The organism is Micromonospora sp. NPDC048898 (assembly GCF_043198035.1).
Classification (GTDB): Bacteria; Actinomycetota; Actinomycetes; order Mycobacteriales; family Micromonosporaceae; genus Micromonospora.
Genome location: NZ_JBICUF010000013.1, coordinates 190,877 through 234,288, shown reverse-complemented (window position 1 = coordinate 234,288; position 43,412 = coordinate 190,877). Strand labels below are relative to the sequence as shown.

Genomic DNA, 43,412 nt, shown 5'->3' with positions numbered 1-43,412 from the left:
GCGTGCGCCCGCCCGAAGCGGGACGCGTGGTGGCGACTGACTGACTGGCTCGGCCGCGTCGAGCTGGCCGACTGGTACACCTCGACCGGCTTCCCCGAGGTAGCCGCGCTCGTCAGCGGGCGGCAGCCGATCACCGACCAGGACAGCTACCTCGACTGGTGGCCGTGTGGCGTCGGCTCGCACGAGTTCTGGCAGGACTTCGACGCCGCCGCAGCGCAGGCCGTCGCCGCCGCCGGGCTCGGCCCGTCCGAGCACAATGACGCGGTCTCGTGGCTCACCGAGTCGGCCCTGACGGACAACATTGCGATCGCCGGGCGCCGCGAGAGCCTGCGCAACCGGCTCGACAAGCTGGCCGGCACCACCACCGACCACGAGCAGATCCCCACCATCCCTGACCGCAGCGACCTGTGGAGCCTGCGCGGTATGTACCCCGAGCCGGCCTGGGCCATCGCCCGCCCGCATGCCCGACGCACCGCGCAGAGCATCTGCGCCATCGTCGGCTGGGACCCCGAGAGCCCGGCACCGCCCGACGGACACCCGCTGCGCGAAATCGGCTACCGGGCCTGCCTGCACGCCAGCGAGGCCGCTCTCGTCCCATACGTGCACGACGCCCACCTGCGCGAGATCGACGCCTTCCGTCGCGTCGCCCTCGGCAAGCCATGGCACCTCATCACGACATGAGGAGGCTGCGACGGTGGGTGTCTCGGTCAGCCGCAGGGGGAAGCACGTCGCAGTGCAATCCATCGGTTTCGCGGTGCCGCTGATCGAGATCCGGGCTTAGCCACGTCAGGGGGTGTGAGTCCAGTCCCGTCCATGGTTGGTGTCTCTGTCGGCTATCCGCCACGCGCTGGCGAGCAGTGCCTTCTCGTAGTGCGATGACCATGTGGGGCGGGCACTAAGGGAGTACCGTCGCGAGTCCGGTGCGCTGCTGGGCACGATTGCCGTCGGTCTGGCTATCAACATCGTGACGGCGCGAACGGACAGCTGGCGTGGGCCGTGGCGGTTTGTCCTTGACTACGCCTACCTGTGGCTCCCACTCTGCGTCGTCCTGTGGCTCAGCTGGCGCTTCTTCGTCCATCGCCGGACAGCGGTAACGTGGCGCGGCACGGAAAGCCCATACCCCGGCCTCGCGGCGTTCACGGCGGAGCGCGCGGGCGTCTTCTTTGGGCGCGACCGCGAGGCAAGGGACGTACTGAACCGACTGGAGCGCTCGGGGCCGGCGCCGGCGACCCGGATAGTTACGGTCGTCGGCCCGTCGGGAGTGGGTAAATCTTCGCTGATCCGCGCGGGTGTCCTCGCTCGACTCCCACGGCGTTGGACCGTAGTGGGTCCATTACGTCCGGCCGCCGACCCGTTTATGAGCCTCGCCGCGGCTCTAGCGGATGGCCCAAAGGTTGTGCTGGAGACGGCGCGACTGCTGCGCGAGGAGGCCGCCTCTCCGGAAGCTCCACTCCAGGTTGTGCCAAGCTTCCTCGCCGCCGCCCGCGGCCCTGTACTGCTCGTTGTCGACCAGGCCGAAGACCTGTACACGATGACCGGCGAGCACGACCGGGCCCAGTGGTGGAGCCTGCTGACCCGAACGCTGACGGTGCTGCCGGAACTGCGCCTGCTGGTGGCGATCCGGCCCGAGTTCCGCCGCCGGCTCACCGATCAGCAGGCCGGTTTCATCACCCGGCCGGTGGCCGTCGGTCTGCTGGATCCGGCTCGCATCCGACAGGCCATCGCGGGGCCTGCCAGGGCTGCCGGACTCACGTTCGAGGACGACCTCATCGACCGCATGACCGCCGATGCCACGGTCGGTGATGCGCTTCCCCTGCTCAGCCACCTGCTGCAACGTCTGCACCTGCAGTCCGATCGCCAACACATCACGGTGGCCCAGTACGAACAGGCGGGGGAGGTCGGCGGCGCTATCGCAGCTCACGCCGAGCAGATCTACGAATCCCTCACCGAGCGTTACCCCCAACAGACTGTCGACTCTGCTCTGCTGCGCGGTATCGGCATGGAAGGTAGCGAAACCGTACGAAAGTCGATCGAACGATCTGACCTCGATACCACCGCAGCGAGCATTCTTGAGGAGTTCAGGGCAGCCCGTCTGATCATCGACGTCGAGGACGGCACCTGCCTCGAATTGACCCACGACGCCCTGTTCCGCCAGTGGCGACGACTCGCCTGTCTGATCAGTGCCAACGAGGAGCGCCTGCACCGCATCACCCGGCTCGAGCACCGCGCGGCAGCATGGCAAGCGGACCCACACAACGACGACCTCTTGCGCGGCCGAACGCTTGCCGATGCTCTCGTGCTCGCAGCCGAGGCACCCGTCTCCACTGCAGCCCGACGCCTGCTCGACTCGTCCCAAGAGTTCGATCACCAGGACCGCGTCCGACAGTCCGAGCGGATCGCCGAGTTGGCACAACAGGTGCGCCGGCAGGACCCCGAACTGGCTGTGGCACTGGCCCACACCGCGCTACACGAGTTGCCACCCACCCCGGCAGCGACGATGACGCGCTGGGCCCTGACCGCCACCTCGCGAACACGGCACCTCACCGTCGGGCACACCACCGGCATCACCTCCGCAGTCTGGTTGCCCGACCGCCAGGGCCTGCGCACCGCCGACAAGACGGGGCGCGTCTGCACCTGGGACGACGCCGATCGCCTTGCCGAGGTTGCCTTTGCCGCTGAACCGGGAGCGAGGGGGCAAACCATTTTGAGTGCCAGCGGGGCCCTCGCCCTCACCGAGCACGATCGAGGCGCCATGCTGTGGCGCGTCGCAGACGGCCGCAACCTGGGCACCCGGAGGGGGAGTCTTCCAGCATCGTTTGACTCATTCTCGTGGCACGGCGATGTCTGCTTTGCAGGACAGTTCGATTACCGAACCGTCGACGTCTACCGCTTGAACGAGGACGTCCCGCAGCTTGTCACCAGCATCGCCGCCACGCACGTTCGCGCCACAGCATGGTCTCCCCAGGGTGACCGGCTGGCCATCGCCTCCAACGACCTGCTGCTCGTCGTCAGCATCGGCGAGCACACGCCGGAGGTCCTGCGACAACAGGTAGCGTGGGCGCGCCCGGTGTTGTGCTGGGCATCTGACGGAATCCGGCTCGCCGTCTCAGCCGACCCGGCATTCACAATGCGTCGCACCGACTTCTTAGCGCCGAAGGCCCGCACGCTGTGGATCTACAACACCGACACCGGCCAAGCCGCCGAAAGCGCACCACCCGGCATGACCGAAACCATGGCATGGTCACCCGTCGAGGACGTCATCGCTTGCTCCGTGCGTCGAACACGCCACCGTGACCGCGTGGCGCTGATCGACGTCGGCACCGGCCGCACAGTTGAGCGGCGGGCACGCCCCCACCAAATCAGCGTGATCGCATGGTCCTCCGATGGCAAACGAATAGGCTTAGGAACCTCACTTCACGACGTCGAGATTTGGGACGTTACCGGCCGAAGCTTCCATCGCCTGCCTACCGGAAGCCTGCAGAAAATCTCCTGGTCTCCGGACCTCAGACGAGCCGCTGTAAAAAGGATCGGAAGGATGCCGGAGATCATCGAAGCGGACAAGGTAGCACCGCCGCTGCGACTCGGAGACGACGATTGCCTGTCAATCGCGTTCTCGCCACTAGGCGACCTGGTCGCAACCGCCAGACAGGAACAGGTCACCCTGTGGGACGCGCGATCCGGTGGGCTCCGGGTGCAGTGGGGCGCTCACCCGCGACAAATCCCGAAACGCAAACCGACATCGACGCCGCTCCCATGGGTTTACGGACTCGCCTGGTCCGGCGACGGCTCACGGCTGGCCGTCCATAAGCACGCTTCTTCGATAGAACCGCACCCACCCTCTCGGTCTGGGACGTGGCCAAACCGCAGCGTCTAGCAGTTCTCGACGGAGGCGAAGACAGCACCGGGACGATTGCCTGGTCCCCGGACTCAAGCCTCATAGCTGCAGTCGCCCGCGAACATAACGTGAGCTTATGGCGAGGAGACGACTACACCCTCGTCCGCCAATGGCGAACCGAAGGGGCCGAAAAGGTAGCAGCCCTGGCCTGGTCGGATGACTCCACAAGACTCGCCGCCGCCGTCGGCAACCACGTCGAGATCTGGGCCGTAGCGCAGAAGCAAGTCACCTCACGCTGTCTTGGCCACACGGGCAACGTCAAACACCTCACCTGGGGAACCGGCGGGCACCGCCTCGCGACCATCAGCGATGACCGCATGCTCTACATCTGGAGCGCTCAAGACGGGCGGCCCCTTGCCGCACTTGACATACCTCGTGGAAGAGTGCGCAGTCTGTCTTGGCGAGGCAGCGTCATCGTCACCTACGACGACGGCACGATCATGAGCTGGGACGTCTGCAATGGCCCGGGGCAGGTTTTGACTGAAGACGGTGAGCCGCGTGCACTGAGCGCTGAAGAACGCGAACGGTACGGCTTGCCGCCAACGCTAACCAGCTGAAAGTTTACCAGCGTGCAGAGCGGCTCTCGTGGTGCCCGCCGATGTCCCACAGAGCGGCGGCGGCCGCAATCCAGCTTTATGGCTGCACGCTTACGCAATGTTATGGCGATCAGACTTGAACCAACCCTAGCCGTGCCGTAACCTATGAGTATGCGCACCCTGAATGGCGCACAGGTGATACGTACAAGAGTTCGAATCCCCCCTCGGACACCAAATTTCGTGGAAAATCACGATAAATAGGATAGGTTGAGTATCCTATTTGGGCCCAAATGCTGAGAGTCTGGAATGCCTTCTGGTATGACCGGCCGCATGGGTCCAATTCGGTAGACAGGGAATGGCGTCCGTTCGCGGCGCGCTGACCGTCGGATATTTGTAGTGCCGGGGCCTGCGGCTCAACGTTGGTACGGGTCGATGATTTCCTTTGGGCGCAGCGCGGGGGCGGCGAGGTCGCGGAGTGTCGGCGAGGTGAGGTAGAACCTGCCGCGGGTCTCGCCGTGTTGTTCGAGCATGCCTGCCCGGACGAGTGCGCGGAGGTCGCGGGTTGCTTGGTCGTCGGTGAGGTTCTCGTCGCGTTGGTAGAGGGTGCGGCGTACTCGGCCGCCGGTGGCGGCGAGGTGTAGGGCGCTGACGGCCCGCTCGGGCAGTCCGTTGCGCCGGACCCAGGTGTCGAGCAGGTCCCAGAGATGCGCGGCTTGGTCGAGGCGTTGCCGGACCAGTTGGGCTTGTTGGTGGTGGGCGCTCAGGCAGAATCGGATCCATTGGCTGGTGTCGTTGTCGGGCTGCCAGGTTGGGCCGCCGACCTCGCCGAGCGCGTCGTAGTAGGCGTAGGTGTTTCGGCCGACGCCGAGCCACTCCTCAATGGAAGAGAACTCCGGGGCGAGGACACCGTCGCGGGCGAGTACGAGGGTGTGCAGGCAGCGCGACATCCGGCCGTTTCCGTCCCGCCAGGGGTGGATTTTGACCAGGTTCAGGTGGGCCATGGAGGCCTGGACGAGCAGCGGTGTCTCCGGTTCGCCGTCGGCCAGCCAGTCGATCAGCTCGGAGAGCAGCGACGGAACGTCGTCGGCGTCCGGCCCGGTGTAGACGCGTCGGCCGGTGTGCGCCTCGTCGATGTGGATGTCTCCCGGACGGTAGCGGCCCGGCCACTTGCTGAGGTCATGGCGGAGCATCATGAAGTGCAGCGCGTTGAGCAGCATGTGCTGCCAGGTGAACTCACGCGACCGGGCGAGTTGCTGCACGTAGGTCAGGGCGTCGCGGTAGCCGGTGATGACCTCCCAGGTCTGCGGGTTTGTCTCTAACGGTTCGTCGCCGGCGACGGCAGCGGCGGCGTCGTCCAGGGACACCTGGTAGCCCTCGATCGAATTCGAACCCTGGATAGCGTGGGCGATCAGGGTGCGCCGGAGTTGCCCTGTCCAGCGGTGCGGCTCGGCGATCTGATACCGCAGGTTGTCCCGCATGGTGTCCAGTTCGCCGAGCACGCGCTTGTCGTCATCGGCGAGTGCGGGAGTTCGATACAGCATCCGATAATCATACAATACTTTCCGCTGAATCCCAGATTGATTTCAGCATTACGCCGGTGAAGGGCTTCAGGCTGCCCCTGACGTGTCGCGCCTCATCGCTGAATGAGGTTGTTCGGTCATGACACGACCTATCCGACCGAAGGAACATCTCGTCGGTCCACTCGTACCCGCTGTCCTGCCCGCGCGTCCCCGCTCAGGCACGATGCCGATGCCCGCTCTACCTGCCCGAGTCTGCCCACCGGCGATCATCGACGCCAGCCTGGTGCTGGGGATGGCCCTTCCGGCCCGCTGAGGCCGGGTGGGCGCGCAGCACCTCCTGCGCGCGTTGGGCTGGCCCCCGCACCGCCGCCTCGACATTCAGCCGCGCCACGGCATGCTCGTCATCTGCTCGGCCAGCGACGGCCGCCACCAGGTGGGCAGCCGAGGGGACCACGGTCAGGAAGGCGTTCGCGGCCGTCGTCCCGGCGGGTCCGGCGCCCTCATTGGAGGAGCTGCGCGACTTTCTGACCGCGCGGGGAATGACCGAGTGGTATCAACCATCGCGCCTTCTCATCCTGGACAGACTGCCGCGCAACTCGGCCGACAAGGTGCTGCGCAGGGAGATCTCGCCGCCGCGGATCGAGCGAAGCGGTGAAGCGAGAGATCGGTAGCGCGTTAGCGGGTTATGCGAACTAACGCGTACGTCATCGGCGGGTCGATCGCCGGGCTGCTGGCCGCCTCGGTCCTGGCCGGGCGGTACGACCGGGTCGTGGTGCTGGAGAGCGACGACCTCCCGGACGGTCCCACCCCTCGGCGCGGGGTGCCGCAGAGCCGGCAGCTGCACGCGCTGCTCAGCCGAGGATTGGCGACGTTGGAGGAACTCTTCCTGGGATTCACGGCTGAGTTGATCGCGCGGGGCGCGGGGCGCGGTGCTCGGCGACCTGGTGGGCGACCTGCATTGGATCATCGAAGGCCAGCCGCTGTCCCGCGAACCGATCGGTCTGGCCGGGCTGTCCGCGACCCGGCCGCTGATCGAGGACCGGATCCGTCGCCGGGTGGCCGCGCTGCCCGGCGTCGAGTTCGTCACCGGCGTCCGGGTCGTGGCGGCCCGGCTTTCCTGACGACCCTCCATTCCCAGTGACACCTAACAGCAAAGGACGACAACCATCGTGACCAGTGACATCGCGGCCCCGCCGCAGGCCTCCGTGTTCGGCCTCGCCATGGGCGCCGTGCTCGCCCAGTCCCTCGCCGCCGTCGTCGAGCTCGGCGTTGTCGACCTGCTTGCGGACGGCCCTCGGCCGGTGAGCGAGCTCGGCTCCGAAACCGGCACCGTGGGCGACAGTCTGAACCGGATGCTGCGACCGCTCTCCACCGCCGGGTATTTCGACCGGGACGGCGAGACCTATGCGCTCAACGACGTCAGCCGGACGCTGCTGAGCGGGCATCCGGCGGCCGGTCGTGAGGTGGTGCTGGCGTTGCTCAGTCCGACCTTCGTCGATTCGTACCAGCGGCTGGCCGCTACGGCGCGCACCGGCATCACCGGTACGGATCTCGCGGTCGGAGTCCCGATTTTCGAGCATTTCGCCCGCAATCCGGAGGAGGGCACCACCTTCAACCGGGCCATGCTCGGCATCCACGGCCCGGAGGCGGCGGCGGTGTCCGCCGCGTGGGATCTGCCCGGCGCCCGGCTCATCGTCGATGTCGGCGGCGGCATCGGCACCCTGCTGCGTACCGTTGTGGAAGCCGTTCCCGGCTCGCGTGGCATCCTCTTCGACCGGCCCGAGGTGGTGGCCCAGGCCGACCTGAGCGCGACCGAGGATCGCATCAGCGCCGAAGGCGGCGACTTCTTCGAGGCCGTTCCCGCCGGCGGTGACGTCTATCTGTTGTCACACATCGTGCACGACTGGTCGGACGAGACGGCCCGCGAGATCCTCGTGCGGTGCCGCGATGCGATGGCGCCGGACGGGCGGGTGGTGCTGATCGAGATGGTGCTGCCGAGCGACAACCAGGACCACCCGAGCCTGCTGATCGACGTGATCATGCTGTCCGTCGCGGGTGGCCGTGAGCGCACTCCGGAGCAATACCGGGAGCTGTTCGCCTCGGCCGGGCTGGAGCTCGAGCGGATCGTTGCGACCTCCTCCGCGGTGAGCCTGATCGAGGGTCGCCGCCGGGACGCCTGAGAGGACGTGCGCGGGCCGCCGGTCGCACCGGTGACCCGCGCACGGGTGTCTCTCACCGGCGACCGAGCGGCTCGCGCGGCGATCGCCTTACCCAGCGCTTCGAGCGGCGCTCCGGCGTCGGGAGCCCCGGAACGAAAATCTGACAGCCGGTCGACGGATCGGCGACAGCGGCCACGTCGGGGACACCGCGTCCAGGTTCGCGGCTGACATGCCGGGGATGGCACCTGCGCGTCCTTCTGCCAATGCGGCAGATCGAAAACCTCGCTCACCCGCCGCCCCGGCGCCCGAGCTGCCGCCGTTCTACGTGCGTTCGGCCGCGATGGTGCCATTCTCAAGGAGCAGCGTGGTTCCGCCGCAGGCGAGGACGTACGGGCTCGCCTGCGGGGAACATGACGTGGGATCCACCGTCCTGTAGGCCGCTGGCGCTGCCTTCGTCGCCGGCTGCGGCGACCACGGTGATGCCGAGGGCCGCAGCGTCGGCGAACAGTTCGTCGAGCGCCGTGCGTACGGCCGGCGTGAAGACAATTTCGGGCGCACCCCAGCCGAGGCTGATGCGCGGCTCCGCCGCGATCGTCCAGGCCTGATGGCTCACCTGTTCGGCCTGGCCGGGTCAGCGCGTACGGATCGAGGAATTCCGCTCGTTGTCGATGCTTCACGCCCTCGACCACGTCGGCGCGGCACCAGAGTCCGCGCGATGGGGAAGACCGATCACGACTCTTCGTCATGATTCCGCCAACGCGCGCTGCCTTTTCCTGTTCAGACCGGGCGAAGCTGGGTTCGAGCCGGCCGCGTCCGGCCGAGAGTGGTGGGCCGGAGGCACGAACTCCGGGGGCAAGAACGGCGGCCACCGCTGTCCAGCAATGACCGCCGCCGACCAGTTGTCGTCAGCCCTGCCAGCCCGAACAGTCGGGGTGCTCCCAGCCGAACCGGCCGATGCAGACCTGCATCAGCCAGATGTCCTGGGAGAAGTTCTTGGTTCGGGTCTCGCCGGGATTGGCGTCGATGACGTCCGTCGACCCGTTGTAGAACTGCACCCGCAGGAAGCTGGAACCTACCCCGCCGCCACCCCTGTTGGAGAAGTAGGCCCAACTCGCCGCGCCGTTGCCGGGATTGTTGTCGAACTGTCCGACGGACCCGCCGTAGTTGAGGGGCTGGCTCGCCGCGAACGCCGGCGCGGCCAGACCCGCACTCGCCACGACCGCCGCGAGTGATGCGCCAACAGCTCGTTTGATGGTTCGTGTCCTGAGCATCGTCACTCCTGTTTCCACCGACCGGACCGAGCGACCGGTCATACCGACACACACGCATTCATTGGCTCGATGTTCAGCCGTCCTGTCGAGGCCGGAGGAGAAGGATCGATGAGTCGGTGGTGAAGCCGATGCGCTCGAACATCGGTGGCGGTGGGCGCGGCCGGCCCGGCCGACGGCAAGCTGCGCACGGTCAGCGCCGCCTCGGAGCCCGACCTGTTCGCGGCGTTGCGGAGTGGCCGGGGCAACTTCGGCGTGGTCACGTCCACGCTGATCGGGCTGGTGCCGGTGACGTCGGCCGTGGACCGATCCCCGGCGTCGCCGGATGGTCAATTTCCGCTCGGCGCAGGAGACGCGCGACCCGCGGACGCTCAGCGAGGTTGACGGCCCCGAGATCTACGACCGCTTGGTGGCCGTGAGGCAGCACTACGACCCGGCCGCGATGTTCCGGATGAACCACACCCTGCGTGCCCGGTGAACGATACGGACTCCCCGTCGTTTGCGGGCGTATGACCGAGCAGTCCCGTGCCTCATACGTCAAAGACGTTCTGCTCCGGGAGTTCGGCGCCGCGATGGCGCTCGACCCCGGGGCGTTCTGCCGCAAGTTCCACAAGATGGCGGCCTCCCCGTTCGCTTTTTACCGTGGCAGCGCCTCGCTGTTCTACGCCGACCTGGCCGGGGCCTACGCCGACGGCCGCTTCCTCGACGAGCGGACCAGCCGGATCTGGATCCACGGCGACCTTCATGCCGAGAACTTCGGCACGTACATGAACTCGTCCGGCCGGCTCGTCTTCAACGTCACCGACTTCGACGAGGCGTACGTCGGCCCGTTCTCCTGGGATCTCAAGCGGTTCACGGCAAGTCTGGCGCTGATCGCGTACGCGAAGGCGTTGTCCGACGACACCATCACCGAGCTGGTCGTCACGTTCGCGCGGAGCTATCTCAGTGAGTTGCGGGCGCTGGTCGCCGGGTCCGGTGCGGTCGGGCCGATCGGCCTGGGCAACGCCGGCGGCGTGTTGCGCCGCGTGCTCCAGCAGGCCCGGCTCAAGACCCGCGCCGGGCTTCTCGAATCGCAGACCATGATCACCGCGTACGACCGCCGGTTCGCGCTCACCCACGGTGTCGAGCCGGTCGACGACGCCACCGAGATCGCCGTGCTGAGAGCGTTCGACCACTATCTCAAGTCGGCGCCGGCCACGAACCGTCCGGTGTCCACCACGGTCAAGGACATCAAGCTGCGCAAGGGCGTCGGCATCGGCTCGGCCGGGCTGCCCTCGTACAGCCTGCTGCTGGAGGGGCACACTCAGGCCTTGGAGAACGACGTCATCCTCTACGTGAAGCAGGCGCAGGTGCCGGCGGTGGCCCGCTGGATCGACGACGACCGGGTCCGGGCCTACTTCGAACACCAAGGCCACCGTACGGCGGAGTCGCAGCGGGCCCTGCAGGCGTACGCCGACCCGTGGGTGGGGCACACCGAGCTTTTCGGAGTGGGCCAGTTCGTCGCCGAGGTCTCGCCATACGCCGCCGATCTCGACTGGTCGGAGGTGAACGAGCGCGAAGACCTGGCCGGGGTGGCCGCCGACCTGGGCCGTGCGGTCGCCCGCATGCACTCGGTCGCCGATGACGAGTCCCACCACGACCTGGTGGACTTCTCGACCGAGGAGGCCATCATCGCGGCCGTCGACCACGACGAGTCGGGTTTCGTGCGTCACCTGGTCGAGTTCGCCCACCGCTACGGCGCCCAGGCCCGCGAGGATCACCAGGCCTTCGTCGACATGTTCCGCAACAACCACCTGCTCGGCCTCGACCACCCCGCTTCAGCGGAGACTACGGCGCCGGTCCGTCGTGGCGGCGTTCGCTGAGGGCTCGGCTGCTGGTCGACCGGGCCGGACCCCGCAACGCCGCCATGATCATGCGGTGGTGGGCCCGGTCGCCGAGCCACTGCGCATGGTCGTCAGCGACCGGGCGTGCCGGCCGGCGACGTAGCGGGTCTTCGGCCGGCGCGCAGTGCAAGCCCCGGCCATGACGTCGCGATCACCGACGGAGGGGTTGTGCCTTTCTGGTACGTCGTCCGCGTGCTATCGGCGACCTGAGCCGCCAGCTCCACGTACGGGCCCGAACCGGACGGCCGGATCCTCCGCGACGCCGCCGGGCGTGGCGTGCGGGTCGCGGTCAAGCCGATCGCGGCGATCGCGGCGATGCCCCGCGCCCGGATCGTCGGCGACACCCGGGGTCTGATGAAGTTCGTGATCGATGCCGAGACCGACGAGATCCTCGGCGCGGCCCTGCTCAGCGTCGATTCCCAGGAACTCATCAACACGGTCGCACTGGCCATGCGCGGCGGAACGACCGCTGGCGGACTGCGCGACGCGATCTGGACCCATCCCAGCTCGACCGAGGCGTTCAACGAGGTACTGGCGACCATCGTGGGGTGATTGCCGACCGAAGCGGGAGCTGAGCTGTGTGAGTCGTGGGTTACATCAGTAACGAGTGCCGGTAGTGAAGCCTTCACCGCGGCCGCGTTTGTGTCGGTGGGCAATATCGCCCTGTTCCGACGAACTGAGGAGCCTCGTTGCGAAGGAAATGGATTCTGCCGATCACGGCAGCTGTCGCGGTCCTGGTGGCCGGCCCGGCAGCCGTACCGGCGGAGGCTGGTCCTGTTGACACCGACGCGCGCACCACCGCGCTCGTCCAGCGCCTGCGGCAACTGCTGCCCAGCGATTACCTTGCCCGCAAGCAGGCAGCCGGCCTGCAGAGCAAGACTCCGGCGGCTTCGATCATCGACCCGGGTGACTATGAGTGCGGCGAGACCAGCTTCGACGGCTGGGTGGCGTCGCTGTTGACCGGATGGAGCCCGGCGCAGAAAGAGGGACTGCGGACGATCCTGCAGTACGACGTCCCGCTGCTCGACGCCGCCTATTACGCGGAGCCGGAGCGGAAGCGCTCTTTCGGTCTGCACGGTGAGTACACCTCCGAGCTTCGCCGCACGTTCACCGAACTGCGGGGATTCTGGGACATCCGGTCGAAGGGCATCGAGTTGGTCCCGATGCACGGCTCGACCCTCGTGGACCCCGCCCGGTCGGCTCGGGCTCTTCAGGCCGGTTACGGTGTCTCGGCCGAGATCGCGGCCGAGGCCGCGGCGGCCCTCAAGGAACTGGCCGACCAGGACGTCTACGACCACGGGAACTTCCCGTTGTTCACGACGAACGCGGTCAGCCTCGTTCCGGGTGAGGGAGAGGTGCCGCCGCCCGGGGCCCAGCTCTCCAAGCGGATCGTGGTCGGCGACGGCCTGCTCACCGGCGCCCGCGCCATCGGGTTCGGCGACGTCGCACCGGCCACCCTCCTGGCGCACGAGTTCGGCCACCAGATTCAGGAAGCGGACGGTCTGGGCGCGGTGCCGGCCAACACGCCGGAGGCGACCCGGCGGTGGGAGCTGATGGCCGACGGCCTCGGCGGGTACTTCCTGGGCCACAACCGTGGCAAGAACCTGTCGTGGAAGCGGATTCGTGATGCCGTCAAGTTCACCGCCGCGAGCGGTGACTGCAGCTTCGACGTGGTCGGGCATCACGGCACGCCCAACCAGCGTGGTCACGCGGCGGAGTGGGGGGCGAAGCTCGCTCAGAAGGCGACGTGGCCGCACCAGCGGGTGCTGCCGAGCAAGCGGGTCACCGAACTGTTCGACCGCAAGCTTCCGGCCCTGGTGGCGCCGGATGCGCCCGACACGGTCTCGCTGACTGCGGCGGAAATCTCCGCCGCGGCCTGAGCCGATCAGGTGCCGGGTGGTCACCTCGACCACCCGGCACCGCCACCCCATTTCGGGGAGCACCAGGGCGACCGCGAGCCCGGAGGCGGCGGCCAGCACGGCAGTGATCCAGAAGATCCAGGTGTACGAGGTGTGGTCGACGATCAGTCCGCCGAGAACCAGCCCGAGGCCGTGCCGACGCCGAAGACGGCCGGGATGATGCCGATCGCCTGGGCACGGCGCTCGGGCCGGAAGGTGGGGCGGGCCACGGCCACGCCGAGCGGGATGATGCCGCCGCCGGCGCCCTATAGCACCCGGCCGGCGAGGACGAGCCCGCGGTTACCCGCGACGGCGCTGAGAACCGAGCCGGGATCACGATCAGCGGCCGGCGGCGGCCCCGACACTGTCCCGAGGCCCCGCCGCGACCGCGAGCAGACCCGACAACTGATGGATCCGGCCCCGCCGGTCCCGCGGGTCCGGCACCTGCGCCAGAACCTGCAAACCCCACCGGTCCTGCTTCACCAGTGGCGACACGCCGTGCAGACGTGCGGACAAGCCGCCGCTCAACGATGATGCTTCCACGTGCGCGGTCCTTCTCGATCATCCAGCCCAGACACCTGAAATGATCACCAGAAGACCGCGCTCTTCCACCTACCGACCCGAACCGGCGTGACCACCCTGACAGTAGCTAAACGGTCGAAGCGCTCTTCCACCGTCGGAGCAGCGCGGCCTGACCGACGATCGCCGCGCCGGCGTCGAGGACGTTCCAGATCGTGGCGTCCTCGATCCAGAACTGCCATCCGTCCTTGCGCACCCGCGGGCCGCGATAGCCATCGGCGTAGCCGTCGCGCAGTACGGACGCCATGAACCGGGCTCGCGCGTCGCGGTCCTGCTCGCCCGCGGACAGCCGTGACGGCAGGCCGATGAACTCGTCCGCGCCGTACCCGAAGACCTTCTGGGCCGTCGCGTTGGCATAGATGAACAGCGGGTCCGGCGACGTGTCGTGCACCAGCAGGGCGAAAGGTGCTTCGTGCAGCCACCGCGCGGCTTCGAGCCCCTGTACGCCGTCGGGGACGAGGTCCCGGCCGGCGAGCTTCGCGTAGCTGTCGACCAGTTGTCCGGCCAGTTGTGCGTCGGGTGCTCCGGTCACTGGACGAAGATGTCGACCGACGGGCGCATCTCGGCGCAGATCCGCAGAACCTCGTGGATCGGGTGCTCGGTGAATGTCTTGACCAGCGTGGTGTCCAGCTCGCTGGTGCCGTGGTCGATCGCCGGGTACGCGGTCTGGGTGAGCAGGTAGTCGAACCGCGGCGCCCATTTGCGCGATCCGAGGCGGGCCGTGGTGGAGCAGTTGTCGACCATGTAGGCCACGCCGCGGGCGTGCATGTACGGGTTGAGCGAGTCGGTGGCTTCGATGACCGACTCGTTGGCGATCTCCGAATAGGGGTGGCCCTTCTCGATGAACGTGTCGATCTGGGCCATCATCACGCCACAGAAGGTGCCCGCGGTGAACGGGTTCAGGGGCAGCGTGTCGTCGTCGCGGGTCTCTCGGGCGATTTCGCCGGCACGCCACATCTCGGCCTGGTCGATCCTGCCCATCGGGAAGCGGGTGAGCCGCTGTCCGGCCAGGATGACGCTGCGGATCTCGTTGCCCGAGGCGACCTCGTCGTAGATCTCGTGGGTGAGCTCCAGCCCGACCGGGTAAGCGGCGGCGTACGCCTGGGCGAAGACCTCGCGGTCCTCGTCGCCGAGCTGCTGGTAGAGCCCGATCAGGCCGTCTTTGGAGACGGTCCGGGAGATGGGCCCGGTCACGCAGTCCACCGAGTTGCGGTACGAGTCGGTCTCGTTCATCCCGGCCTCGCGGAACCGGCGGTAGAGGCTCTCGACGATGCCGTGCACCCCGCCGAGCAGGATGGCCCGCTCGCCGGTCAGGTCCGACAGGTACTCCGAGCGCAGGGTGGTCTGAAAGGTGTAGGGCGCGCCGAGGCCGACGGACCAGCCCAGCGCCCGGTCGACGGCGCGGCCGCTGCGGTCGTGCTCGACGGCGAAGCTGGCGTTGATGCCGGCCCCGTTGGTCTGCTGCCCCTGCACATAGAGGGCCCGGACCGAGGCGCCCATGCCCTTGGGACACACGGCGATCACGTCGACGTTCTCGGGGAACCGGGCGCCCTGCTGGCTCAGGTGGGCCAGCAGGAACCCGTGCGAGAGGCCGAGCGTGGCGCCGGGGCGCAGCGCGGCGAAGACCTGCTCGTACAGCTCGGCCATGGCCGAGTCGGCGATGAGCAGCAGGACCATGTCGGAGGCGGCGATGACCTCGAACATCTCGCCGAGGGTGCCGTCGGCCTCGGTGAAGCCCGCGGCGCGGGCCGCGTCGACCGACGTCGAGCCGTCGCGGAGCCCGACGACGACCTTGAGCCGGTCGCCGAGGGAGTCGCGCAGGTTCTGGGCCTGGGCCGAGCCCTGTGAGCCCCAGCCGATCACCGCGATCTGGTTGATCCCCTCGAACGCGCGGGGCAGCCGGTCGAACAGGTCCCGCCCGCCGCGCACGATGCCCTCGCGAGTTCCGGCGAGGGTGATGTATTCCTTGTCGAAGACGCTGGTCGTGAAGTCCAGCTCGTCGGTGCTCATTACTTTTGTTCTCCTCCGCAGTCGCGGCGCGTCGGACGCCGCCTACCCGCCGAACGGGCGGTCCGCCCGGAGCTTCATCCGGTGAGTCCAAAAATTCTCTGCGTGCGGTGGTGCGCACGGGGTGTGAAGGTATTCAGTTCCATTTCTGGTTCTCCGCGCCCGTGCATTCCCAAATCTGTGCTGGTACGGCGTTGCCGGAATTGTGGTCGGTCACGTCGACGCACTTGTCGACCTTGACGCTGACCAGGTCGTACCGGCCGTTGAGGTGGAAACGCTGGGCGGACGAGCCGTTGCAAGTTCCCATGCCCAGACGGGCGCCGTCCTCGGTGCCTCTGATGTGTACGCACAGCCCGAGGACGCGCATGGTGCCGTCCGACGGGAAGGTGAACTTCTGGCTGTCCCGGGACTGACAGTTCCCGAGCTGGAGGTCACCCCCGGTGTTCCGGGCATCGAGGCAGGTGCCGGTCTCGTGGTTCCAGATCTGGATGCCCGGGGTGGTGGTCTGGGCCTTCGTGGTGGTGGCGACCACGGGCGGAGCAGCCGGGTTGGTGGACACCGTGGTCTGCGCGGTGCCCGGTTTGTTCTGTCCGGGCGCCGCGCCGTCACCCGGTTTGACACTGATTCCGGGCGACGGTGGCGGCGCCGCGGGCGAGGGCGGCGACCCGGCGGTCTTCGCCGTCGGGACGCTCACCGCGACGGGGAGAGGTGCTTGGACGCCGTCAGGCTCAGCGGATGGCGAGGCCCCAGCCGACGGACCGGCCACCGCGTCCGTCCGTTCCTCGGCCCCTTCGGACCGCGTCAACGGCCACCCGGTGGCCGCGACGGCCGCGACGACGATCGCCGCGGCGATCGTCCAGTGACGTCGTCTGTCGCGCCGGGGCGCGGCCGGTGGCAGCGCCGCCGTCGTCGCCTCCGCGGGTTTCGCGGCGGCTTCGGGTGTCGCGTCTGATGCGGGCGTCCCGGTCGAGGGGCCCGGATCGTCGTTCATCGCGGCCCGGAGCAGACGTTCCAGCTCGTCCGGGTCGGCGCGTTCGGCCGGATCTCTGCGGAGCAGGGCGTCCAACGCGGGACGCAGGGCACCCGCACGTTCCGGGGGCGTCGGCGGCTCGACCAGCAGGGCGGCCAGGGTCGCCATCGGGGAGGATTTCTCGTACGGCGGACGGCCCTCGACCGCGGCGTAGAGCGTGGCCCCCAACGACCACAGGTCGGCGGCTAAATCGGGCTGTTCGTCCAGCGCCCGCTCCGGAGCCAGGTAGGACGGGCTTCCGAGAACCACGCCCGTACGCGTCATCGCCGAGTCGCCGGCCATCTCGGCCAGACCGAAGTCGGTCAGCACCACCCGCCCGCCGTCGGCCAGCAGGACATTCGCCGGTTTCACGTCACGATGCAGGACGCCGGCCCGGTGAGCCGCCCGCAGGGCGTTCAGGACGGCGAGGCCGATCTCGGCCGCCCGGGCCGGGGTGACCGGGCCGTCCTCGTTGACGACGTCGAACAGCGAGCGGGAACGGACCAGTTCCATGATGATCCACGGTGCGTCCTCGTCGTCCCGCACCACGTCGAAGACGCGGACTACGTTGACGTGGTCGACCTGGGCGAGCGCCCGGGCCTCCCGGATGGCGCGCTCGCGCACGTCACCCAGTTCGGCCTCGGTCAGCCCGTTCGGGGCCAGTTCCTTGACCGCGACGTCGCGGTTGAGGAGTACGTCGCAGGCCTCCCAGACGACACCCATGCCGCCCTGGCCGAGCGGCCGGACAAGGCGATAGCGGGCAGCGAGCAATGCGGCTGTTCGATCAGTCACGGGGGCCTACCGTAGCGGCCGGTTCCGGGGTTGGGCAGTCGGTGGTCAAGAGAGAGGAATTACAGGTTGAAGGGCGGTGTCGCAGATCCGTTTGCCGTTTTGCAGCAGGCTGTGCCGTCACCGTCGCAGGGCCAGTGCTGGCGCCACGTCGCGGTGACGTGGTGACGGTCGCCGGGGCAATTGTGACTCCTTAGTGGATGGTCGAATTCCCGCCGTCATCGTGCGTTTGTGCGGGTGGTGCCCCGCTCGTTCCGGCACAGCGGGGGAGTGGCCACTGTGTTCCCGTCCGCCACCCGACGAGGAATGGGCCATGTCGAAATGCCCGCGGGCCACCCGGCGCGACGTGTCAGCTCGTGAGGACCGGGTAGTCCGTGTAGCCGACGTGGTCCCCGCCGTAGGCCTTGCTGTAGTCGGGGGTGTTGAACGGGCCACCCACGCGCAGGCGGTCAACCAGATCAGGGTTGGCCATGAACAGGCGGCCGTACGAGACCAGGTCTGTCGCGCCGGTCTCGACGAGCTTCAGGGCCTCGGGGCCGGTGAAGCCGTCGGGCGTGTAGGGGTTCAGGATCAGCGTCCCGGTCCAGCGCTCCCGCAGCATCGGGGTGAACTCGGTGTCCGGGCCCTCGCCGATGTGCAGATAGGCGAGGCCGAGCGGGTTCAGCTCGTCGATCAGCGCCAGATAGGTCTCGCGGTGGTCGTCCTCGACGATGTCGTTGATCGTGACCGTCGGCGAGATGCGCAGACCCACCCGGTCGGCACCGATCGCCTCGGCCACCGAGCGGGCGACCTCGACGGTCAGGCGGATTCGTCCAGCGATCGACGCGCCCCACTCGTCGTCGCGGAGGTTCGCATTGGTGGAGAGGAACTGGTGCAGCAGGTATCCGTTGGCGCCGTGCAGCTCGACGCCGTCGAAGCCGGCCTCGATCGCGTTGCGGGCGGCACTGGTGAAGTCGGCGATCGTCTCGGCGATCCCGTCCGCGTCGAGCTCTTCGGGGACGACGAAGTCCCGCATGCCGTCGGGGGTGAACGCCTGCCCGGCCGCCGGCACCGGGGAAGCGCCCACGGGGGTCAGGGAGCCGGACGCGTACAGCCCGGGGTGGCCGATCCGGCCGGTGTGCATGAGCTGGGCGAAGGTCAGGCCGCCGCGGGCGTGCACCGCTTCGGTGACCTTGCGCCAGGCGGCGACCTGCGTCGCGCTGTGCAGGCCGGGCGTGGCCAGGTAGCCCTGGCCGACCGGTGACGGCTGGATGCCCTCGGTGATGATCAGGCCGGCCCCGGCGCGCTGGCTGTAGTAGATCGCGGTCAGGTCGGTGGGGCTGGCGCCCTCGCCGTAGGCGCGGCTGCGGGTCATCGGCGCCATCGCCACCCGGTTGCCAGCCTCGTAGCGCCCGATGCGGACCGGGTCGAAAGCGGTAGTCATGGTTGCCTCTCAAATCTCTGTCGTAGACAGGTATTTAGTTTGCACGCAAAGTAATGGGCTGCCAGTGTTCGTGAGCCACTTCACTGTCGGCGACAGGTAAGTAGGATGGAGGTCGTGAGCAGAGAGCCTCAGGCCGCCGCGGGCGGACCGATCTCGCACGCGGTCTTCCGGCTGTCCCGGGCCCACCGGTTGCTGGCCGGGAGGCTGCTGCGCGACCTCGGCCTACACCCGGGGCAAGAGCTGATCATGATGTACCTCTGGGAGCGGGGCCCGGTCCGCCAGTCCGAGCTGGCCGACCGCTTGCAACTGGGCGACTCGGCCGGCACCACCCGCCGGGTGCAGCGCCTCGAGCGGGCCGGCTACGTGCGCCGCGTCCCCGACCCTTCCGACGGGCGAGCCACCCTGGTCGAATCGACCGAGTCGGGCCGGGCGTTACGCCCCCGGATCGAGGCGATCTGGACCGAGCTGGAGACGAAGACCGTCGCCGGGATGACCGATGCCGAGCAGCGCGCGGTGCTGGCCGCTCTGGAGCGGATGGAGGACAACGTCGGGCGTACCTGAGCCGCCCGCGAGTGCAACCCGCAGCGCGGAGGAACCGTCTGGGGCGAGCGGGAGTCGCTCCCCTGCTCGTCTCCGGACTGCTCGTCGGCGCGCCGGCGACGGCGTGCCGCGGTCGAGCCCGAACCCGGACGGCGCGCGCGAGGAGGGGGACTCGCCGATCGGCAGGAAGCCGTCGGGAGCCCGTCGACCCGATCGAAGCGGTAGCGGCGCTCGGCCGGGAACCGCATCAGCGCCGCCGGTCCCAGCGGCGTGCCGGTGCGGACCAGACTGCCGAAGCCTCGCCGGGCAGCCGGCGAGCGACGTCCCGCAAGCCGGCCTCGTCGGTGCGCAGAGGTGCGCCGGCGAACGCGGAGAGCATCAGCGTGCAGCGGTCGTCCCCCTCGGCCAGCACCCACCCGGGCGATCGCTGCCTTGACGCCGGCGAAGCCGTTGGCGAGGTAAGGGTTGTGCTGGATTGTTGAGCCGCCCCTTGGCGGTGAGTCTTCTTCTCATGGTGCGTTTCCTGCACCAGGAGGGTCGAGCAGCTGCAAGCTGCCCTGGTAGTCGCCCACCACGGCATTGCGGACGGCCTTTGCGGCCACGTCGAACGATCGGTCGCCGCCTTCGGTGGCCGCCGTCGGTACAGGGACGTCGATCCGGGTGGTAGCGGGCCCGACCGCGGTCGTCCACGACGTCGTCAGGCCGGTGCTCAAGTCGCGCAGGAACAGCCGGACCTCGGCCGGCCGAGGTCCGCGGACCCGCACCGGCAGACCGTAGACGCCCGAGTCGTCCGCCTTGACGGTCAGGTCACCGAGGTCGACGCGATCGAGCGCGGCTGGACGAGGCGCGGGGGAGCCGGGATTCCAGCCCCATGCGTCGATCAGCCACGCCGGCCGGTCACCGTGCGGGGTGAGGTCGAGTCGGGCCACCGTCCGCACCTTCGCCGGCAGTGGCAGACGCACCTCCTGAGCCCAGCGGGACACCGTCGAGGCGCTGCCGGGCAGCCCGGTGATCGTGGCGGTACCCAGCTCGGTGCGGCGGCCCCGGTCGTCGGTGACCATGACGTCGAACGAGGTGGCGGGCGCGTTCGGGGGCACCATCAGCCGCATCGTCAAGGCTCGGTACCCGGCGACCGGCATGGCCCGCGCCGGTCGGAGCGTGGCGGTGGCGGGGCCGTTCAGCGCGACGGCGTAGCGGCCGGGCTCGGGTGTGCGGAAGGGCATGAAGTGCGGAGAGTCCTCGTACGGCGAGCTGGGGTGGAGGCAGGCGTGCTCAGGTTCGGCGGCGACCTGGTCGCACAGCCGGCCACCCTGGACGGTGAGGGCCGGGCCCGGGATGATCACGGGGGTGCGGTTCCCGCCGATCGCGTGGGCCACCACCCGGGCCGGGCCGGCCGAGGGGGCACGCACGCCGGATCCGTCCAGCAGGGGCCGTACCCGGTCGTCGCCGGTGACGAACAACCGGGCTGCGGCGGCGATGTAGGTCGCACCAGCTGTCTGCTGCTGGCCAGGCGTGAGCCGGGTGGGGGCGAACTCTGGCGTGCACACCGGGTCGGGCTCGTCGCTGACGAAGTCGTCCCAGGCCGGGGCGACCGCCTGCCCCGGGGTGGACTCGGTGTTGAAGTAGCCGTGGTTGGCGCCGACCATGTACAGAGCGCTGTGCAGCGCGTGCCCCGAACCGGCTCCCCGGGCGGCGTCGACGTACATCTGGCCCTGCAGGTTGAAGACGTCGCCGTCACAGCCGGGCAGGATCGTGACCGACGGCACGTCCGGCTGTGGATTCTGTCCGAACGCGGTGGGTCCGATCAGCAGCATCCCGCGGATCGTCCAGCGCACCGGACCGTCCTGCGCCGCGGCGGGCGGTTCGAGACTGTCCAGGGCGGCCCGGGCGGCCCCTTCACCGCCCCGGGAATGTCCCATCAGGAAAACCTTCGACAGGTCGGCTCGAGGTACGGCCCGGACGATGGCGGGCGCGCCGGCCCGTCCGGCTCCGGCCCAGTCGGCCCAGCGGGCGAGATGCGTCCGGATCAGGGACGAACGCGCCTGGGCGCCGCCGTCCGCGTCGGCTCGATCCTGACCGTTGACGCCGTTGGCCGAGATCGACACGGTGACGTAGCCCTGTGACGCCAGCAGCCGCTGGGCCTGCAGATAGCCGCGATAGCTGGGCACGGGCTCCGAGCCGGCCGGGCACGGCCATCTCAGGCGGAGCGCGTCCCGGTCGTCCCCGACGAAGCAGGTCCAGCGCCGCCCGTGCAGGAACATGGCCAGGGGCCGCCGGCCCGGGGCGCCTCGAGGCCCCACGACGACGGCTTGTATCTCGACCGGTGCCGCGTAACCCGGCAGTGCGACCCCGGGGAGGGAGTATTCGCCGGTCATCGTCTCGTACGGGCCCTCGACGCCCGGGTCGACGGCGTTCGGGGGCAGGATGGGTGGCTCGGCCGGCGCCCGGTCCGCCGGCTGCGGGAGAACCCGGGATGTCGCCGCGTCGATCCGTCGGCCGCCCCGGTGGACCTGTAGGTCGCCCGTCGCCCGCGGAGCGCTGCCCCGAAGGACGAACGTACGCAGGTCCGGCGCTTCCTCGGCCCGGCCGAGCAGCCGATCGCCGGACCAGAATTCGACCGCGGCGTCACCGGGCGCGACGACCCGTGGGCTGGTCCATGTCAGGGTCCGGTCGGCCGAGGTCCAACCGGGCGGCCGCTCTGCCTGGGCCGGTGCGGGCATTCCCAGGAGCAGGGCGCCCGTTGCCGTGGCAGCGACCATGAATCTTCGCATGCGGCTTTTTCTACTGAACTCGTGGAAATCTTTCGATCCCCTTTTGGGGGACGTCCCTCCGGCGCCGGCAGCCGGGGTGCCGGTGATGTGCTCGAGAGCACCGTGGTGATCCGCGCCGAACTCGGGACACCCTGACGTCAGCACTACCGGCTCGGCGGCGCCCATCCCGGTCCGCGTCCCGCTCTTGACATCGGCCTCTGGCTGGGCGTCGGCGGGCCGAAGATGCTGGCCCTGGCCGGGCGACGACGTCTCGGTCAGGTGCGGCTGTTCGCCGAGCAGGTCGCTCCGGCCGTCCGTCGTGCGGTCGGCCGGTCGCGCCTGAGGTGACGATCCCGTGCCGGGCCCCTCGGCCCGACACGGGTCGCTTCCGCTACGAAGCGCGGAAGCTCACATAGTCGCCGGCGGCGAAGGTGGCGAGCCCGCCGAGCTCGACCGGGCCGCCGGTGCAGGCCACGCCGCGGTAGGCGGTCACCCGTTCCACGTCGCTCCAGGCGACGAGGGAGACAGCGGTGCTCGGGAAGGCCGTGCACGAGCCGTCGGGGTGCGCGAAGTTCGCGACCTGGGTCGTGAACTGGTCACTGTAGAACGACAGGCCCGTCGGTGCGGCTGAAGCCGGGGCGCCGAACAGCGCGACCGATGCGGCTGCCGCGGACAGCGCGACTCCGGCGTGGGCAAGGTGGAAACGCATCCTGACAACCTCCGGGGAGAGTGGACTGATCGACTGCACCCGATTTTACGATCTTGATTAGGTGAAGCACATCGATTGAGAGTGATGTCCTAGTTCAGTGGTTGAGGTGAAGATCTGGGCAGTTCACGCGTTTGCCCGTGGCGGTGGGGTCGAGCCGCGGACCGTCCTTGGCGGTGGGTGGAGCGGGTCGGCGGAACGCATGTCGTTGTAGCCGACGACTGAGACGTCGAGCGGGCAGTTCAGCCCGCGCTCGGCCAGCGCGCGCAGCACGCCGCGACCGACGTGATCGCCGTGGTGGAGACGGCCAAGGCCGTGGTCGACGTCGAGGCCGGCCGCGACGGGGTGCTGGTGCGCACGCTGGTCGAGTTGGGCAGCCGACGTCCGGGTGGGTGCGTCGATCGAGCGACGGCGTCCCTGCTGGTGTGATGGTCAATACTTTGGACTATCAAGGAAATGGACTATCCTGTGGGCGTCCACTCGTACTTCTGGAGGCGTCATGTCCACCGATCCCACGTTCGCCGCAGCCCTCGCCGAGTTCGAGGCGGCCTGGAACGATCCCGGCACGACCTCGATCGAACTGCCCGCGGTCGACGTCAACAAAACGCTCGCCGAGCAGTACGAGGTCGTTCCGCCCACCCGGATGACCCGCACCCAGGTGTGGGACATGGAGACCAAGAAGGCCTGGGATCCGCTGACCTACATCCCCTACGTGGTCACCGACGGCGTCTCGTGGGCGCGGCGGGATCTGCCGGACGGTCGCAACCACCTGCGCTCCTCGATCCAGAAGGCGTGGCTCGACGACACCCGGGGCCGGGTCCTCGAGGACGTCTATGTCAGTCCCGCGACCCAGCAGGCGCTCTTCCTGGGCCGGCCCACGATGACCGGGCCGAACGGCGAAGGGCTGACCGCCGACCCCTACCAGCCGCTGTTCCACGTCGACCACGGCGTCGGCGGCACCGAGGAGGAGCCGCTCAACCTGTGGCGGATCGTCGTGCTGACCGAGAAGCCCGACCCTCGGTTCGCCGCCGCGTTCGACAAGCAAGCCGCAGTCGGCGGGCTGCCCGGCTTCCTCGAGGTCTACCTGACGCGCGACCTCGGCGTCGCCGTGCGGCGACGCTGAACGACACCTCTGGAAATGACTCCGTGGTGACCGCGACTGAGCTGTTCATCGGAGGTGTCTGGGGTCCGGCCGCGTCCGGCCGGCGGTTCGATGTCGTCAACCCCAGCACCGGCCGGACGATCGCATCCGTCGCGGACGGAGACGTCCAGGACGCCCTCGCCGCGGTGGATGCCGCCGCCGCGGCCGCGTCCGGCTGGGCGGCGACCGCGCCGCGCGAGCGAGCCGAGATCCTGCGCCGGGCGTTCGAGCTGGCCACCCGCAAGATCGCTCCGGCACTGGCCGCAGGTTGCACGATGATTCTCAAGCCGGCCAGCGACACCCCGTTGACCGCGCTGGCGCTGGCCGAACTGCTGACCGAAGCCGGTGTGCCCGCCGGTGTGGTCAACGTCGTGGCCAGCCGCAGCTCGGGTCGTACCGTCGCGGCGATGCTGCACGACCCGCGGGTCCGCAAGTTGTCGTTCACCGGGTCGACGGAGCTGGGTCGCCGTCTCCTGAAGGAGAGCGCTGACCAGGTCGTCAACACCTCGATGGAGCTCGGCGGCAACGCGCCGTTCGTGGTGTTCGCCGACGCCGACCTGGAAGCGGCGGTGGACGGCGCGATGATCGCCAAGATGCGTAACGCGGGGGAGGCCTGCACGGCGGCCAACCCGTTCTGTGTCGAGGAACCGGTGGCCGCCGAGTTCGGCCACCGGCTGGCCGAGTGGATGGCAGAGATGGTGGTCGGCCCGGCTACCGACCCGGCCACCCCGACGGCCGCGCCGATCGAGCGGCAGAACGTCACGATAGCGCTGGCCGCCCCGAGATCCTCGGGCCGCACGGCGTCTTGTACCGAGGCCAGCACGATCATCGGCACCATGCCGATTCCGACGCCCATGACCAGGAACCACAGACCGGCGAGCACGGCCGGCGTGCCTGGCCCCAGCGTGCTCAGCAGGGGCAGGCCGGCCACGTGGAGCAGAAGCCGGGTCAGCAGATCGGCCGCTGCCGGGCCGGCTTGCCGATCAATCGGCCGACCAGGTCACGAGCCCGGCCGTCGAGCCGTGGAACACGTCGCGGTCCACGTTGCCGCTGATGCCGGGCACGCTGCCGCCGCTCGTGTGTCGCCAGAAGGTGAAGCGGGACCAGCCCGCCGAGACCGTGCCCGGCAGTGCGGCGTACGCCACGTGGCGAGCGGCGACGCGGCGAACGCCTTGCTGCCGCCGGTGCACGGGCTCCACCAGTTCGGATTGGTGCAGCTGATCGGCCGGACGCCGGTGCGCCGCTGTACCTCGGCGACGAAGGCCTGGATCCAGGAGAGCACCTGAGCTGGGGTCAACCCGTACCACGGCGACGGGCTTCCCGATCCGCTGCAGGGCCATTCGATGTCCAGCATCGGTGGCAGCGCGCGGCCGTCGCGGACGTAACGAGCGTCGTCGAGGGAGAAGTCCGCCTGGGCGGTGCCGGTGCTGCGGTCGGGCAGCGCGAAGTGGTAGGCGCCGACGTACAGGCCGATTGTCCTGGCCCCGAGATAGTTGGTGGTGGAGTCAGGATCGACGAATGTCGTGTTGTTGGCTGCCTTCAGGATGGCGAACTTTCCGCCGGGCGCTGCGACCTGGGACCAGTTGATCGTGCCTTGGCGGTGCGAGACGTCGATCCCGCCGACTGTGTAGCCGGCGGGTGGTGCCAGGGCCGGGGTGGGCGTGAGGCCGGCATCGCTGTCGGGCCGGCCGGTGCCCGCGTGCGCCTGGCCGTCCCCGGCGGGGCCGGTCGCCAGGACCGGCCCCGCCGGAAGGAGAAACGCGGAGGCGGCGATCGTCGCGATCACCGACCGCAGGATGTGTGGTGTACCGCGGACTGACATATCGATGAAGACGAGGAATTCCGGTCACCCTTCAGCCCTTATCGCGTCAAGTGACGCCCGACACACGGCTACTACGGGCGCAGGCCGGCGCGGCGGCGGGCGCGGGGCATTCGCAAGGTCGAGTTTTGACCGATCGAGAAGGACCGCGCTCGTGGAAGCGTCATCGTTGGGACGCGGTATGGGACCGCCTCGGGGCGGCCCGGGACCGGTTCACCGGCGCCCGGCGGGTGCCTGATGACCGCTTCTCAGCCGAAGGGCCTGTGTCTTGGAGCACAGGGGCGATCGGCGCAGCCGGTGAGCGACGCAAGGTCTTGGCGGGCGCGACCGGACGCTCTGCTTTCCGAAGGAACCCAAGGTCGAGTTGCTCGTAGACTTCGGCCAGCGGTTCCGGGAGGCCGGCAGTCCGGCAGGTCATGGGGTGGTCGCGTGGATCCGTCAGTGTGGCTGGGAGTGCTGGGTACGGTGCGCGCGCGCCACGGCGACACCGAACTCGATCTCGGCGGGCGTCAGTTACCCACCGTGCTCGGACTACTGCTCGTCCGCGCCGGAAAGCCGGTGACGTGGGGAGAGTTCACGACCCTGCTCTGGGACGACAGTCCTCCGGCGGGCGCCGAGAACATCCTCCAGCGGCATATCGGCGCACTGCGGCGCATCCTCGAGCCCGGTCTGCCGCCCCGGGCACCGAGCCGCTGGTTGCAGCGCTCCCCGGGTGGCTACCGGCTGGCCGCCGGCCCCGAGTCGCTCGATCTGCTCCGGTTCCGTCAACTCGCCGAACAGGGCTCGCAAGCGGCCGCGGCGGGCGACGCCGCGGCCGCGGCGAAGGCTCGGACGGCCGCGCTGCAGTTGTGGCGCGGGAGGTGCGGGTCCGGAATCGAGGTCGGACCCGCCTTGTCGCCGGAGTTCTCGGCCGTCGACCGGGAACGGGTCGACGTGCTCCGGGCCGCGGTCGACGACGCCCTGGCCAGCGGTGAACTCCGGGGCCTGCTGCCCGTCGTGCAGAAGGCCGCCGCCCAGGACGGACTGAACGAAGCGGTGCAGGCCCCGCTGATTCTCCTGCTGGCAGCTTCCGGCCGGCAGGCGGCCGCCGTCGCCGCGTACCAAGCTCTCCGGTCGCGGCTGGCCGAGGACCTGGGGGTCGACCCCGGGCCGGAGGTACGCGCCGCCTACGACCGGGTGCTGCGGCAAGAGGTCGTGACCGCGCCGGCCCCGCCCCCTCCGGCCGTGGGTGAGGTTCCGCCGCTGCGGTCCGTGCCGTCGCAGCTCCCAGCGGCCAATCGGTTCTTCACCGGCCGCGCGGCCGAACTGGCTCAGCTCTCCCGGGTGGCCGCCGAGGTGAACCGGGGCCGGTCGTCGTCGGTAATCGTCACGATCGACGGATTGCCCGGCGTCGGCAAGACACTTCTCGCGCTGCACTGGGCGCATCAGATGACCGACCGGTTCCCGGACGGTCAGTTGTTCGTCGACCTGCGCGGCTTCGACCCGACGGAGCCTGCCCTCAGCAGCGACCAGGCGCTGATTCACCTGCTCGCCGGCCTCGGCGTGCCCGATCAGCAGATGCCGGTGGGCACGGACGCGTTGTCGGCGATGTTCCGCGCGATGGTCAACGACCGGCGGTTCCTGATCGTCCTGGACAACGTGCGTGACGAGGAGCAGGTCCGGCCGCTGGTACCGGTCTCACCCGGCAGCCTCGTGCTGATCACCAGCCGGGCCCGGCTCACCGGTCTCGTCGTCACCAACAGCGCGGTGCCCCTGAGCCTGTCGGTGATGTCCCTGGAGGAGTGCCGGGTGGGCGCGCGGGAGCGGATCGGCACCGACCGGTTCGCAGGCGCGGAGGACGCGCTCGACGAGATCATCAAATACTGCGGACGACTGCCTCTGGCCATGGCCATCGTCAGCGCCCGCGCGCTGGCCAACCCGCAGTGGTCGGCCCGCGAGATCGCCGACGAGCTGCGGGCGGCCGCGCCGCTCGACTTCCTCGACGGTGAGGAACCACGCAGCGATGTGCGGAACGTCTTCTCGTGGTCCTACCGCATGCTCTCCGAGCCGGCGGCCCGGCTGTTCCGCCTCCTGCCCCTGCACCCAGGCCCGGACATCGGGACGGTGACCGCGGCGAAGCTGGCTGGTCTGCCGCCCGAGACGGTGCGCCGCCTGGTGCAGGAGTTGACTCGCACCAGGTTGCTGACCGAGGTCCGGCCCAGCCGGTATGCGTTCCACGACCTGATCAAGGCGTACGCCGCGGAGCTGGGCGCGAGTGCCGACACCGAGCAGGAGCGGGCCACGGCCTTGACCGGTCTGCTTGACTACCTGTTGCTCGCCGGCGACCGCGCGAACCGGATGATGCAGCCGGCGTTCCGGCTCAACGAGGTGAAACAGGCCGACGGCGGCCTCGTGGAGCCGGTGCGCGACACCAAAGAGGCGATGGCGTGGTTCACCAGCGAACTGACCGTCCTCGAAGCCGCGGTCGATCTGCCCGGCCCGCGCTCCTGGCGGCTGGCCGAGCTTCTGATCCCCTTCTACCAGCGGCTCGCCCTCTATCAACGGTGGGAGTCGACGGCCGGCCACGCGCTCAGCCGGGCCGAGAGCGCTGGTGACCTCGAGGGGCAGGCGGCCATGCACCGCATGATCGCCGGTTCCCTCATGTTCGCCGGGAGTTCGGCTCGCCCGACCGGACCCGACCCTGAGCGCCTCGCCATGGCTGCCCGGCACCTGCAGCGGACCCTCGAGCTTTTCGACGCTCTCGGCAAGGACGCCGCCAAGGCCGAGGTCTACCGCAACATCGGCATGACCGAGCGTGAACGAGGGCAGCACGATCGGGCCCGGTCGCAGTTCGAGCGGGCGCTGGCCCTGTTCGAGGCGCAAGGCGACCGCCGGGGGATGGCCCTGTCGCTGCTCGGTCTGGCCCGGGAACGCGCGGAGCTGGGCGACCTGGAAGTCGCCGCGGACAAGATCGCCCGCGCCGAGACGTTCGCGCGAGAGCTCGATGACGTGAATACGACCGCGGCCGCCGTCGCTACCCTGGCGCACATCGTGGCCCGGATGGGCCGGCTCGAGGAGGCACTCGTCCTTTTCGAACGGGCGGAGGAACTCTTCCGCCAGGACGAGAACCGGGGCGAGATGGCCAGCAACGACGTCAGCATCGGTGACCTGCTGGCCGAATGGGATCGCCTCGGCGAGGCGGTGATCTTCTGGTCGCGGGCCCGGGACCGCTATGCCGAGCTGGGCCAATCCGCCGTCGTCGCCGTCCTCGACCAGCGTTTGGCCGAGACCGCGGCCGACATGTCATCCGGTTGACCGCCCCGTCATCGTCCGGAGTTCTCCCGAAGGTGGTGGGCGGCGTCGCGAAGGGTGGAGGGGCCCCGGCGGCCGACGCCCGGACGGCCGCGCGCCGCAGGACGCCCACGGCGTGCGAGGAGCCGAAGGTGCGGGTGAGCGGCAGCAACGCCGGGACCAGGGCGATCGCGCCGCGCCAGTCGCTGGCGTGCACGCGATTATCGAAGAGATAGGCCGACAGGCTGTAACGGTCTCGGGGAGTCGTCGCCACCACGGGTTCGAGGAGGGCGGTGGCCCGCTCGTGGTCGCCCAGGGCTGACCGGGTCGCCGCCGCCACCTCGCGGCGCAGGCGCGCGGGCGGTGCGCTCCGCGACAGCCGGTGGCGGACGGCGACGATCACCCGGTCGGCCGCTGCCGAGGCGGCCGCGCCGCCGGATCGGGCGTCGAGGCTGAGCAAGCCCTGGACGACCGCAGGAACCCGTCGGCCGAGGCGGAGCCCCAGTCGTCGGCGGCGGCGAAGACCGAGGTGGGTACGGTCGCCGCCCGGCCGCCGCGGCGAGCTGGTCGGCGAGCAGACGGGTCGAGGACGGCTGGCTCAGGACGGACGAGACGACGACCAGGGCGCGCCGCTTCGTGCGGAGACCTCCTTGGCCCTCTCAGCGGCCAGCAGGGCAGCGTGGGCGGGGCGTCCGGCACGTGGGCCGGCAGCGCACCGCTGCCTCTAGTACAAAACCTTGACAGTCAGGAAAATGGACTAATATATTGCGTGGCAACCGGTGGCCCTTGCTACCCGGTACACGAAGGAGACAACGATGTCCGGCAAAAAAGTGATCTCGGTTGTGGGCGCGACCGGCACCCAGGGCGGTGCGGTGGCGCAGGCGCTGCTCGCCGACGACGAGTTCGAGGTCCGAGCGTTGACCCGCGATCCGTCCTCGGCCAAGGCCCGGGCGCTCGCCGACCTCGGCGCCGAACTGGTCGAGGCCGACCTGTACGACGTGGACAGCCTGCGGAAGGCGTTCGACGGGGCGTACGGCGCCTACCACGTGACCCCGTACTGGAATCACCTGTCGGCCGACAAGGAACTCGAGGAGGTCGAGAACCTGATCTCGGCGTCGACAGCAGGCGGCCTGAAGCACGTGGTGTGGTCGACGCTTGAGGACACTCGCGATGTCATTCCGCTGCACGACGACCGGATGCCGACACTCGACGAGATCTACAAGGTGCCGTGCTTCGACGTGAAGGGCGCCGTGGCCGACCGGCTCTACGAGAAGTCCGGTCTGCCGACCACTTATCTGCGGGTCTCGTTCTATTGGGACAACCTCCTGGGTGATCTCAAACCGCGACGGGACGCGGACGGTGTCCTCGCGGTGCACCTGCCGTTCGGGGAGACGCCCATCGCTGGGATCGCCTCGGAGGACATCGGGCAGGCGGTGCGCAGCATCTTCCGCCGGCCGGAGGAGACACTGGGCGCACTCATCGGGGTGGCCGGCGAGCAGCTGACCGGGGACCAGATCGCCGCCGCGTTCAGCCAGGTGCTGGGCGAGAAGGTCGTCTACCGCCGGGTGCCGCACGACATGTTCCGCGCCTACGGCTTCCCGGGTGCGGTCGAGCTGGGCAACATGTTCCAGTACTACACCGAGTTTCCCGACTCCTACCTGGGCAATCGCGACGTCGAGCGCACCCACCAGCTGAGCCCCAACTGGCTGAGCCTGCCCTCCTTCCTCACCCGGCACCGCGACCGGCTCGGCCTCTGAACGACTCTGCCGATCGCGGCGGTGAAGAGGTGCAACGTCGGTTTTCCCTCGGTCGGCGGCGCAGCCCCAGCGACCAGCAGATCGCCGTGCTCTACGGTCTCCTGCTCGCGGCCGAGGGAAGCGAGATCGTGGAGGCCGTCGTCCGGCTCGACGGCAGCCCCTCGGGGACGTATCGCATCCGGCGTGCGGTGGACGACGACATCGTGGTGTCGGCGGCCGCCGGCTCGGGGCCGGTGCTGCGCGGCGACATGCTCGCGGTTGTGAGGAGTCTCAGCGGGCAGGGGTCGGGGCCCACGGAGGTTCTCTCCGGGCCGGCGGACGTGCTGCGGTCGCTGACGCCGGGCCGCACGGCCCGTCAGGGGGTGCGATGAGCGCCTGTAGGGCCGGACCGGCCAGCCGCAGCACGTCGTCGAGGTCAGCGCCGGCGAGGTCGGGCATGCGCAGCAGGTAGCGCTGTGCGGCGATGCCCATCATCATGGCGCTGGCCAGGGCGGCTCGCAGCCGGGCGTCGTCGGCGCGGATGGTAGCGCTCATGCTGTCGACGGCCTCGGCGGTGATGTGGTCGCGCAGGATGCCGGCCGCCTCCTCGCTGGTCATGCTGGCCCGCAGCAGGACGGCCATCGGGCTGTTCGGGTCGGCGGCCCAGCTGCGCAACATGCCTCGCAGATAGTTGTCGACGCTCTGAGCCGGGTCGTCGGTCGTGTTGCGCCGCATGGGGATCGTCCAGTGCACCGCGGCCCGGAACAGCTCCTTTTTGGTGCCGAAATATTGGATGACGGAGGACTTGTCAACCTCGGCCGCCACTGCGATCGCCCGGATCGTGGCGCGCTCGTATCCGACCTCGGCGAACACCGCACGGGCCGCCTCGAGGATCCGGCGTTTGGTCCGCTCACCTTTGCGTTCCGGCCGGGGGGCGGTCTCGTCCCGGCTCATCTGTGGCTCCCTTTTCTCAACCTCGTCGGCGAGGCGATCGTACCGGGACCGGTCCGGCGGAACTCGGATCGCCGGCGTTTTCGCAGCTCCCGGTGAGGTTGGCCACGGGCGGCGACGGCGCTGGGGCCGGTAGAGCTAGAGTGGCGATGATTTTCTCAACGCTTGTCTACTTTTTGTGACGGCGGTCGGCGTGGACGCGCCCCGGATGACCCGGCCGCCCCACGACGGGCACGAAGTTCGATGGAGGAACCGAATGGCGGCACCGACCCAAGCCAGGCCGTCCACCGCACGAACGGGGACCTCACATCCGGGTCTCGCGCTCGCGGTGATCGCGGCGGCACAGCTCATGGTGGTGCTGGACGGCACGATCATGAACATCGCCCTGCCCAGCATCCAGCGCGATCTGCACGTGTCCGCGTCCGGCCTGTCGTGGATCATCAACTCCTACCTGTTGGCGTTCGGAGGTCTGCTGCTGCTCGGCGGCCGCACCGGGGACCTGTACGGCCGCCGCCGCGTGTTCCGGGCCGGACTGATCGTCTTCACCCTCGCCTCCCTGCTGGGCGGACTCGTCCCGAACGCGGAGCTGCTCATCGCTGCACGGGTGCTGCAAGGGTTCGGCGCGGCCGTCGTCGCCCCGAGCGCCCTGTCGCTGATCACCACGACCTTCGCCGAAGGACCGCCCCGCAACCGGGCGATGGGCGTCTATGCCGCCATGTCCGGCATCGGCTCCACGGTCGGGCTGCTGCTCGGTGGCGTACTCACCGACTACCTGAACTGGCGCTGGGTCCTGTTCGTCAACGTGCCGATCGGTCTGGCCGTCCTGGTCGGCACCCGGCTGCTGCCGAGCGGCGGCAAACTGCATGGCGCGCTGGACGTGCGCGGCGCCGTACTGGGCACGGCCGGCTTGGTGGCTCTGGTCTATGCGATCACCCAGGGCGGTGACCGCGGCTGGGACGACAACGTGACGATCGGGATGTTCGTCGTCGCGCTGGTGCTGCTGGCCGTTTTCCTGCGCACCCAGGTGCACAACCAGCACCCGATCCTGCCGCTGCGCCTGCTGCGGTCGCGCAACCGCGCCGGATCGTACGCGACGATGCTGTTCATCGGCGCTGCCATGTTCGCGACGTTCTACTTCCTGTCGCTCTACATGCAGAAGGTCCACGGGTACAGCCCAATCCGTGCCGGCCTGGCCTACCTGCCCTTCAGCTTCGCCATGGGCGTGGCCGCCGGCGTCGGCTCGCGGCTGGTCGGCCGATTCCCGCCCCGGGCGATCGCCACGCCCGGCCTGATCCTCGCGGCCGCCGGCATGGTGTGGTTCAGCACGCTCGAGCCGGCTTCGTCGTACACCACTCATCTCATGCCGGCCATGGTGGTCACCGCCGTCGGTCTCGGCCTGAGCTTCCTGCCGATGACCCTGGGCGCCGTCTCCGGGGTGGAGGGCCGCGACGCGGGCATCGCCTCGGCGATCCTCAACACCATGCAGCAGATCGGCGGAGCCGTCGGTCTGGCCGTCCTGGCGACCGTCTCGACCGAAGTCGCCGACGGCGTGCTGCCGAACACCGACGCGGCTTTCTTCCAGGGGCTGGCCGCCGGCGACCAGAGCCTCGTGCACCGTGCGGCCGACGCACTGACCCAGGGCTACACGGCGGCGTTCGCCGGTGCGGCCGCCTTCCTGCTGGTCGCCCTCGTCATCACCGTCACGGCTTTGAACGCGCGGGCCCAGCGGGGCCACTGACCCGGGAATGGGAGGACATTCGATGCGACTCGCGACCAGGCCGGCGCCGGCGCTGTTCGATCCGCCTTCGCAGGTGACGTGGAGACGGCACATCAGTGGATGAGTGCGAGGCTCGGCCGGAGGGTCGAGCCGGGCCCCGGCGCCCGGCGGGCCTCGGCGAGCTCGGCATCCAGCAGTCGCTCGCCGCCACCAGGCGTTGCAGCGAGGAGCCTGCCTCCACGCTGGCATGGCGTTGCTCGTGCACCTGGTTCTCGATATACACATCGAGCCTCACCGCCGCGCCTCCTTCACGACATGGCCGGCCAGGGCACTGCACACCCCGGCCGGCCAACCTGACTGTCGTCAGACCTCGCAGGGAATCGGGTACCTCGTTCGCACGCCGCCCCACCTGTCCTGAACCACCAAGTAACAACTCGTGATCTGTGCGCCACTGTCCTTCGACGTTCGGCCGACCGGCTTGTCGGCCTTCGCCTCACACTCGTCGTCGCCGTCCTTGTTCGGTCCGTAGCACGGGCACTGGTTCGCCTCGTCGATGAGGTCGTCGAGGTCGTCGAGATCCACCGTGTCGTCGAAGATGCCCCTTGCTGTCCTCGATCTTCGACCGTGACCTCCACCGTCACGATGAAAATTGCCTGCTGTGGTGAACCGGCGACGGTTCCTCGCTCGGCCGTGCGCTGTGAAAGAGGTCGCAGAGGTGAAGGGCGCGCATTCGCCGACGTTCGGACCATGTCGTCAGCGCGTCTCGCGGTGGGCGGCGGACATCAGCCCGAGAGGAAATTCCCCATGAGTAACCAGAGCGCGGCGGCGTCGCTGCGAAAGGCCGCCACCTCGGTCTTCCTGCCCGAGGACGAGGGCTACGAGGAGGCGAACACGACCTGGTCACTCGGGCTGGGCCTGCGTCCGGCGGCGGTCGTCTACCCGGAGAGCGCCGACGAACTCGGCGCGGTCGTGCGGACCGCCGCCGACGAGGGTCTGCGGGTCACCCCGTTGGGTACCGGGCACAACTCGTTCCCGTTCGCCGATCTCGACGACACGGTCGTGGTGCGAACGTCGCGACTCGGCCAGTTCTCGATCGACGCCGAGAAGCGACGAGCTCGCGTCGGCGCCGGCACCCACTGGGCGCCTGTCGTCGAGGTGGCCGGCGGAATGGGGCTGGCGGGCATGCACGGCACGGCGGGGGACGTCAGTATCGCCGGATACCACGTCGGCGGTGGTCTGAGCTGGGTCGGGCGACGGCACGGGCTGGCCTCCAGCCAGGTGACCGCGGCCGAGCTCGTCCTGCCCGACGGATCCCTGGTACGCGTCGACGCCGACCACGAACCGGACCTGTTCTGGGCCGTCCGTGGTGGCGGAGGCAATCTGGGCATCGTCACGGCGCTCGAGTTCGGGCTGCTCGACCAGCCCGACGTCTATGGAGGCTTCTTGGCCTGGGACCTGACCCGGGCGCCTGAAGTCCTCACCCGGTGGCTGGAATGGAGTGCGACCGCACCCGACGACGTCACCACCATCTATCACCACTTCCGCTTCCCCCCGGCCCCGGAGGTCCCGGAGCCGTTCCGTGGCCGCAAACTGGCCCTGATCAGCGGTGTGGCACTGGCTGACGGCGCCAGGGCCGAGCGGATCCTCGCGCCCCTGCGAGAGCTCAAGCCTGAACTTGACACCTTCGGGGGCCTTCCGTCGACAGCGGTCTCGCGGATCATCCCTCAGCCTGACGGACCCCTTCCGGTCGCCGGGGCCTCCGGGCTGTTCGACGCCCTCGACGCCTCGGCGGTCGACAAGCTGATGGCCGTGGTCGGCGCGGACGTCCCCTCCTCGCTGGGAATGGAGCTGCGTCAGCTCGGCGGGGCGCTCGGCCGGCCCGACCCGGACGGCGGTGCCCTGAACTACCTGGACGGGCAGTACATGCTGTTCGGTGTCGGGCCGGTGTTCGACCCGGCCCACCGGCCCGGGGTGCAGGCCCAGGCCGACCAGCTCCTGGACTCGCTGAGCGAATACTCCCGCGGGCGCAAGTATCTGAGTTTCGATCTGCAGGACAGCGATCCCTCCCGCGGCTACGACGCGGCCGCCTACGAGCGGCTGGTGGCACTTCGGCGCAGGGTGGACCCGAACGGCGTCCTCCGGACGAACCACGAGATCCGCTGACGCCGGACGTACGGATCGGCGCCCACCGCCGATCCGTACGTCCCCAGAGGTAGGCATTCTCACGATGGCTTCCGACAACATCGGTGAATTTGCCCGCTGCGTGTACGTGAGATGAGCATGACCGGACTTCCTCTGACCGCCGGCACTCCACTGTCGCCGACTCTGGACATGTTGTTCTCCCGTTGGACCCCGCACATCCTGTGGCTCCTCGACTGCAGCGGGCCGTTGCGCTTCGCCGACCTGTTGCGTCGTCTGCGCCCGCTGGGGACGGCCATGCTGACCCGGCGGCTGCGTGAGCTGGAAGCGGCCGGACTGATCTCGCACGAGCTGTACATGCTGCACCCGCCGCGGGTCGAGTACTCGCTGACCGAGTTCGGACGCTCGGTCCGGCCGGTCCTGCAGGCGATCGAGGTCTGGACCGAGACCCAGTTGCGTCCGGCCCAGGTGTCGTCCCACATGGCGGTGGCCTGACCTCGCCGGCCCGAGACTCCGAAGGACTCTGATGCAGATCGGCATGGGTATCCCGAACCCTGGCCGTGGCGGCGGGGGCGACCCGCCGCATCGGCCTGCTCACCAACATCCTGCTCGGCGTGGCCTGGCCCGCCGTCCTGCTCGCCAAGGAGATAGCCGGTATCGATGTTCGCCGTATCCCTCTTCGGGGCGAACATTTATCCCGAGAACGTCAGTGAGGCGCTGGAACGGCCGGAGATCGCCGCATGGACGACGGGCCGGTTCGTCCTGCGGACCCCTGAGGACGTCGACGGTGACCGGTACCTCGACGTCACCGTGGAGCTGGCGCCCGGCTCCGAGGGCGACGGACGGGAGGCTGCGGTGGCCGAGGCCATCCGGGCTCACCTCGTCCGTCGCAACAGCGAATTCGCCCACCACGTCCCGGCTGCCCGGCAGACCCCGGCCGTCCGGTTCCGGCCGGTAGGTGATCCCGAGAACCTCCCGATCGGCGTGAGACACCGTTACAGCAGATGAGCGGCGGGGCCTCGCCGGTCAGCCGTGCGACGGCATCGAGGCGATGTGCTCGACGTCGAGGCGCAGGTCGATCAGCAGTGGGCGGTGGCGGTTGGCGATCACCTTCGAGACCTGTTCGAGGTCGTCGGTGTCGCGCACGGTAAATGCCTCGCCGCCGTGGGCCTCGGCGACCCGGGCCAGGTCGGGCCAGGCGAACAAGGACAGCCCCGGATCGAGGCCGCGCCGGACGAACTGGATGTGCTCGGCGCCGTAGCCGCCGTCGTTGCACACCACCACGATCAGGTCGAGATCCTCGCGTACGGCGGTGGAGAACTCGGTGATCCCGCCGTGCATGAAACCGCCGTCACCGCAGACCATCACCGTCGTTCGAGAAAGGTCGGCCGCCGCGGCCCCGATCGCCGTGCCCATACCCAGGCCGATGGATCCGAAGTTGGCCGGGAGCACGAAGTCGCGGGGGTCGTCGACGCTGATGAAGCGCAGCGACTCCATCATGAAACGACCGCCGTCGCTGACCACTACGCGGTGGGTGGGCAGCACCTCGTCGAGGCGGCGCAGCGCGACCTCGACGTCGACGGTGCCGGGCGCGGTCGAGGGGCGATCACCCAGTTCGTCGACGGCCGGGGTGACCGTGTTGCGGAAGACAGTGGGCAGGGTGCTGCGGCGGTCGAGCAGATCGACGAGCGCGTCCGCGGCGGCACCGGAGTCGGCCAGCACGTCCGGCCGGGCCTGCGGGTCGGTGTCGACCGTGAGCACGCGGTCGCCCGCGGTGAGTGTGCCGTTGCGGGTGGTGTACGGGTTGAGGCCCGCACCGAAGCTGATCACCAGGTCGGCCGACTCGATGATCTCCTGGTTGGCGGGGGTGCCGACACCGCCGGTGATGCCCAGCGCGAACGGCTCGCCGCGGAACAGGTCACGGGCCTTGAGCGTGGTCGCCACCGGCGCTCCGATCCGCTCGGCCAGACGCAGCACGGCGGCGCGGGACGCGATCGCGCCCCGCCCGGCCAGCACCACAGGCCGAACTGCCTCGCCGATCCGGTCGGCCGCCCGGGACAGGGCGGCCGGGTCGGGCTGGATCCTCTGTTCCTTCGGCAGACCCAGCGGCACCTCGTGGAACTCGACCTCGGCCTGCATGAAGTCCGAGGGCACGTTGAAGACGACCGGGCGGCGTTCGACCAGTGCCCGGCGGATCGCGATGGCCAGGTCGTCGAGCGCGGTGTCGGGCGTACGGGCCTGTTCGAAACCCGCCCCCGTCGGCAGCACGACGTCGCGCTGAGCGATGTCCTGGATGTTCGTCCGGCTGCGGGTTCCGGTGTCGCCGGCGATCAGGAGCATCGGGGCCCGGCTGCGGACGCCCTCGACCAGACCGGTGAGGGTGTTGGTGAGCGCGGGGCCGTGGGTGACCGTGGCCACGCCCAGCTTGCCGGTGAGGTCGGCGTAGCCGAAGGCCATCAGTGTCGCGCCTGCCTCGTGGACCGCGCCGATGTACCGGCCGTCCGTCTCGTGTACGAAGCTGTGCACCATGAACAGGTTCGCGTCACCGATGAGGCCGAACATGACGTCGACGCGGTAGCCGGCGAGGGACCGGGCGAGGGCGGAGTAGAGCTTCATCATCGGACTTCCTTCTGTGTCTGGTTCGTCCGCGCAAACGAGCAGGCGAGGTGGCGGTTCAACCGGGCCAGCTGTGTCCTCGCTCATGACCGCGCACCCAGCGCCGGCGGTGAGCTGATCGGCGGGTACCGCGAGACGCTGTGTCCGTTAACCCGGACTTCCGGTCATGGCCGGGCCGGCCCGGGCGAACGTGGCTTTCCTCGTATCCCAGGAATGAAGCTGACCACCCACGACACCGGCGGCGCCCTCGGCATGGTCAAGGCATCGGTCCGCCCGGCGGCGGACCGGCGCCGCACATCCACGGTCGCAGCGACGAGTCGTTCTATCTGATCGACGGTGACCGCGTCGGCGCCAATCAGGGCGGCGATCTCCTCGGCCACGCTCTGGCAGAGTTCCGCGGCGATCCTCGTCTGAGCAGGGAGGGGCAGGTCATACCTCCAGGGGTGAAGGTCCTGGCCCGGCCCGCGTCTGTCAGGCGGTGGCGCGGACATGGAGGCGCCGGACGGAGGGGACGGCATGACACACGGTAACGGTGTGGAGCTGGGACTGAACACCTTCGGGGATCTCACGGTCGACGAGGAGGGCCGGAAACTCTCGTACGCCCAGGTCATCCGTGGCATCGTCGAGCAGGCGGTGCTCGCCGAACAGGTCGGCGTCGACTCGTTCGGGGTCGGCGAGCATCACCGGGACGACTTCGCGGTCTCCGCGCCCGAGATCGTCCTGGCCGCCATTGCCGCCCGCACCGAACGGATCCGGGTCGGCACCGCCGTCACGGTGCTCAGCTCCGACGATCCGGTGCGGGTCTTCGAACGCTTCGCCACGCTCGATGCGATTTCGCGCGGCCGGGCCGAGATCATTCTCGGGCGCGGCTCCTTCACCGAGTCGTTTCCGCTCTTCGGCTACGACCTGAAGGACTACGACCAGCTGTTCTCCGAGAAGGCCGAGCTGATGGCCCGGCTGCTCACCGAAGGCCCGGTGACCTGGTCCGGCTCGGTCCGGCCGCGGCTGGACAACCAACAGGTTTTTCCGAAGACCGAATCGGGCCGGATCCGCACCTGGGTCGGCGTCGGCGGTACCCCGGAGTCGGTGGTGCGGGCCGCTCGACTCGGCTTCCCGGTGATCCTGGGCCTTCTCGGTGGGCGGCCCGCGCGCTTCGCCCCGTTCGTCGAGTTGTTTCACCGAGCACTCGAGCAGGCCGGCCACGAGCGCCTGCCGGCCGCGGTGAACTCGCCCGGTTTCGTGGCGGAGACCGATGACGAGGCCTTCGAGACCCTCTGGCCGTACGCGCGCGCCACCATGGACCGGATCGGCGCCGAGCGCGGCTGGCCGCCCCTGCGCAGGGAAGACTTCGAGTACCAGGTGCACGAGGGCTCCTGGTACGTGGGTTCGCCCGAGACGGTGGCCCGCAAGATCGCCAGGACGATCACCGAGGTCGGCGTCCAGCGTTTCGATCTGAAGTTCTCCACCGGCGCACTGCCCCACCCGGCGCTGCTGCGGACGATCGAGCTGTACGGGACGGAGGTCATTCCCCGCGTACGCAAGTTGGTCGCACCAGATGCCCCCTAGGTGACTGGTGTTCAACAGGGGTTGATCGGCGTAGCCGATCAACCCCTGTTGTGGTTGGATCGCCAGCCACGAGACGTCGGCGAACCTGATCGGCAACGGCCTGCTGGCGCTGCTGCGTCACCCGGACCAGCTCGCGGCGCTCCAGGCCGATCCCGCGCTCGTTCCCCACGCGGTGGGAGCCGGTCGCGCCTGTCACCGCGATGATCTTCTTGCTGGACATCGCTGCTCCACGTCTGCCCCTGCTTGCGCCGGCGCGCATCTGCCGGACCGCTACGGCGCAGACGCCCGGAACCTAAAGTCGTTCAGCAGTGTGTCGTGGAAGACAGGAGATCAGCAGCGGGCCTACTCAGTTCGGCAGCTTGAAGGTCCGGTAGGTTCCCACCGTCTCGAAGCCGACTCGCTGATAGACCCGGGCACCCTCCTCGCTGGCCTGCAGGGTCACGATGCGCCGGCCCGCCTCGCGGGCGAGCCGGAGAGACTCCACCGAGAGCGCCGTGGCGATGCCGCGCTTGCGGTACTCCGGGTCGGTGGCGACGAAGTAGAGGGCGGCCACCTCGGCGCCGAGGGAGAGGGTGCAGGTGCCGACTGTCCGGCCGTCGATGACGCCGGCCAGACGCACCACCTCGGGGAAGCCGAAGTTCAGCTCGTGGGCGACCAGAGAGTCCTCGTCCTCGGGGCGGAAACCGAGCGGACCGGAGTACGCCCGCACGTATTGCCGCATCTCGTGCTCATCGACGACCGTGCGGATCTCAAGGTCGCCAGGAAGATCGAATCTCATGGCCTCATCGACGTCGACGGCCATGACCGGCATCTCGCCGGTGAGTTCCGCTCCCCGGGCGATCAGACCGTCCGCTGTTCCGGCGTCGCTGTCGGAGGAGACCCACCAGCTCCACACCGATCCGTCGAGACTGTCGTGGGCCTGTGCGGCGGCCTCGTCCAGGGACCGGCCACGAACGCGGAGCAGCCCGTTGAGCAGGGGGTGCTCGATGCCGGTGCGGTACAGGGGCAGATCGGTGTCGGGATCAGCTTTGGCCCAACCAGTCCAGTATCGGCGGTTCGCGGCGAGCTGAGGTTCGAGATCTTTGACGGAGACGACTGACATGCCCCCCTCAACGCACGCCCGCGGCCAGACTTCGATCCGGGTGACGAACGACATGGTGTGCGCACGGGCCGGAGTGCGGTTGGTCACCCGGACTGGATTCTCATCGTCGCGCCGCGTACGCCGCGGGATGTGAAGCCCATTGATTCGGGAGTGCGAGATACACGAGTTCGCGCTGGCGGACAGGGCGGTTGCGGCACTCTTCCGCGCCGCCGAGATCGGGCGCTTCGCCGCCGCCCTGGACGGTGACGACGTGCCCTGGTCGACTCAGGTTCGTGGTGAGGCGACCGACGAGGTCCTCGCCTGGGCACGAAGTTCGGCCGGGCGGTGACCGAACGCGAGCCGTTCATGGTGAGGCCGTTGGACGTACACCCGGACGGGCTCGGTGGCGGGTCCTTTCCGCATCCGCGTCGCGGGACCGGCCGACCGCGATGACCACGTGGGTGTCCTCGTGTGCCCTCACCGCGCGGCGGACGCCGTCATCGACGTCACAGAACGAGCGACGAATGCGCGGCCTCCGACTGCGTATGCCAAGCGACTGCGAAGACGCGGTTGAAGGACATCGACGAATACGGAGTCCACGTGTCCATCATCACCACCAGCGACGGCACGGACATCTTCTACAAGGACTGGGGTTCCGGTCAGCCGATCGTCTTCAGCCACGGCTGGCCGCTTTCGTCCGACGACTGGGACAACCAGATGCTGTACTTCCTGCAGCACGGATACCGCGTGATCGCCCACGACCGCCGGGGCCACGGCCGCTCGGCCCAGGTGAGCGACGGTCACGACCTCGATCACTACGCCGACGACCTGGCCGCCGTGACCGCACATCTCGACCTCAAGGACGCCATCCACGTCGGACATTCGACAGGTGGCGGCGAGGTCGTGCGTTACCTGGCGCGGCACGGTGAGTCTCGGGTCGCCAAGGCCGCGATCATGTCGGCGATCCCGCCGTTGATGCTGCAGACCGAGAGCAACCCCGGCGGTCAGCCCAAGAGCGCCTTCGACGACTTGCAGGCCCAGCTGGCCGCGAACCGGTCCGCCTTCTATCTGTCCATCGCCTCGGGGCCGTTCTACGGCTACAACCGGCCCGGTGCCGAGCCGTCCGAGGCCAACATCCGCAACTGGTGGCGCCAGGGCATGATGGGCGGCGCCAAGGCCGCCTACGACGGCATCGTCGCCTGGTCCCAGACCGACCAGACCGAGGATCTCAAGAAGATCACCGTTCCCGTTCTGGTCATGCACGGCGACGACGACCAGGTCGTCCCCTACGCAGACTCGGCTCCGTTGTCGGCCAAGCTGCTCAGGAACGGCACGCTCAAGACCTACGCGGGCTACCCGCACGGCATGCCGACCGTGCACCACGAGGTCATCAACGCCGACCTGCTGGAGTTCTTCCGGTCATGACCAACCCGCGGGGCCCGGTCGCACCCCCGGGCTCCGCGGCTCTTCGGTGTGACGCCTGGCACGCCGTTGAAGAAGAGAGCCCCGGGCGCGTTCTCCAGGCAACCGCACGATCATCAGCTGACAGGGGCCGCGTCATGTCGAGTAACGGAAAGCCGACGATCGTTGTCGTTCACGGAGCCTTCGCCGAATCGGGAGGCTGGGACCGAATCGTCGCCCGGCTTCAGGACGAGGGACACCGGGTCATCGCGGCGGCGAACCCGCTGCGCTCGGTAGCGTACGACGCGACGTACATCAGGGCTCTGCTCGACTCGATCGAGGGACCGGTCGTCCTGGTCGGCCACTCGTACGGTGGCATGGTCATCAGCAAGGCAGCGGCCGGTGCCGAGAACGTCAAGAAGCTGGTCTACGTGGCCGGGTTCGCGCCCGAAGCCGGCGACAGCGGGGCGACCCTCGCCGCCAAGTTCCCGGGCAGCACGCTCGGTCAGACGCTGCGCCCGGTGAAGCTGCCGGACGGCGGCGAGGACGTCTACGTCGACCAGGAGCTGTACCACGCGCAGTTCGCGGCCGACGTGCCGGGCGAGGTCACCCGAGTGATGGCGGCCAACCAGCGACCGATCACTTCGGCCGCGCTCGAGGAGGCCGCCGAAGGCTCGCAGGCGTGGCAGTCGATTCCGAGCTGGTTCCTGATCCCCGAGGCCGACAACAACATCCCGGCCGCCGCGCACCGATTCATGGCCGAGCGGGCCAAGGCGGTCACCACCGTCAGCATCCCCAACGCGTCGCACGCCGTCTTCGTCTCGCACCCGACCGAGGTGGGCGACCTCATCCTCGAGGCTGCCGCGGCGGCCTGAGCCGAACGGGAACGGCGGCGCACCCCCCCGGGGGGGGGGGGGCCCGGGCGGGCGCGCGGCGGGGGGCCGGTTGCGGTTTTAACCCCCCCGTGTTCCCGCGCGGCCCACAAAACACCGCCCCCAACACCAGGGGGCCCC

At 69.2% G+C, this 43,412-nt stretch carries 39 protein-coding genes and 2 pseudogenes; 24 read left to right on the top strand and 17 right to left on the bottom strand.

The features are described from left to right. The 3 genes from ACGFIQ_RS27690 to ACGFIQ_RS27680 all read left to right on the top strand — a co-directional run. The coding region (locus ACGFIQ_RS27690) for a hypothetical protein (protein ID WP_393248427.1) at nt 1-681 on the top strand (681 nt) is incomplete at its 5' end. 202 nt (nt 682-883) lie between these two features. Continuing rightward, entirely contained in the window at nt 884-3,874 is a 2,991-nt protein-coding gene (locus ACGFIQ_RS27685; protein WP_393248426.1) for an AAA family ATPase, read from the top strand. Continuing rightward, on the top strand, nt 3,853-4,452 hold the full coding sequence (locus ACGFIQ_RS27680) for a WD40 repeat domain-containing protein (protein ID WP_393248425.1): 600 nt from the start codon (nt 3,853-3,855) through the stop codon (nt 4,450-4,452). Before ACGFIQ_RS27685 ends, ACGFIQ_RS27680 begins: the two co-directional genes overlap by 22 nt. 392 nt (nt 4,453-4,844) lie before the next feature. On the opposite strand, the gene ACGFIQ_RS27675 is transcribed toward ACGFIQ_RS27680, so the two are convergent. Then, nucleotides 4,845-5,972 carry a Fic family protein gene (locus tag ACGFIQ_RS27675; protein WP_393248424.1) on the bottom strand — a complete coding sequence of 376 codons (1,128 nt, stop codon included), beginning with the start codon at nt 5,970-5,972 and terminating at the stop codon, nt 4,845-4,847. A 923-nt stretch (nt 5,973-6,895) separates the two neighbouring features. Between ACGFIQ_RS27675 and ACGFIQ_RS27670 the strand changes: the two genes are divergently transcribed. Together ACGFIQ_RS27670 and ACGFIQ_RS27665 are read left to right on the top strand one after the other, a co-directional pair. After that, on the top strand, nt 6,896-7,072 hold the full coding sequence (locus tag ACGFIQ_RS27670) for a hypothetical protein (protein WP_393248423.1): 177 nt from the start codon (nt 6,896-6,898) through the stop codon (nt 7,070-7,072). 48 nt (nt 7,073-7,120) lie between these two features. Further along, nucleotides 7,121-8,131 (top strand): methyltransferase, encoded by a 1,011-nt coding sequence (locus ACGFIQ_RS27665; protein ID WP_393248422.1) that lies wholly within the window; start codon nt 7,121-7,123, stop codon nt 8,129-8,131. Nucleotides 8,132-8,462: 331 nt separating this feature from the next. Here ACGFIQ_RS27665 and ACGFIQ_RS27660 read toward each other — a convergent pair whose 3' ends face one another. Beyond that, nucleotides 8,463-8,723: a hypothetical protein gene (locus ACGFIQ_RS27660; protein ID WP_393248421.1), complete on the bottom strand. Its 261-nt coding sequence runs from the start codon at nt 8,721-8,723 to the stop codon at nt 8,463-8,465. A gap of 292 nt (nt 8,724-9,015) precedes the next feature. Further along, complete coding sequence (locus ACGFIQ_RS27655; RefSeq protein ID WP_357556985.1) at nt 9,016-9,381, bottom strand: hypothetical protein; 366 nt, start codon at nt 9,379-9,381, stop codon at nt 9,016-9,018. A 150-nt stretch (nt 9,382-9,531) separates the two neighbouring features. Between ACGFIQ_RS27655 and ACGFIQ_RS27650 the strand changes: the two genes are divergently transcribed. The 5 genes from ACGFIQ_RS27650 to ACGFIQ_RS27630 all read left to right on the top strand — a co-directional run bounded on the left by ACGFIQ_RS27650 (nt 9,532) and on the right by ACGFIQ_RS27630 (nt 13,141). Further along, nucleotides 9,532-9,762, top strand: coding sequence for a hypothetical protein (locus ACGFIQ_RS27650; protein ID WP_393248435.1), 231 nt, complete (start codon nt 9,532-9,534; stop codon nt 9,760-9,762). Continuing rightward, nucleotides 9,704-9,856 (top strand): BBE domain-containing protein, encoded by a 153-nt coding sequence (locus ACGFIQ_RS27645; RefSeq protein WP_393248420.1) that lies wholly within the window; start codon nt 9,704-9,706, stop codon nt 9,854-9,856. Before ACGFIQ_RS27650 ends, ACGFIQ_RS27645 begins: the two co-directional genes overlap by 59 nt. Before the next feature lie 31 nt (nt 9,857-9,887). Next, nucleotides 9,888-11,240, top strand: a complete 1,353-nt coding sequence (locus tag ACGFIQ_RS27640; RefSeq protein ID WP_393248419.1) for a DUF2252 domain-containing protein — start codon at nt 9,888-9,890, stop codon at nt 11,238-11,240. A 297-nt stretch (nt 11,241-11,537) separates the two neighbouring features. Next, nucleotides 11,538-11,813 (top strand): hypothetical protein, encoded by a 276-nt coding sequence (locus tag ACGFIQ_RS27635; RefSeq protein ID WP_393248418.1) that lies wholly within the window; start codon nt 11,538-11,540, stop codon nt 11,811-11,813. A 137-nt stretch (nt 11,814-11,950) separates the two neighbouring features. Continuing rightward, complete coding sequence (locus ACGFIQ_RS27630) at nt 11,951-13,141, top strand: hypothetical protein (RefSeq protein ID WP_393248417.1); 1,191 nt, start codon at nt 11,951-11,953, stop codon at nt 13,139-13,141. A 667-nt stretch (nt 13,142-13,808) separates the two neighbouring features. On the opposite strand, the gene ACGFIQ_RS27625 is transcribed toward ACGFIQ_RS27630, so the two are convergent. From ACGFIQ_RS27625 to ACGFIQ_RS27610, 4 genes are all read right to left on the bottom strand, one after another. Further along, nucleotides 13,809-14,270: an MEKHLA domain-containing protein gene (locus tag ACGFIQ_RS27625; RefSeq protein WP_393248416.1), complete on the bottom strand. Its 462-nt coding sequence runs from the start codon at nt 14,268-14,270 to the stop codon at nt 13,809-13,811. Then, nucleotides 14,267-15,748: a hypothetical protein gene (locus ACGFIQ_RS27620; protein ID WP_393248415.1), complete on the bottom strand. Its 1,482-nt coding sequence runs from the start codon at nt 15,746-15,748 to the stop codon at nt 14,267-14,269. Before ACGFIQ_RS27620 ends, ACGFIQ_RS27625 begins: the two co-directional genes overlap by 4 nt. Nucleotides 15,749-15,881: 133 nt before the next feature. Beyond that, nucleotides 15,882-17,546 carry a protein kinase gene (locus ACGFIQ_RS27615; RefSeq protein ID WP_393248414.1) on the bottom strand — a complete coding sequence of 555 codons (1,665 nt, stop codon included), beginning with the start codon at nt 17,544-17,546 and terminating at the stop codon, nt 15,882-15,884. A gap of 346 nt (nt 17,547-17,892) precedes the next feature. Further along, entirely contained in the window at nt 17,893-18,966 is a 1,074-nt protein-coding gene (locus ACGFIQ_RS27610; RefSeq protein ID WP_393248413.1) for an alkene reductase, read from the bottom strand. 114 nt (nt 18,967-19,080) lie between these two features. On the opposite strand from ACGFIQ_RS27610, the gene ACGFIQ_RS27605 reads away from it, so the two are divergent. Continuing rightward, entirely contained in the window at nt 19,081-19,527 is a 447-nt protein-coding gene (locus ACGFIQ_RS27605; protein WP_357556969.1) for a MarR family transcriptional regulator, read from the top strand. A 226-nt stretch (nt 19,528-19,753) separates the two neighbouring features. Here the strand turns inward: ACGFIQ_RS27605 and ACGFIQ_RS27600 are convergent, their stop codons facing one another. The 4 genes and pseudogenes from ACGFIQ_RS27600 to ACGFIQ_RS27585 all read right to left on the bottom strand — a co-directional run. Then, complete coding sequence (locus tag ACGFIQ_RS27600; protein WP_393248412.1) at nt 19,754-19,918, bottom strand: hypothetical protein; 165 nt, start codon at nt 19,916-19,918, stop codon at nt 19,754-19,756. A 97-nt stretch (nt 19,919-20,015) separates the two neighbouring features. After that, the gene (locus tag ACGFIQ_RS27595; protein ID WP_393248411.1) at nt 20,016-22,277 is read right to left on the bottom strand and encodes an alpha/beta hydrolase family protein; all 2,262 of its coding nucleotides are present in this window, start codon (nt 22,275-22,277) and stop codon (nt 20,016-20,018) included. 370 nt (nt 22,278-22,647) lie between these two features. Continuing rightward, nucleotides 22,648-23,004, bottom strand: a complete 357-nt coding sequence (locus ACGFIQ_RS27590; RefSeq protein ID WP_393248410.1) for a hypothetical protein — start codon at nt 23,002-23,004, stop codon at nt 22,648-22,650. A gap of 84 nt (nt 23,005-23,088) precedes the next feature. After that, a pseudogene (locus ACGFIQ_RS27585) lies at nt 23,089-23,250 on the bottom strand (substrate-binding domain-containing protein); the annotation flags it as partial. Between ACGFIQ_RS27585 and ACGFIQ_RS27580 the strand changes: the two are divergent. From ACGFIQ_RS27580 to ACGFIQ_RS27570, 3 genes are all read left to right on the top strand, one after another. Next, complete coding sequence (locus ACGFIQ_RS27580) at nt 23,248-23,391, top strand: hypothetical protein (RefSeq protein ID WP_393248409.1); 144 nt, start codon at nt 23,248-23,250, stop codon at nt 23,389-23,391. The pseudogene ACGFIQ_RS27585 and the gene ACGFIQ_RS27580 sit on opposite strands and share 3 nt — an antisense overlap. Before the next feature lie 70 nt (nt 23,392-23,461). Continuing rightward, nucleotides 23,462-24,085 carry a hypothetical protein gene (locus tag ACGFIQ_RS27575; protein ID WP_393248408.1) on the top strand — a complete coding sequence of 208 codons (624 nt, stop codon included), beginning with the start codon at nt 23,462-23,464 and terminating at the stop codon, nt 24,083-24,085. Nucleotides 24,086-24,111: 26 nt separating this feature from the next. Next, entirely contained in the window at nt 24,112-25,389 is a 1,278-nt protein-coding gene (locus tag ACGFIQ_RS27570; protein WP_393248407.1) for an aldehyde dehydrogenase family protein, read from the top strand. Here the strand turns inward: ACGFIQ_RS27570 and ACGFIQ_RS27565 are convergent. Next, nucleotides 25,317-25,925 (bottom strand): annotated as a pseudogene (locus tag ACGFIQ_RS27565) (GH25 family lysozyme); the annotation flags it as partial. The gene ACGFIQ_RS27570 and the pseudogene ACGFIQ_RS27565 sit on opposite strands and share 73 nt — an antisense overlap. A gap of 426 nt (nt 25,926-26,351) precedes the next feature. Here ACGFIQ_RS27565 and ACGFIQ_RS27560 point away from each other — a divergent pair. Together ACGFIQ_RS27560 and ACGFIQ_RS27555 are read left to right on the top strand one after the other, a co-directional pair. Beyond that, a complete protein-coding gene (locus ACGFIQ_RS27560; protein WP_393248406.1) occupies nt 26,352-29,216 on the top strand; it encodes a BTAD domain-containing putative transcriptional regulator in 2,865 nt (954 codons plus the stop codon). A gap of 791 nt (nt 29,217-30,007) precedes the next feature. Then, nucleotides 30,008-30,949 carry an NmrA/HSCARG family protein gene (locus tag ACGFIQ_RS27555; RefSeq protein ID WP_393248405.1) on the top strand — a complete coding sequence of 314 codons (942 nt, stop codon included), beginning with the start codon at nt 30,008-30,010 and terminating at the stop codon, nt 30,947-30,949. 270 nt (nt 30,950-31,219) lie between these two features. Here the strand turns inward: ACGFIQ_RS27555 and ACGFIQ_RS27550 are convergent, their stop codons facing one another. Then, complete coding sequence (locus ACGFIQ_RS27550) at nt 31,220-31,882, bottom strand: TetR/AcrR family transcriptional regulator (protein ID WP_393248404.1); 663 nt, start codon at nt 31,880-31,882, stop codon at nt 31,220-31,222. Between the two features lie 253 nt (nt 31,883-32,135). Here ACGFIQ_RS27550 and ACGFIQ_RS27545 point away from each other — a divergent pair, with 253 nt between their 5' ends. After that, complete coding sequence (locus ACGFIQ_RS27545; RefSeq protein WP_393248403.1) at nt 32,136-33,617, top strand: MFS transporter; 1,482 nt, start codon at nt 32,136-32,138, stop codon at nt 33,615-33,617. A gap of 342 nt (nt 33,618-33,959) precedes the next feature. Here ACGFIQ_RS27545 and ACGFIQ_RS27540 read toward each other — a convergent pair whose 3' ends face one another. After that, entirely contained in the window at nt 33,960-34,178 is a 219-nt protein-coding gene (locus tag ACGFIQ_RS27540) for a hypothetical protein (protein WP_393248402.1), read from the bottom strand. Nucleotides 34,179-34,400: 222 nt separating this feature from the next. Here ACGFIQ_RS27540 and ACGFIQ_RS27535 point away from each other — a divergent pair, with 222 nt between their 5' ends. From ACGFIQ_RS27535 to ACGFIQ_RS27525, 3 genes are all read left to right on the top strand, one after another. Continuing rightward, nucleotides 34,401-35,759, top strand: coding sequence for an FAD-binding oxidoreductase (locus tag ACGFIQ_RS27535; protein WP_393248401.1), 1,359 nt, complete (start codon nt 34,401-34,403; stop codon nt 35,757-35,759). 117 nt (nt 35,760-35,876) lie between these two features. Next, a complete protein-coding gene (locus tag ACGFIQ_RS27530) occupies nt 35,877-36,230 on the top strand; it encodes a winged helix-turn-helix transcriptional regulator (protein ID WP_393248400.1) in 354 nt (117 codons plus the stop codon). Between the two features lie 165 nt (nt 36,231-36,395). Then, nucleotides 36,396-36,743, top strand: coding sequence for a hypothetical protein (locus tag ACGFIQ_RS27525; RefSeq protein WP_393248399.1), 348 nt, complete (start codon nt 36,396-36,398; stop codon nt 36,741-36,743). A gap of 18 nt (nt 36,744-36,761) precedes the next feature. Here ACGFIQ_RS27525 and ACGFIQ_RS27520 read toward each other — a convergent pair whose 3' ends face one another. Together ACGFIQ_RS27520 and ACGFIQ_RS27515 are read right to left on the bottom strand one after the other, a co-directional pair. After that, complete coding sequence (locus tag ACGFIQ_RS27520; protein ID WP_393248398.1) at nt 36,762-38,354, bottom strand: thiamine pyrophosphate-binding protein; 1,593 nt, start codon at nt 38,352-38,354, stop codon at nt 36,762-36,764. A gap of 161 nt (nt 38,355-38,515) precedes the next feature. Next, nucleotides 38,516-38,731: a hypothetical protein gene (locus tag ACGFIQ_RS27515; RefSeq protein WP_393248396.1), complete on the bottom strand. Its 216-nt coding sequence runs from the start codon at nt 38,729-38,731 to the stop codon at nt 38,516-38,518. A 136-nt stretch (nt 38,732-38,867) separates the two neighbouring features. Between ACGFIQ_RS27515 and ACGFIQ_RS27510 the strand changes: the two genes are divergently transcribed. Next, on the top strand, nt 38,868-39,917 hold the full coding sequence (locus ACGFIQ_RS27510; protein ID WP_393248394.1) for an LLM class flavin-dependent oxidoreductase: 1,050 nt from the start codon (nt 38,868-38,870) through the stop codon (nt 39,915-39,917). Between the two features lie 346 nt (nt 39,918-40,263). On the opposite strand, the gene ACGFIQ_RS27505 is transcribed toward ACGFIQ_RS27510, so the two are convergent. After that, the gene (locus ACGFIQ_RS27505) at nt 40,264-41,019 is read right to left on the bottom strand and encodes a GNAT family N-acetyltransferase (RefSeq protein ID WP_393248392.1); all 756 of its coding nucleotides are present in this window, start codon (nt 41,017-41,019) and stop codon (nt 40,264-40,266) included. Between the two features lie 139 nt (nt 41,020-41,158). On the opposite strand from ACGFIQ_RS27505, the gene ACGFIQ_RS27500 reads away from it, so the two are divergent. The 3 genes from ACGFIQ_RS27500 (at nt 41,159) to ACGFIQ_RS27490 (ending at nt 43,274) form a co-directional block, all read left to right on the top strand. Beyond that, the gene (locus ACGFIQ_RS27500) at nt 41,159-41,347 is read left to right on the top strand and encodes a hypothetical protein (RefSeq protein WP_393248390.1); all 189 of its coding nucleotides are present in this window, start codon (nt 41,159-41,161) and stop codon (nt 41,345-41,347) included. A gap of 251 nt (nt 41,348-41,598) precedes the next feature. Further along, complete coding sequence (locus tag ACGFIQ_RS27495; RefSeq protein ID WP_393248388.1) at nt 41,599-42,423, top strand: alpha/beta fold hydrolase; 825 nt, start codon at nt 41,599-41,601, stop codon at nt 42,421-42,423. A gap of 134 nt (nt 42,424-42,557) precedes the next feature. Next, complete coding sequence (locus ACGFIQ_RS27490; protein ID WP_393248386.1) at nt 42,558-43,274, top strand: alpha/beta fold hydrolase; 717 nt, start codon at nt 42,558-42,560, stop codon at nt 43,272-43,274. Nucleotides 43,275-43,412 lie beyond the last annotated feature (138 nt).

Coding starts and splice junctions, on each gene's coding strand:
- ACGFIQ_RS27640 (WP_393248419.1), top strand. CDS start 9,888: ATGACCGAGCAGTCCCGTGCCTCATACGTCAAAGACGTTCTGCTCCGG.
- ACGFIQ_RS27520 (WP_393248398.1), bottom strand. CDS start 38,354: ATGATGAAGCTCTACTCCGCCCTCGCCCGGTCCCTCGCCGGCTACCGC.
- ACGFIQ_RS27510 (WP_393248394.1), top strand. CDS start 38,868: ATGACACACGGTAACGGTGTGGAGCTGGGACTGAACACCTTCGGGGAT.
- ACGFIQ_RS27620 (WP_393248415.1), bottom strand. CDS start 15,748: ATGAGCACCGACGAGCTGGACTTCACGACCAGCGTCTTCGACAAGGAA.
- ACGFIQ_RS27655 (WP_357556985.1), bottom strand. CDS start 9,381: ATGCTCAGGACACGAACCATCAAACGAGCTGTTGGCGCATCACTCGCG.
- ACGFIQ_RS27610 (WP_393248413.1), bottom strand. CDS start 18,966: ATGACTACCGCTTTCGACCCGGTCCGCATCGGGCGCTACGAGGCTGGC.
- ACGFIQ_RS27505 (WP_393248392.1), bottom strand. CDS start 41,019: ATGTCAGTCGTCTCCGTCAAAGATCTCGAACCTCAGCTCGCCGCGAAC.
- ACGFIQ_RS27575 (WP_393248408.1), top strand. CDS start 23,462: ATGTCCACCGATCCCACGTTCGCCGCAGCCCTCGCCGAGTTCGAGGCG.
- ACGFIQ_RS27490 (WP_393248386.1), top strand. CDS start 42,558: ATGTCGAGTAACGGAAAGCCGACGATCGTTGTCGTTCACGGAGCCTTC.
- ACGFIQ_RS27595 (WP_393248411.1), bottom strand. CDS start 22,277: ATGCGAAGATTCATGGTCGCTGCCACGGCAACGGGCGCCCTGCTCCTG.
- ACGFIQ_RS27550 (WP_393248404.1), bottom strand. CDS start 31,882: ATGAGCCGGGACGAGACCGCCCCCCGGCCGGAACGCAAAGGTGAGCGG.
- ACGFIQ_RS27645 (WP_393248420.1), top strand. CDS start 9,704: ATGGTCAATTTCCGCTCGGCGCAGGAGACGCGCGACCCGCGGACGCTC.
- ACGFIQ_RS27525 (WP_393248399.1), top strand. CDS start 36,396: ATGTTCGCCGTATCCCTCTTCGGGGCGAACATTTATCCCGAGAACGTC.
- ACGFIQ_RS27530 (WP_393248400.1), top strand. CDS start 35,877: ATGACCGGACTTCCTCTGACCGCCGGCACTCCACTGTCGCCGACTCTG.
- ACGFIQ_RS27535 (WP_393248401.1), top strand. CDS start 34,401: ATGAGTAACCAGAGCGCGGCGGCGTCGCTGCGAAAGGCCGCCACCTCG.
- ACGFIQ_RS27545 (WP_393248403.1), top strand. CDS start 32,136: ATGGCGGCACCGACCCAAGCCAGGCCGTCCACCGCACGAACGGGGACC.
- ACGFIQ_RS27555 (WP_393248405.1), top strand. CDS start 30,008: ATGTCCGGCAAAAAAGTGATCTCGGTTGTGGGCGCGACCGGCACCCAG.
- ACGFIQ_RS27675 (WP_393248424.1), bottom strand. CDS start 5,972: ATGCTGTATCGAACTCCCGCACTCGCCGATGACGACAAGCGCGTGCTC.